The following is a 57,671-nucleotide window of genomic DNA, read 5'->3' on the forward strand; positions in this document are numbered from 1 at the left end:
AGTGTTTGATCCAGAAATAAGCGGCGATGTTCTGAGTGTGTTTTGCAGTTCGGCTGTGGCATATGCCAGGACAGCTTTTATAAGCGGGTACCCCCATGGATTTGACACCGAAGTTTTTAGTTACGATGCGCTTTCTAAAGCTCACCATGAAGCACAACTCCAAGACGAAAGAGAACATGTAACACCGTTTATATGGCGCCAACCTAGTCGATTTCCAATGGTTGAATTGGACTATCGTCCCGACCGGCGGCACTGGAGACTGACAGTCGATACGTGGGAGGATTATGAATTGATTTCCAAAATTTATGACTATTTGTATCCCCAAAATTCTCTCTTTGGCCTTCGTTCACTTGAGGATTTATTCAATGTTAATCCGAACATGCTAAAAATAAATCATAATGTCGACAATCCATTGCTACCTGGGACGCCAGGGGCAGCAATATGAGTAAGGGGCAAAAACAACTGGATGCGTGGAGCGGCACTTTTGGAGAGAAGTACGTCGAACGTAACAGCATAACACCCGAAGTGATCGAAAAACGCCGTTATGCATTCAGTCATATTTTTGAACACATTGAAGATGGTGATGCCCCTGGGTCAATTCTTGAAGCCGGCTGTAACATAGGTATTAATATTCATGCACTCTCTCACTTAACTGATGCAGCACTCCATGTGGTCGAACCTAACCAAACAGCCCTCAAAGTCCTTTTAGAATCTGGCGTTGTGCCTGCTTGCCGAGCCCACCTTGGCAGCTTGCAAGCACTTCCCCTGGAAGACTCGGAAATTGATTTGGTTTTCACCTCAGGAGTTCTGATCCATATCCCAGATGATGCATTAGAAACTGCCCTCTCAGAGATCCACCGGGTAAGCAGAAAGTTTATATTAGCATTGGAATACTTTTCCCCTGACCCGCATACTGTTCGATACCATGGCCACACCGACTTTTTATTCAAGCGGGATTACGGCGGCTTATTTTTAGATACTTTTTCTGACATCGAGCACGTCGCGAACGGTTTCTTCTGGAGGAGAACAACAGGACTCGACAATCTCAATTGGTGGCTTTTACGCAAAAGAGATTAGTGAGGATGGTCGAAACACGTTTAGCCCTATTTAGGTGCGATGCCGATCAAAATATTGGAATGGGACACCTCATGCGTTGCCAGGCGATAGCACTAGGGCTAAAAGCCCAAAACTGGCAAACAACTATTGCTTCATCAAAAGCTACTTTTGACCTAATCCCCTCTCTAAGTGAAAAATTTGATCACTGCGTAGTTGTTCCCGAATCAGACCTTTCAGCCTGTAAGCTAGATGATTTAATAGTTGGTGGATATGATCTTTGCGTCATCGATCATTACCAAATATCAGCCAAATACGAGACGCTGTGTCGACGCTGGGCAAAAAAAATAGTCGTCTTAGATGACCTAGCCAATAGAGAACATGATTGTGATATTCTCGTTGACACATCGTTCGGACGGAATAAATCAGATTATGCAGGCTTGATGCCTAGCCATACTAAGACTCTTTTTGGACCCTCTTATGCACCCTTGGACACAAATTTTTGGAAGCTAAGGCACACCATCGATAGAAGACTAAAGTCTAATCCAGTAAAACGAATTTTAATAAGCTTTGGCGGTGCCGATACTGGCGAACTCACGGAAACAGCAGTTAAAGCAGTAAACGCCACCAAGGCCAATATATCGCTGGATGTTGTTATACCCACTGGTTTCCGACAGTCTGCTGTAATAGAGGAGCTTTGTCGATCAACCGCCCAAGATTATTCGGTGCACAAAGGCACTGACCAAATGTCTGCACTTATGGCCCAGACGGATATTTCTATTGGTGCAGCGGGCGTCACTGCGTGGGAACGGTGTTCTTTAGGGGTACCGAGCATTGTAGTGGTTGCTTTCGACAATCAGAAGTTAATAGCAAAAGCGTTGGAAGATAACTCAGCTGCATTGGTGGTAAACGGGGGCTCAGGTGATAGGACAGACACTATAACAGAAAGTCTAAAAATGCTTATTGCAAATCACGAGTTAAGGTTAAAAATTACAAAATCCGCCGCGAGCCTTTGCGATGGACTGGGAACAAATAGAATTATAAGCGAAATATATAAAGCTCCAAAAACCAATGATGGTAAATGTGTTTCGATCCGAAGGGCCACGGAAGCCGACTTACTATCAACATTTAAATGGCAGTCTGACCCTCGGACGAGAAAATATTTTACCAACCCGACTATCCCTGACTTCAAAGAACATCGGGCTTGGTTCACACAATCGCTAAGAAATCCCAATCGAATTCTTACGATAGTCGAACTTGAGGGACAGCCATCAGGTGTGTTGCGTTTCGACAGAAAAAAGGTGCCGATTAACACACAAGAGTCTTGGTACGTTTCCATTTACATAGATCTAAACGTCGCCTCGATAGGATTGGGATCAGCAGCTCTTAAACTTGGGCGGCGCTTGTTACCAAACGCGATTTTAATTGCAGAAGTTCTCGATGAAAATATCGCATCACGCAAGGTATTTGAAAAAAATGGTTATATTTTCGACAAAGGAACCTACCTCAGCAATCCGGAACAGATTGAATGAACGATAAATATCTTGTCGCGGCTGTCAAACCGTGGAATATCAGCGCATATAACAAATACGTTCCAAGGCTTAACGGGCAATGGCATTTGGTGACCGAACCGGTGCGCCTCAAGAGCGAACTTCTAAATGATCTTAAGCCACGGTTTATTTTTTTCCCGCATTGGTCATGGCGAGTAAGTAATGATGTGCTTAAGCAAAATGAATGTGTTTGTTTTCACATGACGGATCTGCCCTATGGACGCGGAGGCAGCCCCCTTCAAAACCTTATCGTACGCGGTAAAAAATCAACGAAAATAAGTGCCTTACGTATGGTTCCGGAGCTGGACGCCGGACCAATCTACATGAAAAGAGATCTTCCTCTTATTGGGAGTGCGCAGGAAATTTATACCCGTGCGGCAGATATAATATTTGAAATGATAAAAGATATTGTGGAACTTACTCCGACACCTAAGGAGCAAATGGGGCCTATTACGCACTTTGATCGACGAAAGCCAAAAGATAGTGAATTACCTTATCAAGGTGATTTGGACATGCTTTATGACCACATTCGGATGCTTGATGCTGAAACTTACCCACCCGCATTCATTGAACACGGGGATTACCTAATAAAATTTTCAGAAGTTAGCCTAGAGAATGACACACTAAAATCACGTGTTATTATTTCACGAAAGCCGAAAAAATACCAATTTAAAAGATAGAAAAGTAAAATGACTAAACGTATCTTAGTAGTTGCTGCCCATCCCGATGATGAAGTTCTTGGATGCGGAGCCACTCTTGCTAAACACTCTATGGACGGAGATGAAGTCCACATCTTATTTTTAACAGATGGAGTATCTGCGCGAGAAAGCACCAATATAGAAAATGATCGAGATATCCGGCGCAAAGATTCTAAGACTGCAGCCTCTATACTTGGCATAAAGTCTATCGACGGATTAGCTCTTCCGGATAATGGGCTAGATAAAGTAGCCTTACTCGATATTATTCGACCAATCGAGAGCAAGATTATTAAGTGTAAACCGGATATTATATATACCCATCATTTCGGTGACCTTAATGTTGATCACTGTCAGGCTTACAATGCAGTGTTAACTGCTTGTCGCCCGGTCCCGGGCTTTTCGGTATCAGAAATTCTTGCCTTTGAAACACTATCGAGCACAGAATGGGCCGGGATTGAAAAAAATAAGGCTTTCATACCTAATAAGTTTATCAATGTCAGCGCGACGCTGGATACAAAATGTGAAGCAATGGAAGCCTACAAGCATGAATTACGTGAGTTTCCACACCCACGTTCACTAAAGGCTATCCGTGCACTGGCGAGTCTACGAGGTGCAAGTGTCGGGTTAAAGGCAGCCGAGGCATTCACAGTTATCCGGCAAATCTTGTAAAATTAACAGGCAAATAGCCCATGACAAAAAGGTTAGAAATACTAGGAAAAGTGATATCAGAAAATGAACGGCCCTTTATCATTGCCGAAATTTCTGGAAATCATAATGGGGACATTGAGAGGGCGTATGCAATTATCGACGCAGCGGCAGAAGCCGGTGCAGATGCCGTAAAACTACAAACCTATACCCCCGAAACCATGACACTAGATTGTGATCGACCCGACTTTCAAATTAAAGGCGGTCTGTGGAACGGATATTCTCTATTTGATCTCTACGAATGGGCCCATACCCCATGGGATTGGCACGAAAGACTTTTCGAGCGAGGTCGTGAGCGTGGTGTCCCTGTTTTTTCAACACCTTTTGATCCCTCTTCCATTGTTTTTTTAGAAAGTCTAAACACTCCCGTTTATAAAATCGCTAGTTTTGAATTGATTGACCTTCCGTTCGTTAGGACTGTTGCACAAACTGGTAAACCAATGATTTTATCGACAGGTATGGCGAATATTTCTGAGATAGAAGAAGCAATCTCGGTAGCTAAATCTGTTGGGAATGAAAATCTAATAGTTATGCACTGTGTAAGTGGCTACCCAGCCCCAGCTAGCGACTATAATTTAGCTACAATACCAGATCTCGCCGATCGTTTAGGTTTGCTAATTGGGCTGTCAGATCACACGCTTGGGATTACCGTTCCCATAGCCGCAGTAGCCAAAGGAGCAGTAATTATAGAGAAACACTTAACTCTACGACGTGAAGATGGCGGGCCAGACGCAGCCTTTTCGCTGGAGCCAGATGAGTTCAAATTAATGGTTGATGGTGTGCATGTCGCATGGCAGGCGCTCGGGAAACCCCATTACCACCGAAAAAAAAGTGAAACAGATAACGTTATATTTCGTCGATCGCTTTACGTGATAAAGGATATTCCTAAGGGATATCCACTCAACGAAAATAATGTGCGATCAATCCGACCGGGTCACGGAATTGCTCCAAAACATCTGCCCGATGTTCTAGGGCGCGTAGCTCGTCGCACTCTCATGCGCGGTGAAGCGCTCACGTGGGATATGCTAGGGGGCGAGTGATATGACTGCGCTCTGCGTTGCGGCTGGCATGGCGAAGGCTGATGCGATTGTTAGCAGGATGTTAACAAACCTCCCTTCTACTAATCGAAAATTTGGCCAAGCGAGCCCCGCACCTGACCTTGCCCTCGGGCATTCATGGCATAGTTTTCTTCAATACCTAGGGCCACCTGTGTCCTTTCAGGACGGGCTTACAATCCTTGTAAGTGGTGATATTTTTGATGACGATGGGCTTTACCCTAATCCCGCAAATCTCATTGCTGATCTATACCGGGTCGATTGCTTGCACAAAATTGCTTGGCTTAACGGAAGCTTTTGCATCGCCATACTTGATCCGATAAAAAATAGAGTGACACTTATTACGGATAGACTTGCCTCTCGCAGCCTTTTCGTTTGGCATGATGATAAGAGATTGTTAGCAAGTTCAAGGCTTATCCCTCTAGTAAGCGAGAGTATTGTTCCCAAACGCCTAAGCAAACAAGGAATTGCCGAGTTATTAGTTTATCAGCGCACCATTGCGTGCCACACACAGTATGAAAACATAGCCTCCATACCAGCATCTCAAGTCTGGGTTTGGGAGAAAGGTAGGTTGCAAAAAAATACTTCTCGCAAGCTTACGTGGACTAAACCGGAGTTTACAAAAGCCGAAGCTGCAGAAGGTTTGGCAGTCGCTCTTACACGAGCAACTGCACGACGATTATCAGATCCAACACGACACGGTTTACTAATGTCGGGTGGACTCGACTCGCGAACAGTACTAGGTGCTGCCCAAAAAACTGGTTTACCCATTGGCTGTTCAACTGTCGGCGCATGGGATAACACTGAAGTCGAACTTGCGCGAAAAAGTAGCAAAATCAGCAATGTGCCATTCACACTTCACCATTGTGGTGCTGATGCATTGGGCTCGGCTATCGCTCCAGCAACCTTTGCGAGTGATGGGCTGTTTTCAGCGCCGATCAATCTCTTTCCTTGCCTGTCGGCAATTGCAAAAAACTATGATGTCATGTTAAGTGGGCACGGGCTCGATTACACTCTGCGTGGCTATTATTTACCGTGTAAAACACTCAAAGTAGCCGGCTCCGTCACTCGGCTACCAATGCTGCGCAGAATTTCAAATAGCAACCCATCCACTATCGCCGACAGCTTGCGTGTCGGCATCTCGCCTGAACTAGCTAAAACCATATTAAGGCCGAGTTTTGCTGCAGAGTTCGATAAGCGTCGTATTACGGGCATGGAGGAAGCCCTTTCAAATGCAGACGTTGATGATGAATATAATAATTGGGACGCGTTCATTCTGCATTCTCTTGGAAGGCACTACGCATACTCCGATTTTGTTTCAATTGATGAAGTGCTCCATCATCGACCGATTGCCTTTGATCCGGTGGTCTTCGACATATACTTGTCGATGCCACCTTCTTGGCGTGCAGAGGGAAAGGTTGCCCATAATGCAATGATGCAACTTTGCCCAAAACTTATGACACTTCCGGATTCAAACACTGGTTTTTCCGCGCGATTCGGATTTTCAAGACAAATTGCCTTGGTACTTATACGGGCGTTTTTTCGTCGTATTGGATTGGCTGCCCGCACCCAATTGCCGGACCCGACCTTCACACATGGATCATGGATGGATATGGCCATGTTATTCCGATGTAACCCCGCCTGGCGCGAACGTGCAGAACGTTTAGTTGACGATCCTGCAATCAACGAATCAGGCCTTTTTAAACAAATTGGAATTCGCAAAATTGTTTCAGCACACATGAGTGGTAAAGCTAATCACAAAAAACTGCTGATGCAATTGTTGACTTTTTCCAGTTGGTTCAACAACCAGCCATTTGATGGAGTGGCAGAATGACTACTAACGAAGCTTTTTCTATAGCGGGATATGAAGCTCTAATCAAAGGTTTGCTTGAACATGGATATGAGGTTAGAGATTTTTCCGATGCTGACCCTTCACAATCCCACCTCGTGTTAAGACATGATATAGATATGAGTCTAGAGGCTGCAGTTGAGATTGCACAGGTAGAAAGCCGGCTTGGTATTTCTGCCCACTATTTTGTTCTACTGCGGACTGAAATGTACAATGTTTTTTCCAAGAATGGATTGCAGGCGGTAGAGAATATCTTGAGCCATGGACATAAAGTTGGTCTCCATTTCGATGCGTCCCTATACAAAAATGATGAATTCGAGGATGCAGCTGAGTGGGAGGTCGATTGTCTACAATGTGCAACCGGCTGCGAAGTTGAAATGATAAGCTTCCACCGTCCAAAAAAATCTTTACTTGGGCGAGAAAAATCACTGGCTGGTCTTCGCCATGCTTATCAGCCGCGTTTTTTTTACGAAATGGCATACTGTTCAGACTCTCGCGGCCACTGGGCATATGGCCACCCGCAAAGTCTAAAGACAGTGAGGGAAAGACACTCTTTGCAATTACTCACCCACCCGATATGGTGGACAAAGAATGACAATACTAATCCTGTTTCAAGGCTGGACCAATTTGCCGACGACCGGCATCTATATTTGCGAAAGGAGCTTGGCCGTAATTGTGAGCCCTATGGTCATGCCTATCCTCACTTATTCGATGCCGATTGAAAAAGGTATCTGCAAAAATTCTTTGAAGGTAATTAAATGAGCCTGCCAACGTATATCTTAGGTATCCATGATGGACATAATTGTGGTGCGAGTCTTTCTCGCAATGGTAGAATCGTGGCATCAGTTTCTGAGGAGCGCTTGAGCCGATCCAAAAATGAGGTCGGATATCCTGCTAAATCCATCGAAGAAGTTCTGCGCATTGAAGGTATTGAGAGTGAGGACCTTTCAGAAGTTGCCTATGCCTCACTTTTCATGCACCAAAAGTCGTATCTTACAGAATTGGAAAGTTGGTATTGTGTCGGGATCGAGGAACAACGTGCCGATTTTGCAAAGCCGCGCGAATATCAGAAGGTAATCTTTGAACAGCGCAAAACAGCGCGTATAGAAGCTGTATGCAACCACTTGAGTATTCCGTCTGCCAAAGTATTCTTCGTTGAACATCACCTTGCGCATCTGACTGCTGCATACTTTACTGCACCCAATGTTTCTTTGGGCCAACGAATTCTTGGATTAACTTGCGACGGTGCTGGCGATGGACTTGCAGGGTCCGTTTCAGTATGCTCCGGCAATACTATCGAACGTATCGGGATCATCGACCGCCATGCCTCTCTAGGCAAGATATATTCCCGTGTCACAATGCTTTTAGGGATGACGCCTTGGGAGCACGAGTACAAACTTATGGGCATGGCGCCATATGCGGATCCTGAAAGAGCCGATATCGCAGCTGGTACTTTTCGTAATCTTCTAAAGCTTTCGGATGATAAAACCACATTCGTTCAAAACAGTGAAATATCAATGAATTACTGCTACAATGTGTTGCGCGAATCCTTTGAACGCATTCGCTTCGATACTTTAGCAGGCGCAACCCAGCTCTTCACAGAGGAAATGCTAGTTGATTGGGTGCGTGGGTGTATCAAGAAAACTGGCATCAGCGATATTGTTGCAGGTGGTGGTGTTTTCATGAATGTTAAAGCCAATATGCTCATTGCACAATTACCTGAGGTGACTAGTTTTTACGTGATGCCAAGCGGTGCTGATGAGTCACTTTCCATTGGTGCATGCCTTCACCGATATTATTATCAAAACGAACAAACCGATCATAGTGAGAGTATTTTTGAAAATCTTTACCTCGGGGGTGAATTCACTAAAAAACAAGAAGAACGGGCAATTGCGGAAATATGCGGTGACAACATAGAGGTTGCGGAGCTGGAGCATGTTGATGGTGTAGTTGCTGACCTGCTGGCTGAAGGTGAAGTCGTGGCACGCGCGCGAGGAAAAATGGAATGGGGTGCCCGCGCTCTTGGTAATCGTTCAATCCTTGTAAGCGGACATGATTACCGCATCGTTGATCAGCTCAATCAGGCAATTAAACAGCGTGATTTCTGGATGCCCTTTGCGCCGTCCGTGCTTGAGGAGAGCGCCCATCGATACTTTAGCGACCCAAAAAATCTGAGGCCCTATTTCATGACACACACATTTGAAACAAATAACGAAGGTCGTGACCACCTATCCGCCGGGACTCACCCGCGTGACCACACAATTCGAGCTCAGGTAGTTACAGAGAAAGCTAATCCTGATTATCATGGTCTTCTTAGTTCCTTTGAAATGAAGACTGGACGCGGTGGTTTAGTGAATACATCATTCAATCTACATGGAGAGCCGATAGTCCACTCACCAGAAGATGCTATCCGGGTACTGACGAAATCAGGCTTAAAACATCTAGCCCTGGGGCATTTTCTCTTGAGCAAGAAAACCCAATCCTATAACAATTCGTAAATCATATCCGGATATGCGAATACACCTTTTTACAACCGACCCAAGCGGACTGCAGCTAGAAAATATGCTCCCCTCTGGTGTCGAACTATCTTGTGTCATCATTCCTCAAAACAGAAGAACATCAGAAAAAGTGGCTAATGTCGTAGAGTTATGCCAAAGGTCAAATATTGAAGTTTTTGAGCACAAGCGCGGAGAAGCATTGCCTAATACGCTACCGATAGCTGAACGTGCGATATCTTGGCTCTACTCACAAATCATTAGTAAAAAAGATTTAGAGCGTTACCCTCGGGGCATGTTGAACATGCATGGTGGAAAAATTCCTGATTACCGTGGTGCCAACGTGATGCAATGGCAAATTATTAATGGCGAAAAAGAACTTGGTATTACATGGCACGAAATAGTTGAAGAGGTAGATGCTGGGCCAATATGGGCCGAGACAGTAATTCCCATTAATGAAGATGCCACCGCATTTGAATTGCGAAACGATATGATTCATGCCGGGGTCACTCTTTTTAAGGAGGCATGGCTTAATTCAACATCGGAAAATTTCATCCCACGCAAACCTGATCTCCGTAAAGGGCGAGTATGGCCAAACCGCCAACCAAAGGATGGCTTTTTGACTTCCGAATTTACTGCTAAAGAAGTCAGAAACACGGTCAGAGCACTAAGCCCTCCTTGGCCACCCGCAACAATTGAAATAGGTGGAAAAATCGTAGCGATAAACGGCGTATTTAACATGCCGGCTCATGATCGTATTCCTTACAAAACTGCAGACGGTGAAACACTGTATCTTGATACATACGATATCGGGGCACAATGAAAGTTGTAGCTATCCATCAACCAAATTATCTTCCGTGGCTTGGTTACTTCGCAAAAATTTCTGAGGCCGACGAGTTCGTTTTTCTTGATGATGTGCAATACAGCAAAAATAGCTATATCAATAGAGTCAAAGTTCTGCACTCGGGCAAACCGCGTTGGCTTACCGTGCCAGTATCATTTAGATATGGCGATACCATCGATAATGTTATGCCCGCCCAGAATGATTGGGTGCGGCGGCATATTGACGGGCTCAAGAGTTTTTATCAAAAATCACCTTTTTTCGCCAAGATCTGGACCGATATTACGGATATTTATTGTGAACTACCGTGCGACTCCCTAGCCTCCATTAACATTGAGCTAATCGAACGTGTCAGTACATTATTAAAACTTCGCTGCACGTTCAAACGTTCATCGTCAATGGTCTTAGGAGACCTTGTGGGCGATAAACGCCTCGCCGAGATTGTTAGTATACTCGCACCCGGCGGTAAATATCTCTCAGGAGAGGGAGGTGATAATTATCAAGATAAAAAAACATTTTCCAGCGCAGGAATTTCGCTGACGTACAGGGCTTTCGTCAATCCTGTATATACTCAGAGTTCGGATCAATTTGTTTCTGGGCTATCGGTAATAGATGCAGCCTTTCATCTTGGCTGGGCGACTACTGCTAAAATGTTGTCACAAAATAGAACGTAATTGTGAAAAAACTTAGGGTGCTTTGTCTTGACATTGAGGGCGGATTCGGCGGGTCCTCGCGAAGCCTGTATGAAAGTATTGCGCATATAGACCGAACCAAACTAGAGGTATCCATCTGGTGCAAAGCTGCAGGACCAATCCAAGATAAATATGAGAACCTCGGCGCAGCAGTTACAGTTCAGCCAAAAATGCCAAAAGTCTCCTCTCTGCCAAGGTTAAGCAGAAACATAATAGCCTACCTGCGTTTCATATCTGATTGGGTCAAGTCTCGGTATTTTCGGAAAAAATTATTGGAGGCATCCCAAATTGCTGATGTAGTCCACTTCAATCATGAGTCTTTATTTTGGTTGGCTCGCTGGCTAAAACCACGCACCAACGCCAAACTTTCGATGCATATTCGCACCAACCTCTACGGCACAATCTTTTGCCGGTTCCAAATTAGGTGCATAGCAAAAACAATACACAAATTAATATTTATTACTGAAAATGAACGATCCACGCTTGAACGTATTACTGGCCTACCAATAACCGGTGACGTAATCCACAATATTGTTGATCTAAAAGAACACAAACCCCACATACTAGTTCCATCGGATGACCGGTTTAAAGTAGCCAGCTTATCAAATTTTGCCTGGGTTCGCGGGGTGGATCGCTGTGCAGAAATTGCCCGCGCATTAAAGGATCGAGGGCGGAACGATATTTTATTTGTTCTTGCGGGTAAGATGTACATGCCGCGTACGTTACCGGGCCCTTGCGGAAGAGCAGCTCGCAAAGGTAAGACCTTCGATGAATTTATCTCTGAATGCGGCCTCTCTGATATGTTTGTTTTTTTGGGGCACGTAATTAACCCAGAAAATGTACTTGCGTCCTGCAACGCGCTGATCAAACCAACCCGGGAGTCTAACCCTTGGGGTCGCGATATCCTAGAAGGCCTTGCAGCCGGAAAACCCGTCATATCAGTAGGCACGTATGACAAATTTGTCGAGGATGGTGTGACGGGTTTTTTAAATCATGATTTTGATGCCGGAGCGATTGCAGCGAATATAATATCGCTAGCAGATAATCCTGTATTGGAAAAAAAAATGGGTGCAGCTGGACGCAAGCGCGTAGCAGAACTGTGTAATGGAAAAGCGCGAGCGAAGGACTTGCTTATAGCTTGGCAAAGCACGGTAGCCGGATGAAATATAAAATAGTTTTTTTAGTGCCTTCGTTTGCAGGAGGCGGAGCCGAGCGAGTAATTATTATGCTTGCAAATAGCCTTGATAGAAGTCGTTACATCCCTTCGATCATTGCGCTAGATGCGAAAGGTCCTCTCCAGAATCTCATCGCCAACGATGTTGCAGTTGTTAATCTTGAACGCCCGAGATTACGTTATGCGATCATACGCTTAATCAAGGAGATTCGAAGGATAAATCCCTACGCCGTTGTCCCAACTATGGGCTATCTGAATCTTTGCGTCCTTTCAATATGGAAGTACGTCGGCTCTGATATTAAAGTAATAGTAAGAGAAGCAAATGCGGTAGATGCTACGTTGAAGGCAATTAGATTACCGTGCCTTGTCCGATATCTTTATCGCTACCTTTACCCTCGCGCAACACATGTAATTGCTCCAAGTCAGCTTATAGCAAAAGACCTGCGTGAAAGATGGAGGGTATCCGATGAGAAGTTAGTAGTGTTACCCAATCCGGTCGATACAAAATGGATCCGCAACCAAGCTAACAAAATCAAACGCTATCCAGGAAAGGGAAGGCGGTTTGTCGCATCGGGTCGACTTGTTGACCAAAAAGGATTCGACCGCCTAATCTCTTGGTTGCGAGATATGCCGCCTGATACTCATGTTACAATATTTGGTGAAGGGCATATGAGAAATTCCTTAATTGCCCAAGCTAATGAAATGAAGGTGATGAAACAGCTTCGGTTCGCGGGTTTCGTAAAAAATCCGTGGGGTTTCTATGCTGGTGCCGATGCTTTCTTACTCACATCGCGATGGGAGGGTATGTCGAATGCGTCGCTAGAAGCGCTTGCACTAGGGACCCCCATAATTGGAACACCACAAGCGGGTGGTCTTAAGGAAGTCGCAATCCAGGCCCCTCCTCAAGCAATAACACTTGCCGAACCGGGAATGAATTTCGTGGATGCATTAATGCGGGTGCCTGCATCAATACCGAGTAAATTACGTCCGAGTTTACTCCCTGGTTTCTATTCACTGGAACGTGCTAATAAGAAATTTGAAGAAGTTTTAATCTCTTAAGATTTGATGAGCATTGATACATTCATGCCCCAGCCAATTGGGGCATTATGCTCTCTGAAGGCTTTGGCCCATGATAAAACCGAATTTAATTACCATTTTTAGTATACACTTCGTCTAACTCAGGAGGCAGACATGGAAAAAATGACCACAATGTTAAGGAATTTAATAGCAAGCAATGATTTTTTATACATGCCCGCCGCATACTACCCATTATGCGCCCTTGTAGCACAAAAAATTGGGATAAAAACAGCTTACGTAGGTGGGTACGTCACCGGTGGCTCTAAGGCGGTCTCGGAACCTCTTTTATCTATGAGTGAACAGGTAACCGTTGCTGGTGAAATTGCCCAAGGCTGCTCAATTCCCATTATTGCTGACGCTGGTGCTGGTTTTGGTGAACCACTTCATTGCATGCGGACCGTGAGAGAATTCATCAATGGGGGCGTGGCTGGTGTGCATATAGAAGACCAACTCTATCCAAAGCGAGCGCATTATCATAAATACGTAGCTCATGCAATTCCAGCCGATGAGTTTGCATACAAAATTCGCTATGCTTGCCGTGAACGCGACGCTAAAGATCCCGATTTCGTAGTAATAGTACGTTCAGATACCTGTCGTTTTGAAGGTTTTGATGAAGCGGTTAAACGCGTCAACATGGGTGCAGAAGAGGGAGCTGACATGGGACTTATTTTTCCAACTAATCACGACGAGGCTGTGCAAGCACCAAAAGAATGCACCATTCCTATGGTTTACGTACAAAGCCGCGGCAATCGAGATGGTAGACCGTTATATGGTAATAATGAACTTCAGGATATGGGCTACAAGGCATGTATAGATGCACAGCTTTGGTTAATGGTGAGTTTTCATCATGCAAAAAAAGCTCTGGAAGAAATACACTCAACAGGAAATTATACCGGTATGACCGACGCCGAAAATATTTCAGTGCGTCAGGATATCGAAGATGCTATCGGCCTAGAGGACTACTATCTCATCGAAGAAGAAACTGTTGAAGAAAAGAAATGGGGTAAACGTTGATAGGTAACGGCTAGAGATACTTTGAAGTAGTAAAAGTAGAATCATTCCGGCCCGGAGCGCTGGGCTGACAAGCCTTAAGTTGTCATTTAGTTTGAGAAAAAATTGTATGTAAGACTAAATTGAACCTAGCCACTATTAAATAGTGTACCCGGCAAGCCCTAGAAAAATGCTTTTCACTATTAACGATAAGCAATGCAATTCGCGGCTTAAGAATATAAGAGGGAACATATCACAAACGCTTTTTTTAGCATATCGGACAAATAAGCTCTCCTAAATATTTCTACTATATTGTCTAAATCCCGAAAGACCTTGATTTGAATACCGTTAAAAATGGCGACGTTGCGACTGAAAACCCGGGCCAATTATTATTACTGACAATTGGTGTATGCCTTGCTTCAGGTATGCAGTCGATGGACACTTTTCTATCTGGCATTGCCTTACCCAAAATGATGGGAAGCTTCTCTACCTCTTATGATGAGATTTCTTGGGTCCTAACCGCGTACCTTATTGCTGTTGCTGTTTTTACTCCACTCACGGCTTGGCTAGGACGACGCTTTGGGCGCAAGCGAGTACTACTTATCGGCATAGTCGGTTTCGTAATCGCGTCAACATTTGCCGGACGTTCTGACAACTTATTAGAGATCGTGACCTGTAGGTTCATACAAGGAGTCTTTGGTGCCCCGCTAGTGCCGGTTGCTCAGCAAATCTTGTTAGATGCTTGGCCCAAAGAACGCCATAATATTGCACTCGGCTGGTTCAGTGTAGGCATGATGGTGGGCCTGATTGTTGGCCCAGTTCTGGGTGGCTTCCTAACCGAGTTTTATAGTTGGCGTTGGAACTACTACGTCAACATACCAGGCGGCGTTACCGCATTCGTGCTTATATTTTCTTTCGTGCGCGAAAATGATCCTGACAAAACTCGTAATTTTGACCTGACAGGTTTTCTCCTTTTGGGCACCTTCCTGATTTGCCTTCAGTGGATACTGGACCGCGGCCAAAAACAGTCGTGGTTTCAATCCAATGAGATAATAATAGCCACTGCTGTCGCAGGATGTGCACTGTATCTATTTATCATTCATATCTTTACTGCGCGTCGGCCATTTGTCGACCCATCACTATTTAAAGACCGTAACTTTGCGATTTGTTCATCATATTTGATTCTTAATGGCATAATGATGTTTGGTTTCATCGCATTATTTCCCGCCTTGTTACAAAACTATATGGGCTACCCAGTACTTGATTCTGGATTAATTCTGACCCCACGGGGTATTGCGACCATGTTTGCATCAGTTTTTGTTGGGCATATTCTTGCCCGGATTGGCCCAAAACCGCTGATAGTTGCTGCCAGCATTCTAATGGGCACCTCATTCTTTTTCCTTGCACGTATTACACCAGACATAGATTCAATTAGCCTAGTTGTTTTGATTGCACTTCAAGGGGTAAGCTTTGGTTTCTTCTCAACAACTTTAACTGCCTCAGCTTATTCTAATTTACCAAATGAGTTACGACCTGATGCCACTGCTTTTCAAGCATTATCGAGGCGTATCGGCGCAAGCATAGGAGTTTCAGTTCTTGTTGCTCAACTTCTTAGGTATCAACAAACTAACCGTTCGATGCTCGGCGAAAATATATCCCTATATAACGATCGGTTTCGCCACATGGCACTGCCCGAAGACTTAAATATGTTAGACCAATCTGGACTTCACGCATTTGGGAAAATGATTAACGAACAGGCAGAATTTATAGCATTCTTAGATTGCTTCAATTTTCTCGTTTGGGTTTGCTTCTTCACGGCTGTGGGTGCTTTTTTTATAAAAACTACAAAGAAAAAAACATGATACTCTTTTGCTAACAGCCTTAGTAAAATAGGCAATCCTAAGCATGAAATTTACCGGCAAACTATAGTTTTTAAAAACCCAGGTTAATCAATGGTTAGTATCCACAACACTGTCGGCCTACTGTGACCCTTATAGTATCCAATGAACAAGTTGCGCAGTTACTTAGTATAAAAGATGTGATTCATTCGCTCGAGGAAGGATATCGCGAGGCATCTGCGGGAAAAGCCATTCTCGGTTCACGCGCTGACTTGAACACAATTACATCACATCCCGATTCCGTCTACCAATTAAAATCTATGAGCTCGGTTGTCCCTAGTTTAGGTGTTGGGGCAGTGCGTATAAATTCGGATATACTCTCTTATCCGACCATCGAAGGAAAGGTTCGGCGTCAAAAAGTTCCACTCGCACCCGGCAATCGATGGACGGGGTTAGTTCTACTTTTCAGCACCGAAACGGGGGAACCGTTGATGATATTTCCTGACGGAGTGATGCAACGCCTCAGAGTGGCTGGAACGAGTGCCCTAGGCGCAAAATATATGGCCCGGTCGGACGCCGAAACCGTTGCCCTGATTGGATCAGGATGGCAAGCGGGCGCCCAAGTCATCGCTATTGCTGCTATTAGGAATATCAGAAACTTTAGGGTTTACAGCATGAATCCGCAAAATTGCAAAGTCTTCTGTGAAACAATGTCGCCAGAGATAGAAATTGACATGGAGCCTTTTGAGAATGTGAGTGATGCAGTGGCAAAAAGTGATATTGTACTTTGCGCAACAAACTCAAATGAAAATGTCTTACTTAATGATCATGTCGAACCAGGCATGCACATAAGTTCTATTCGAGATAACGAGATCGCTTTAGAAGCAATCAGAAATGCTAATGTAACTGCGATGCATGACACGAAAAGCATGGACTTTGAAAACTACGACAGCACTCACGGTTTGGTAACTAAGGACCAAGAAAAAGAAGCAGGCAACGACCCGCGTATGGATTACTTGCGCAGCGTCCCAACATTACCGGACCTCATTACGAAAAAAGCTTGCGGTCGTGTTTCTGATGACCAGGTAACGTGTTTCCTCAACTATCGCGGCCTTGCGCTTCAATTTGCTGTGTGCGGTGCGTTACTGTACAAGCAAGCGAAAGAAAGGAACATCGGGAATGCGTTACCAACTGAATGGTTTACTGAGAATGTTGTTCCTTAACCCATTAACCACCTGCGAAACCGGAAAACTTTTGTACTGTCTTTGAAAACGCCACAACATTGAAAAATTACGCACCCTTTTTCAAAACCTTAAGGAGTAATTTTATATTTAGAGTTATACGGAGGCTGAAAACGGTTCAACGCGGCATTCATCACAATCACTGGTATTACGCCAGTAACAACTATTGCTAGCGCAGGCAAAGCCGCCTTCTCCAACATTTCATCTTTTGCAAATTGGTATACGTAGGTTGCTAATGTCTCAAAATCAAAAGGACGCAACAACAATGTCATGGGCAGTTCCTTCATTACATCAACAAAAACCAAAAGACCACCAGCAACACAGGAAAGACGCATCATGGGGAGGATTACAAAACCCATTGTTTTTCCAAAGCCATGCCCAAGGACACGGCTGGCTTCGATCATGCTTTCAGAGATTCGGGCTAGACCCGATTTAACAGCACCGTACCCAACAGCCTGGAAACGAACCACGCACGCAAAAATCACCAACGCAACGCCACTTGTCAGACCACCACCATATTCCCAACCAAAGATATCCCTAGAAAATATCGCAACATAATTATCTAGGGCACCTCCAGCCATAACCACACCCACGGCTAGGATAGTGCCCGGGAACGCATATCCAAAAGATGAAATTGCAGTTAATCGCTGGACAACCAAATTCTTGTTAAATGATGCTACCAATCCCAGGAACACGGCTGTTGCCATAACCAAACTGGCAACTGCACATCCAATTAAAATGGAATTAGCGGCGGCATCAAACATAGCGGCAGTAAGTGCTGTGGAATGTCCCTCGATAATAAACCCGACGAGAACCGAAACTGGCGTAACAAACCCCACAACCACGGGAAATAAACAAAAAAATATACAAAAACCTGCACGCCAACCATTAAGCGGCTCCGGTGAGAAAGAGACCGAATAACGCGACGTGTCAACAAAACGCCTCTTAGCGCGAGCTAATATTTCTACTAGAAGTAACAGTATGATGAAAAGAAAGGCACAGGTTGCGATTTGTGCTGCTGCTGCCAAATTGTTCATCCCAAGCCACACATTGAAAATACCAAGAGTAAGGGTTTCAATTGCGAAATATTCTACTGTTCCAAAATCGGATATCGTTTCCATCATCACTAATGCGACACCGGCGACTATAGCCGGCCTTGCTAATGGAAGACCAACGGACCAAAACATATTACGACCTGAAATGCGGGCCGCTTCAAAATATGATGAGGGAGTAAGTAGGAAAGCTGTTCGAGCGATAACATAAACATACGGATACAACACAGCACTCATAACGAATATTGCGCCACCCATGGAACGTATTTCTGGGAACCAATATTCACGAGCTGACTGCCAGCTAAAGAAATGCCGTAACAAACCCTGGACTGGGCCGGCATATTCCAGAAAATCAGTGTAGGTATAAGCGATCAAATAAGAGGGAATGGCGGCAGGCAGCAACAATATCCATTGACACCATTGCCTTCCGAAAAATTCATACCTACAGACAACCCAAGCAGCCGTTACCCCAAAAAGAACGCTCAATGCACCCACCCCGGCCATTAAGGCAACAGTATTAACAACGTAACGCGGCAGAACTGTTGCAAATAAATGTTGCCAAAGACCACCACTGTCACCCGCTGCTGTCACTACGACTGCTACAACCGGAGTGAAAAATGAAACGGCAACCAGGATAGCTGCTATCGCCCAGAGGTTGAAACGTCCTCTTGTGCTCTCTGAAATCGAGTTACCGATGACAGCTACCATCCTACCCGATCAATCACTTTCTGAGCCTCTGGCGCACGCTTTGCGATCATCAGTACAGGCATCTCGTGTTCACGAAACGTACCCCATTTAATTAAATCGGAAGACAGGGGAACTGCAGCATTAACCGGATACTCAAAATTTATTGTCCCGTACAGCTGCTGCGCTTGTTTCGATGTAAGAAACTCTAAAAACCGAATTGCTTCCTTATAATTTTTTGAAAACTTCGCTATTCCACCACCAGAAATATTTACATGCGAACCTCTGTCATTTTGATTTGGAAATATTAGGTTCACCGACCCTGCCCACTTTCTATGTTCTAATTTTTCTGAATGTTTGAGTTTTCCAAAGTAATAATTATTAATGATCGCAATATCACAGACCCCTTCGTAGATACCCTTTATCTGGGCGCGGTCATTTCCCTGCGGCCTCCTCGCCAAATTAGAGACCACGCCCTTTGCCCACAACTCCGCTGCTGCAACGCCAGAGGTGTGTATGATGGACGCTACCAACCCCCGGTTATAAACATGACTACCGGGCCTCGAACAAATCCGGCCCCGCCATTTCGGATCAGCTAAATCTTCATATCGTGCAATACCTGCTGCATCCCGAGCTTTTTTGGATACCGCTACTATCCTTGCGCGCTTGGAAAAACCAAACCATCTGTTTTCAGGGTCGCGCAGGTGCGCTGGTATATTTGTCTTCAATGTTTCTGATATCACCGGCTGCAATAATTTTTTATCCGCATAAACATACAGCCTTGCAATATCAACAGTGAGGATCACATCCGCCGGACTTCTGGGCCCCTCTGCCTGAAGGCGCTGTGCCAAACCTTTGGACGCATACACCACATTTATTTTTGTCCCGGTCTTATTTTTATAGGCCTCTAAAAAAGGCTTTATTAAAAATGGCTGACGATGTGAATAAATATTCAGTTCGGCGGCTGAGGCGTACCCGGGAAATAAGCCCCCCCCAAATATCGACACGGTTAATAAGACCCCACCCACCATTCCTGAGCGACGAGACAGTACCTTCAAAAATTGAACCATCTTTTTTGAATCCTTTTTCAAAATTTTTGCGATTACGTTCGCCGACGTCGTAAATGGTAGAAAATATAATGAGGACAAGTCATGCTGCTTTCCATTCACAACTCCGAACTTAAGTTTTTGTTTTTTGCCTGCTAGCATTAGCGTTCCAAACATTCCATCCCAAATTGCTAAAACGACCCCAAAGTTTCGATCATGATGCTCCCTATCTGTGGAGTGGTGAATCTGATGCTGGGCCGGAGAAATCAATAGCCTTTCGACAAACCGTCCGTATGAAATCCATATATGGGAATGGCGCAGATTTGAACCTACGGCGTTAAATACAAACAAAAAAGCATTTGCGCCCAAAATAGTTAAAAGATCTGCACGGTCACCAAAGAAAAACAAGAAGACAGAAATAGTTACTGCTTGGACTAAGATTGTGCGCAAAGTAAAGAATAAAGCTTCAATAGGATGTGCCCGAAAGACGGTAAACGGAGTGAGCGTTTCGGCCGAATGATGGACTTGATGAAAGGCCCATAAAAAGGAATATTGGTGGAGAGCCCTATGCAGAACATATTTTGTAAAATCATCCAATAGGAATACCGATAGCGTAAAAATAATGCCTATCGTTAAATCGGATGCATCATCCAAGAGTAAGGTACGGCCATCAAATATTAAGTGTAGTGTCTCGAAAAGCACGGTGGCAAGGGCGAGCTTGGATATAAGTAACGGCGCAATCCCCAGAAACAACGCTTGATTTATAGCCATTAACTTAAAATCTGCCTTAGCGGAGTCAGACAACCAAATTTTAATTGAAAATAATTCTGCTAAGGCACTTTTTGGTCGCATTTTGTAAACAAATACTTGTACACCCAAGGCGATCAAGATCGCAGCCAATAAAAACCCTACGAAAATGCGTTTCTGTGGATTAAAGAGAGGACCGAATAATTCTCTCGCATAATCAAAGAAGAACAGATCCATTTATACCCCAGATAAAGAAATGGCGGCTCAACCTCTGTAGGCCGGGCCGCCATCTTGAATAAGGCTTAGTCATTTTCAACTGATTTGCCGCCACCGAGCTTGTTTGCTAGGTCTGCCAAATCGCCAGAAATTGAATTGTTTCGAGCCCGAACCCCAAACTCATCGACAAGTAGCTTCTGAACTTTAGCCATGTGCAGCATATACTCGCCCCAAGAGGAGCCTTGACCCCGCACATAGTTACCTTTGCTATCTATATCTGTGACTTGGCTAAGGTTTGGCATCAGTGGACCCGCACCAATCATCCTGTTAAGCCTAGTTGCGGTTTCACCGAGATTTTTCTTACCAGTTTGGAGCGCGAGAGCGAAGCCCTTAAGTTCACCCCAATACTTGATGTATTTGCGAAGTTGTTTCTTGGTGTCACCGTTAGCGTCAATGATTGTTTGAAGCTTACCCATGGTCTTGTAAACTGACCCTGCATATTTGTAAGTCGCTTCCGCTAAAACTTTCTCCCAATTATCACCAATCACTGCTGCATGTTGGCGCAGTTTTGTTCGCTGTGCATCTGATAATTTCTTACCACCAGCAGACGTAATTAGTTTACGGCCATCAATGAAAGCTTTCACGATAGTATGCAGGTATTTCGTTTCATTACCTTTCCCATAAACTGAGGCATCGAAACCTGCCGCGTAGTAAGCAGGCCCAAACGTGTGCTCGGATTTAAGGTCGACTTTTCCATCTTTATTGTAATCCGCGAATATCAGCGCATTCTTTTTTGGCTTTGATTTTTTTCCTTGTTTAGCAATTTCATAAACTTGACGGGGAGTAAGTTTTAAGGCGTGTGCGGGTGCTCCAAAATAGCCGAACCCCTCATCCCAAGAATGTTCTTTACCCGTGTAGTGCTTTCCCTTTTTGTAAGGCTTATCATTAGGCTTCTTTCCTGCACTTAACTTTTCATCGAGATAATTATCGACGGCCTGATTATACATCATGGCCCCCATGATGAATTTGGATATGAGCTGTCCGTAATCGTATCCGTTGGAATAATCCACACCCTTTGTAGCCGATGACGCCTTGTCTATCCAAAATGCTACCAGGTCAGGACCTGTCATATTGCCAGGCATGCCCGTGATAGAGCCTTTAAAGGTTTTCCCTGCAATATTTTTTTTCTTCGAAATTTCATCGATTGTTGTTTGTTTGACCACATAGGACCCTTTGGTCTTTGGAGCTATTATCTTGCGCCCTTTATCCTTACCTTTAAAGTAAGACATCATCTTGGATTTTAGCTCTGCATTCGGCTTGCCGTTGCCCTTTGAGGCCAGCTTTTTGAGCGAATCATGAAGCGCATGCCGAGCGATTTGGCCAGAATAAGCTACTGAATTTGTTTTCTTACCACTGTACCCCGTAACAGTGACCGGGTATGGTCCATAAACGTCACTGTCGGCTACGGCAGCTGTCGTGACTATCGCGAATAACAGTCCAACTAAACCGATTAGGTTTCTTGCTTTTAGCATTTTTAAATCCTCTTTCAAGATTTGTTTAATATAAAAGCCACGATGTCGCAAAAAACCGCGATCCGGAGATTTGAGAACGAAACATAGTTGCGAATGGTTATCAATTGCAAAGTTGTCGCACTGAAAACAAAAAATGTAAAGCGCAAAATGCGAATGGTTATCAGTTGCACTTTTACTGCACTTTCGAACTATAATGATTTTTGGTTGCTTTTTTTGGCAAGGTCACAGTTTTGAAACATTTTGAATAAAATCAGTACTGGAAACTAAATGGGGGAGATTTAGTTCTTTCCACAACCTCTACAACTGAGTGATAATAATTAATGAGTCTACACATTAAGACAGCGCAGGTAACCGGCAAATGATAGACAGCAGAATCGAAAGTCTTTGCGAGAAAAAGGGTATGCGTATGACCAACCAACGTCGCGTGATTGCACAGGTTCTCTCTGATTCAGTTGACCATCCTAGTGTACCCGATGTTCATGAGCGAGCCGTTAAGATAGACCCAAGTATATCAGTGGCGACCGTTTACAGAACGGTTCGCTTGCTTGAAGAGACCGGGATTTTAGAAAGACATGATTTTAAGGATGGGTATTCGCGGTATGAGACAAAAAATGAGCACCACGATCACCTAGTGAATATCGAGGATGGTACCATAATAGAATTTGCAAACCAAGAAATTGAAACTCTCAAAGAACGGATAGCAAGGGAACATGGTTTTCGGCTAGTAGATCACAGGCTCGAGCTATATGGAGTGCCTATTGACAGCGACACATGAAAAAAATTCTGCTACCCAAATCATAAACCATCGCAAACTTGAAAGCATCTAGGCTTCTTTTTCCTCATACATGTGTTCCTGCAAATAATTTGGTAAGCCTGCCTGTTCTATCCGAGTGTCCTGAGCTTCAATCCAATCAATGTGTTCCTCAGTGTCTTTAAGAATAGTTTCAAAAACATCGCGGGAACCATAGTCCCGTACACTTTCACATTCGGCTATTGCCACCTTCAAACAGGCTTGATTTGTTGTCTCTGACGCCATATCGCATTCGAGGATCTCTGGAACTGTCTCTCCAATTCGCAGTTTACCCAAGCTTTGGAGATTAGGAAGCCCGTCCAGCATCAGGATACGTTCTATCAACATATCTGCATGTTTCATTTCGCCGATTGATTCTTCGTAAACCTTCTGGCCGAGCTTTTTAAACCCCCAATCTTCCAACATTCGCGCGTGAAGAAAATATTGATTGATAGCAGTGAGCTCATTTTTCAATATTAGGTTAAGCTGCTCCAAAACGTTTGTATCGCCTTTCATGCCCTGCCCCATAAATATTGTTAACAATCGGACCACCAAAGGCCTTAGCACGAGAAAAAATCCACATGTGCAATTGACTCTCAAGTGCAAAAAATTTACTAACGTTCAACATATTGAACGCATGCACCCGGGACTAACTTATGTACATCTGTAACTGTAACGCTATAACAGCACGTGACATTGCAGTTGCCATCAAGGGTGGAGCATCGCACTGGAAAGATGTTCATGCCCATTTTAAACGCACTCCATGTTGCGGAATGTGCGAAAACGAAATAACCGAGACTATCAAAGTTACAAAGTTTAATATTTGTCAGGGTGGGGAGGATCTATCGTTGCTCCGACCCCCCCCCTCCTCGTCGAGAGGTAGCAAAGCGGCCTGACAATTCCTATTTGCTGATTTAAAATGCCTACACATATCCACCACATTTTAATCTGACGATCTAGCTCAGTTGTTTTAGTGGATGTATGGTAAGGCTGTTTATAACAGTTTCTAACCAGCCATAAGAACTTTGACAGGCTAGAGTAATTTTTATGTGGCTCAGTGCCCGTGCCACTTCAAGTTAGTGAGATTACTGACAATAAGGGCGGAGACCGGTCAAGTGAGGAGAGATAGCAACTGTCAACATCACCTGCCCGGCCCCCGCAGTCACCGCACCGACTTCATCATGGCAAGGAGGAAAAGTCGGTTTGGAGGGAGACTGGAGAAATCACTGGAAACATTATATAAATACTTTGAAAACCGCGCCCAATAAGGAAAAGCTCTCTACGTTATAATGTTCTGTCCTTCAGCTAATAATTTGAATGGTTCCGTTTTTGTCTTCTCCTTTTTTTAAAGGCATTACCAATACATGCTTCAAGCCGTTACCGGGTCCGGGGCAGCGAGCTGCCTTCGGGAATATCCGGGAATATCTGTTTCGGAACCGAACCTTAATAGGAGGCCCGCTTTCTGGAGTTTCATTGTAAACTGAGAGAGGTGCGGTTTGGTAGGGTTAACAGCCATTACAGGCATCCATCCCTTAAACAAATCATTATCCCCCGATTTCGAAAAACCCGCTTGGCTGATTGCTAACCAGTTCAAAAAAATCAGCTCGTCTTCACTTATGGAAGCACAATGCTCGCAACGAATATCGATGGGACCCGAGGAACTGATTGTCACGATAGTCATCATTGCGTCCAGATCCAGATAGCATTATCAACTCTCGCAAGTCGGTATGCATCCTGAAGTTGTTCAGAAATGCTACACCAACTTTGAATTCCATCAATCCAGAGGCGAACACTCCAAAGAACGAGCCTTTCCGGAAAGTACAGTTTCTCAAATAATTCCTCTGGTTTAGAAGGAAATAAAGCTGACATTAAAAATTTCCTTAAACGTGCAAATAATTCTCATTTGCATATTTAGCGCCAGCGAGCTAAAAATGCAAATGATAACTATTCGCAATGCAGCGAAAAATATTGAGGAAAGCATATGCGTATCCAAAATAATGATCAAATTCAGGGAGACCAAACACCTGATTTAGTCGATTTAACCGAAGCCGAAAGGTTTGTCGTTAGATCAATACGCAAATGGCTATTCGGTCATAGGTTTGAAAAACAGCATGTATGGGATTGTATGTGCAAAGATTTTAAAATTTCATTTGGCGAAGAAGATGGCTGTAAGATAGTTACTAGTGTATCTGCTATCATCTCGACTTTGTTGAAGAATGCGAACCGTAAAATAAGATTTCACCAACCGTGCTGCCCTTGTCTGGTTTTAGACGAATATTTTTTGGTCCGCTTTGTGGCAGCCTGCCAACACAAAGACTGGCCCCAAGCGCATGCGGCAGCGCGTTGTTTAATTTCTGAAGATGGTATAGGGGACTTTCTCGTAGCCGGATCGCGTCTTGGAAAGGCCATGCGCCGGCATGCCCTACAACTACCTAAAGACCGCATCGATGAATTTATATTTGATAATTCTAAGTCCCACTATGTGCACTGAAAAACAAATATCTTTGGATTAGATAAAAACAAAATCAAATCACTTGATCAAAATTATAATTTTAATCCCAATGTTCAGCCGAATTTAAGCTCCTGTGAGGCCGTAGAACTTTAACCCCGATCGGGCTGAGAATACCCAGAATTTGCTAAATGCGAAATGCGGACAGCCCATTCAGGTTTTTTAAAGCCGCAATCTCAAGACAGTAATCTTGCAATTGATTAGCCAAGCTATTGTCCCAACCACCATATTCACAATTTGCATGAAACTTGGACGTTAATTCTTCCTCGGTGAGGGGCTCGACCGGACCTCCACGCATATGCGGTTGCGAATATTCATGCACCGTACCGTCTTTCATAACAGCCTTGAGATGACCGGTATAGTTTGCTGGATACTCGTTATTCGGATCGACTACGTAAAAAACTTTCCGCGCAATTTCGGCAGCTATTGGATTTTTATACTTGTCCTTGGTGAATTGAGCCAGCCCTGCGGCACCCTCCGCAAAAGAAATTCCAATGCAGTATGGAACCGAAAACTTACCTGCGTAGGGTGTCGGAATATTTTGTTTTAACTCGAGGGGCTCCCATAAACGGTGAACAGTACCTTCTCCAACATTACATTCGATTTTTTCAATAGCGTTGTGATCAACACCCTCATCCCTCAACCGAAGGGCGCAATCAATAAATGGTTGTGTCATAGTTCCGCAAGCATACGATTTAAAAGTAATCTTATCTGCAACCCAGCTACTTCCAAGATCTTTTGTAACCTTGCCGAAGTCCTGCTCAATGTCAGGATGCGCAAATGCCGCGAAAGCTCCGTGTTCGCCCTCAAACACATATTTCGGCCCAAAAAATCCAGCTTGACCCAGAAGTGCGGCCCGAAGTCCAGCTTGTGCATTCCAACCAGGATGCATGCGTTTCGTCCAGCTGCCATCGCCGAGATATTCTATAATGCCAGCAGCCAGACTTCCGGCAGTGCCCAGCGCATCCACAGTCTGCTTTTTACTGAGACCGAGACTAACAGATGACCCTAGAGTTGCACCAAAACAACCAAGGACGGCGGTAGGATGAAAAGATGCGCGGTGCTGAGCGGTCGGCGCTACAACTGCCAACCGACAGGATAGCTCGATGCACGCGGCAATACCGAGCATGAGTTTTTCACCGGACAACTCATAACGCTCTGCTACGGCAAATAATGTTGGTAGACCCACAGCACCACCAGCGTGCATTGGGGAACCCTCGGCAGTATCATCGTAATCTTCACCATGGGCAGCCGTGCCATTTATAAAGGCTGCATCAGATGCAGAAAACCCATTTTTATGCCCAAGGGCAGTGCACGAACCAGAACTATCGGATGAAGAGACTATCGCTTTTACATAGTCCTCATTTCGAGCTGCAACCATCAACCCAGCACCATCCAGCACGACTTTGGTAACGATGGCCTTTACCGACTCGGGCAAATCTTCGTATTTTAAATTCGCCGACCAGTCAGCAATAAGCTCTGAGATCGATGACCCGGTTTGCTGCTGTGCCATATTTTGCCTCCATTATTGCGCAATAACCTTCCTGCAGAACTGAGCTTCTTCTTTCAGTCTGTTTTATTCACCAGAGCTGGCCACAAGGCCAAACAATCCGTGTTTGCGAATATTCCGCCTCATTAATTCAAGATCAATAACTTGATCGTAATCTACGTCGAGATTTACAATATTCCCTAGCGTGTTGATGTAAAATGCCTGTGTACCGCCATCCTTAGCTTGGAAAATCAGATCTTTAACATCGAAAGCTGCGGCTATGTTCAACATCAAGTCCTCTTTGCGATCCTCAACTCCCTCACTAACGCCTTCTCCCTGAATAAGTGTTTTCCATGCGCCAGCCTTAAAATAGGCCTCGATCTGTTTATTGATGTAGCTTAGGCTGTGTGTCCAATTATCATGCCCCTTTTGCCCTGCCTCTGCTACAACCTTTAAACCAGCATCGGAAGCCATCATAATGAGACGACACTTGTCGTCGATAGACATCGAAACTTGTGCTGATGATACCTCTACGGCGTCACTACCTAGGTCTTTGACCTTTCGATAAAATTTTTCAGACTGGCCCTGAAGAAATGCTGCTTCTGTTATATCTCCTGCAAAGAAGACCTCAACACCGCTCTCGTGGAGGTGATCTATTTTATTCCGCAAAAATTTCTCCGTTTGAAGACGGAAAGCGCCAATTCCTATTTTCATCATATCGACAAAGTCACCAGCCGATTGCATTAGATCAACTTGCGCATTCATACCAACACCCCGATCGGCAACGATGGTCATACCGCAATCCCGTGGCTTCGCTGGCCGTGGCGCAACACGTATAAAACTAAACGCCTTATCATCAAGTACTTCACTTGGATTTTCCATTTTTTCCCCCTACAGTAGGATTTAGCCTTGATAGGCCTACCTTCTAAACAAAACCATAGTTATCAACTCTGCCTATCAGCCGAGTTATCGAGACTGACACAACATGCTCCACTAAACTGTAAATAACGTTAAAGGGGTTCACTTGATTATCCGGACAACACTTTTCGGCATTTTTCTAATTCTAGGTACCATGATGTTAGCAGTGGCGAAAGAGGAAAGGCCTACCCCAATAAAAAGTGCCGCTATTATTACCGTCGACGGTGCTATAGGCCCCGCAACAGTAGAATATTTAAAACGCGCAATGAAAATTGTTGTTAAAAAAAGTCATGAGTTGGTCATTCTAAGGATTAATACTCCCGGTGGGCTTGTCGATAGCACGCGAAAAATCAACGCCATGATTTTAAATGCTCCTGTGCCAATTGTGGGTTATGTCTCGCCGTCCGGAGCACACGCAGCCAGCGCTGGTACCTATATTCTTTATGCTACCCACATTGCGGCAATGGCTCCGGGGACAAATCTCGGTGCGGCTACCCCCGTGCAAATAGGCGGATCTGGTACTCAAGGCAATAAACCAAAGGTTGAAAAGAACCCAAAAAAAGATCTTGAGCGGCAAAAAACCAGCAATGGCACTAGTGTTTCACCAAAAAAAAGTACCATGCAAGCCAAGGCGATCAACGATCTAATTGCCTACATCAAAAGCTTGGCTGAACTCCATGGCAGGAACTCAACATGGGCAGAAAAAGCCGTAACTGAAGCGGCCACACTTACCGCAACAGGGGCCCTGAAAAATAACGTCATCAACATTATTGCTAAGGACGCAAATGAGTTGTTGATGAAACTTCACGGACGTTCGGTCGAGCTAAGGAATTCGCCCGTCACACTTAACACTAAAAATATGGCCGTAGACCATATTGATCCAGATTGGCAGATACAATTGCTTTCTATCGCTACTAACCCAAACGTTGCGTTCGTCATGATGCTAATTGGTATCTACGGTATCATCTTTGAGTTCTGGCATCCGGGCTTAATAGGGCCGGGGGTAATTGGCGGAATCTGCCTGCTTATAGGTTTGTATGCCACAAACATGCTACCCCTTAACTACACTGGTGCCGGGTTGCTAATCTTGGGAATGGCATTCATGACTGCAGAGGCATTCCTTCCGTCATTTGGTATATTGGGCATCGGTGGCATAATTTCGTTTATTTTTGGCAGCATTTTACTTTTTGATACAGATTCGCCCGAATTTCAATTGTCATGGATTGTCATTTTATCATCGGCGTTGTTCTGCTGTGCCTTATTGTCGTTCATTCTTAGCTACGTTTGGCGCAGCTTTAAGCGCCCAGTCATTTCGGGGACTGGAAACTTGATCGGCACGATGGCCGAAGTTCTTGAATGGTCAGATGATGAAGGATCGGTCAGAGCTGAAGGTGAACGGTGGAAAGCATCTGGAATGCGTGGTTTAAAAAAGGGACAGAAAGTAAAGATTGTCCAATTAGTAGGGCTAAGTGTCGTAGTTACCGAATTAGATAGCAAAGAAAGTTAAAAAATGGATACATTTTACGTTGTGACGCCAGTCATTATTTCAGCCATCATTATTTTAGCCGCTTCAATCAGAGTTCTGAGGGAATACGAGCGTGGTGTCACTTTTACGCTTGGTCGTTTTACCTCGGTAAAAGGTCCTGGAATAATACTGCTGGTTCCAGTCGTACAAACAATGAACCGAGTTGACTTGCGCACCCTTGTAGTTGATGTGCCAACCCAAGACGTCATCTCAAAAGATAACGTCTCAGTCAAAGTCAATGCCGTTATTTATTTCCGTATTGTCGAACCATCAAAGGCTATTATTCAAGTCGAAAATTACCTCGCTGCTACTAGCCAGCTTGCTCAAACAACATTACGTTCTGTTCTCGGCAAACATGAACTCGACGAAATGCTATCGGAACGAGATAAACTAAATACGGACCTACAGGAAATCCTCGACACTCAGACCGATGCCTGGGGTATCAAGGTTGCTAACGTCGAGATAAAACATGTTGATATCGATGAGAGTATGGTTAGGGCAATCGCTCGTCAGGCAGAGGCTGAGCGAATACGCCGTGCAAAAGTAATTAATGCTCTTGGCGAACAAGAGGCTGCGGAGAAACTTGTAGAAGCCGCCCACGCACTTGCGAAAGAACCGCAAGCAATGCAATTACGTTACCTGAGCAGTCTTCAAGACATCGCCAGCGATAAAACCAACACAATAGTATTCCCATTTCCAACAGAATTCACAAAAATGCTAAAAATCTCTAATGACTAGATCCCAGCATTTCTTTATTTAATCAATAGGAGGCACTTCCTATTCGGTTGCGCCCTAAGTATTGCGTCTTTTTTTATCCTTGGAGGGAAGTCTAATGACTACCGGTGCAGCTCGCGTAATTGCTGGAACACTCAACGCCCAAGGCGTCGATGTAGCTTTTTGCGTCCCAGGGGAAAGCTATTTGCCGCTTACCGATGCTTTCCTAGAATACCCAAATATGAAGTTGATAGTCTGTCGTCATGAAAGTGGGGCAGGTTTCATGGCGATTGCGCACGGCAAAGTCACTGGTAAGGCCGGAGTGTGTATTATTAGTCGCGGACCTGGTGCAATGAATGCTGCAATTTCACTGCATGTTGCATACCACGATGCGGAGCCAGTGGTATTCCTAGTCGGGCAAGCAGAATTGGATGAACTCGGCCGCATGGCTCTGCAAGAAATGAACTACTCTAAGACATTTTCTGACACGGCAAAACTAGTTATTGAAGCTGTTGATCAAAAACGGCTCGGAGAATACATTGCCCGCGCTTTTCATGTTGCGGAAACTGGCACGCCGGGCCCAGTTGTTGTCGTATTGCCCGAGGATCTTCTTTATGGTGATAGTATCTCAGAAATAATTTCACCGGTGCCACGACCAAAAGCCGGACCGTCTCGTGCCGATGTAAACCGTGCTCTAGACATGATCCGAAGTGCAGAACGTCCACTGGCTATCGGGGGGGGTAATATTAAAGGCCCCGAAGCTATGGCAGCATTAACGAAGTTTGCCGAGACCTTTGATATACCGGTAGCAGCCCCTCAACGACGGTTTCACATATTCGATAGCAAGCACTCTCATTGTGCGGGAAGACTGCCAAATAGGGCCCCTGCTGAGCTCTTAGAGATTATGAAAACCACTGATCTGATGCTAATAATTGGTGATCGTGGTGGACCGTCCATGAGCCAGAACTTTACTTTTCCGCGCGCACCAGTTCCTGATCAACCTCTTATACATATATGGCCCGACGCGGAAGAGATTGGGCGACTTTGGCATCCAACACTCGGAATTGCCTGTGATTCAACAGAGTTTTTAAATAGCATGATAGAAGCTGGAGGAGGTGGTAAGGACCGCAAGAGCTGGGTAAAAAAATTGAATGATGCACACAAAAACGTCATGCGCTGGAGACCAGTCTCATCGAACGACGGTGTTGTATTCGGGTCTGTGATTCAAGCCATTGGCAATCACCTCACTGAGGATGCTATCGTAACTACGGACGCGGGTAACTTCTCAAGCTGGCCATCACGCTTTCTTCATTTCACACAGCGGAATGATTTCCTAGGTGCTACAGTTGGCGCGATGGGCCCCGGAGTTCCTTGCGCGGTTGGTGCTGCTTTGTCGACCCCTGGTCGTCAGGTTGTGGCATTCTGCGGCGATGGAGGCGTTATGATGACCGGCCAAGAACTTGCGACGGCCGTCCAATACGGAGTGCCGTTAAAACTTTTCATCGCAAACAACAACGCCTATGGGACTATTCGCATGCATCAAGCTAAAAACTTTCCGGGACGTATCACGGCAACAGAACTCCAAAATCCTGACTTCGTTGCGTGGGGAGAGAGCTTTGGTGCTAAGGGCTTTCTTATCGCGAATGAAGGAGAGGTTGATCAAGTTGTTGCCGCTGCCTTCGCCCATGACGGGCCTTCAGTAATTGAAGCCCGCATAAGCTTGAATCACATCTCACCTTCGGCAACCATCGAGGAGATAGAATCCCGAACCGCATAACATCCCATTTCTTCTGACAAATACAAAAAGTCCATGTCTCTCACGAAAACCAACCAAGGCATCTTCAGTAAAGCGAAAAATGCGCATGAGGACGGGCGTTTTGAAAAGGCGGAGTCTCTATACAGGCCTATTCTGAAGACCACGCCAACTCATCCAGAGACTTGTAATTATTTAGCTCTTCTATTGCACAATAAAGGGGAAGGTAAAAGTCCGTTGTCCCTTTTAAAAATGTCACTTGAAGCAAACCCTGGGAATTTAGATACTCAGGGTAATCGGGCAGTTATTCTGGAGTCGTTTGGCGAGAAAGATACCGCTATTCTCCAATATCGTTCAGCACTCACAGGTTCGCCCAGCAATAGCGATATTGCACTTGATCTTTGACGATTGCTCGGGGCAGAGGGTAACTTTGACGCAGCACTAGCCATTGCACTTACTACACGGGAACAAAATCCCGACGATAGTCAACTACAACTTGAGACTGCGCGCCTCCTCCAATAAAATGGAGATGGGGCCGAAGCTGTCACAATAACGCAAAACCTTATCCAGAATTTTCCAGATAAGGTAGACCTTAAACTTCAATTAGGCCAACTTCTGCAAGACCTTTACCGCATAGATGAGGCTGCTGATCAATATCGCTCCGCAATTCAGTGCGAAAAAACCAATGCGCTCGGACACTACAAGCTTGGCAGGTGCCTTGCTAAGAAGGGTGATTGGACCGACGCAGTTGCGATGTAGTGAAAAGCACTGGCGTTAAGGACCGAACAACCGGAAATTCTGCTATATCTATTACGCCCATTAAATGAGGTTGGAGAACGGGAGGAGGCAATAACATTTTCCCGAAAGGCTTACGTCGCACAGCCGGATTGTTGGGGGCGAGACATAACCTCAGGAATCCTTTTATAAGAGGTAGAACGCTATGAAGAATCGGCCGCCAAGTTTCATAACGCTATGGAGTATCATCCAACTAGTGTGGACGTCGCAGCGCTAGCACAATGTTTACTTGCACAGGGGCGAACCCTTGCTGCTCAAAAAATTTCAGATGAACATCTAAAGAAATGCCCGGGAGACACGCATGTCTTAGTTATTCACTCTCTAGTTTTAGAAGCCCTGGGCGACGAGAGAGAGAGGTGCGCCGACTTGTTGATTTTCAAAACCTAGTGCAAAAAACACGTGTCCATCCTCCAGAAAAATTCAAGACCAAAGATGACTTCAACACAGCGCTAGCCAACCATATCTTAGCGCACCCATCGCTGACGCTTATGAAACGCGAGATGGCTACCACTCGGGAGAACTGTTTGAGACACCTATGGGGCCATTCAGCTCTTACCGCACTGTTTCGGAAACGGCTGTGAAAATATATGACTAAAATGCCAAAGGATCCATCTCATCCATTCATATTGGGCGCACCCAAAGACTGGTGGCGGCGTGCTTGGGCAGTTATACTAGATGGCGCGGGCCGTCAGATTAGTCATGCACACAAACCTGCCTAGCTTAACGGTGTTTATTACTTGCAGTTACCGGCAGTAGTTAACAATGGGAAAGATAAAGAGGGGTGGATTGAGTTTGGCACACCTCCCCATGACTTTCCTATTCACCTAAACCCTAAAACTTTTTTCATACAACCGGAGGTTGAGAAATTTATTTTATTCCCGGGATATATGTTCCATCAGACCGTACCAACAGAAGTATCTGAGCGGCGTATCAGCGTTGCCTGCGAAGTAATACCTGAGCCTGGATAAAACTGTTCTCGGATTTTTAAACCAGCAGCCAGCTATTCCAGCACCATCGAAATAGCTACTACTCACGGAGAAATCTATGCCCAAAATCGAAGAAACTTTTTTTGACCTATGTCGCCGTGTTAATCCAATTCTATATTATTTCATTTTTTTTCAGTTCCTGCATTTCCGCTTGATCTAAGCCAAGCTCATCACAAAACACCTCTTGATTATGCTGACCCAAAGGCGGACCCGAATGTCGTATTTTGGCTGGTGTCTTCGATAAAAACGGAAAGGCATTAGCCATCCGAATAGGCCCCAATTCGTCATCTGGAACAGTGACAATATCGTTCCGAGCTTTATATTGAGGGTCCTCAAAAATTTGTGCAATATTGTATGCGGGCCCAATAGCAGCCTCAGCGTTTTCGAATTTTTCTAAAACTTCGTCAAGATTGCGCTCCCTAATCCAGCTAGCAACAATCTCATCAACTTCGTCGATATTCTCGACCCTTCCCTGTGGCGTCGCAAACCGGGGATCATCTGCTACTTTTTCTCCACCACAGAGTGTCAGCACCCGTTTTACGATTGCAGGCGAGTTTGTCGAAATTGCTACCCAATGGCTGTCTTTTGTCTGATAAGTGTTACGGGGTGCGTTATTCTTTGAGCGATTACCCATGCGCTGCTGCACAATACCCAACTGATCATATTGTAATGGCTGAGGACCCAGAACCTGAAACATTGGCTCATAAATCGATAGATCTATGAATTGCCCCTCGCCCCCATGAACATCACGATGGTAAAGCGCATACATCACTGCCGAAGCGCCGTAAGATGCGGCAATACCATCTGCGAGCCCAAAATTTGGTAATGTTGGCGGGCCACTAGGCTCACCTGTGATATTTGCAAAACCGCTGAACACCTCTGCTATGGTGCCAAAACCAGGCCTCTTTCTGTATGGTCCAGTTTGTCCAAAACCAGTGAGCCTAACCATCACAAGTTTGGGGTTTATCCGGCTCAAATCCTCATATCCCAGCCCCCATTTTTCCATCGTTCCCGTGCGGAAATTTTCGACTAACACGTCAGCATCAGCAATCAATTTTTTGAACAATTCCTGACCACGAGATTTCGAGAAATTCAGAGTAATACAGCGTTTATTGCGGTTAGCCATTTTAAACCAAAGTCCTACCCCTTTTTTCTGATAACCTGTTTCGCGGAGGACATCACCACGTGGGTGCTCAATTTTCAACACCTCGGCGCCAAAATCAGCCAGATGCATCGCAAGCGTAGGGCCCGCTATTACGGTAGCCGCATCAATCACTTTCAAACCACTAAGGGGCGGAATTTCCATTGTATTCATGCCAGGCACTCCGAAAGATTAAAAAACTATTCATAATAAACTAATTAGCAGATCTCGCAGTCCTAAAGTGCCGCGCCACGTTCCTTCGGTGTGTCATCATACCCTAAAAATACCCTAAAAAGGCCAGTGTTAAGATGGATCAAAATCCCAGGGTTGGGAGAGAGAATGAGAAACCTGATTTCACCACTTTAATCTGGGCCTTTTTTAATTGTTTTTTATCCTAATTGCACACTAACTCAGTAGGATACATACAAAAATGGCGGAGAGAGAGGGATTCGAACCCTCGGTGAGGTTACCCCCACACCGGTTTTCGAGACCGGCACATTCAACCACTCTGTCACCTCTCCGCAGATTATTTTTCCATTCCAGCTTCGCACCAATATCGGGTTAACGTGATCATTTTGAATATTTATAATATGTTCCCAGACCAATTACCTGCGCTGAGAGTGATATTCCCTAAACACTGCAGTTTGTACCGAAAACTGTCAAGATTTGAGCGGCGGTCCGACGCCTCTGGTTGCTGCTGATTAACAGTTATACCCAAACAGGGCAGGGCCAGATCTCGGTTCTTATCTGCTTAAACGCCTCCACAGAAGGGATGCACTTAATAAGAGAGCAAGCCTTTATTTCAGGTTTGTGTTTTTCTCAAAATGCAACGATCACAAAAGATCAGGAATAGTGGTGATCCAAAACAAAGTTATAAATGTATTTCAAATATGGAAAACGTTCGAACTTTTCACCACGCCGCAGTTTCAGTTGACAATGTCGCTGTTGGGATACAGTGGTATACCCGTACTTTGTCGGCACATGTTCTATACCAAGATGAAACGTGGGCTCTTTTATCGATTGGCGACACCCGCATTGCTTTAGTCATTCCGGAAGAGCATCCCCCGCACCTTGCCTTTGAATGGTCAGGAGCAGGAGACTTTGGTTCCCTTGTGGACCACAGGGACGGGACTTCCAGCCTTTATATAGAAGATCCTTTTGGCAATAAAATTGAACTGATGGAACCAAAAAACGGAAAATGATACGTCAGAGGCTACAAAATAGAACGCCAAGAATTTTTAGGTGGGTGCGCCAATGCCTTTCACCTTTCGACAAAACATGAAAGCTGCAATTAGTCCTTACGGCCGGCGCATCCAGCCATCTTCAAGCTCAGGAGTATCTAATGGCGATAACAAACGATAATGGAAATACTTCGGTTGATTTGAACGCCCTCGATCCCGATCCAGACAAACGGGTTTGGGAGTATGATGGGGATGGCAATCGTATATATAAAGAGAATCAAGGGTTCATTGCCAAGCGTCTCTACACGGCGATACGGTCATCAGGAAGGCATGGTTAGTTGAACCGACTATGAAAGTTGTTGCTCTAATGACAGCGATATTTATATCTGTTAGCATCTAGAAACTCGACGGTGTGTTTCGCTAACTGGCAAGAGTTATGGTTCGTTAGAAATGTTTAACGATAGCCCGATTCAGGCTTAATGTTCCTCCTATTCGGTTCAGGCATATATCATTAGGCAACGTGGCTTCTAAGTCGCGTGCGATTATGTCAAAAGTCTGGCTACCAACAGGAATTTCATCTTTGTCATAGTTAAGCCTAAATAAAATATCTCTCTCCAACTCTTGTTTTGGATCACTTTTCCCATCAACAGAGATTAGATAATCCAAGGTTATTGAAATACGGAGAGGATGTGCAGTATTTTCGTTAGCGTGCATTGTTCATCCTAAAAAGCTCAATTTTTTCTTTTATGAAAAAAGCGTTGCATCATTAAATTTGTAACTTAACCTAAGTGCTAGTTCGATTGCGTGTCATTTGCTGATACCTCCATTTTTCCCACGAACTCTAGGATACTTGCCGGTCTTTAGGAAAGATACTGCATCGTTAAGTGTTGATGCCATACCTGTAAAAGGGAAAGTAAGTGAACCAACGGTAAGCCCGTGTCCAACACCCTCATAAATAACTGCAAATGCCCTATTGCCTAGCTCGTTCATTCTATGGGCCAAAGCTACACTGTTTTCTGGCGAGACAGCAGTGTCGTGGCTCCCGTGGATGAGTAAAGCATCTGGAGCACCACGCCCCACCCTCACTACAGGACGTGTTAAGTTCTCTGCAACCCCCTCAAACACATCTTTCACCGAATGAACCTTTGAAGGGTAGAATGCATATGGACCCGACAAACCAACCCAACGCCCAAGGGTATCCTTACCTAAATTAAATTTCCTGAGATACTCTTCGTCAAGAACGAGTAATGCAGCTATGTGGGCACCGGCGGAGTGCCCCATCAAATGAATATTTTTATTTAGCCCTCCATATTTTCCTATGTTTTCTGTAACCCATGCAATAGCCTGCGCACCATCGTGGACAAATATTGGAAATTTAACTTCGGGATACAACCTGTAATCGGATATCACCACAACGAAACCTCGCTGTGCGAGAGCGTGCCCCACGAACGCATAGTTTTCTCTACTGCCCCGCTTCCAACTGCCTCCGTAAAAAAATAAAATGGTCGGCAACGACCCTTTCATCCGAACTGGACGGTAAATATCCAACCGCTGTTTTTCATGGGATCCATATGAAATTGCAGTGCTAACACTTACATCCTCACTATTTGCCAAAAAATTTATCATGCCAAAAGGTGAGCATGCGCTTATGCCAAACGCAGTCACGGCGGCCCCGACCAGAACCTTTATTACCATCTTCATATAAAACTATACGCAGAAAATTGTGTTGTGGATGCGAGAAATTCCTCCAAAATCGTTGACTTGAACAGTTTGCGGCGTATAGTCGCGCGTTACTACAGAGGTGAGGTGCCTCTTTAAATATAGGTCACACTCATGAATGAAGATAAAAAAATGTTTGCAGTAATCAAAACCGGTGGAAAACAATACAAAGTTGCCGAAGAGGACGTAGTTCAGGTTGAAAAGCTGGATGCGAAGACTGGCAGTAAGATAGCTTTTGATAACGTTCTGATGGTTGGTGATTCTACATCCAGCACTTTTGGTACACCCTTAGTGGAGGGTGCAAGTGTTTCTGGAACAGTCATGGAGCAAGGTCGTGAAGATAAGATACTAGTTTTCAAGCGCAAGCGACGCCAAGGATATCGCCGTCTGAAGGGTCATCGGCAGCACGTGACTTTGGTCAAAATAACAAATATCATGACTAAAGATAAAAAAGACTTACCCCCGAAAAAAAAGGCTCTCTCAAAAGACAAGCCTGAGGGAAAAGTTACAGATAAGAAAAAGAAAACCACAACAAAAAAGACCAGTTCAAACAAAAAATCAGCCGCAAAAAGACCTGAAAGCGGCGATATAATCAAGGAATAATTGCAAATGGCGCATAAAAAAGCGGGTGGAAGCTCAAGAAATGGTCGCGATTCTGAGGGACGTAGGCTGGGTGTAAAAAAGTATGGTGGAGAAACCGTCATTCCAGGAAACATCATCATACGGCAACGCGGCACTAAAGTGCATCCAGGACATAATGTTGGGTTAGGGAAAGACCATACTTTGTTTGCAACGGCAGAGGGCACGGTCAAGTTCCATAAAACGCGAGTACGAACAACCGTACACGTAGAGCCCACCGGGTAAAAACGTCCAGCACCTTATAATGGCTGGACGGGGGATGGCTTGCCATTCCCCTTTTTTAATGTGTGCTTAATTTCACACACATCTGATCAACAGGAAACAAACGATGAAGTTTCTTGACGAGGCAAAAATTTTTGTGGCTAGCGGCAAAGGTGGTGCAGGCTGCGTGTCTTTCCGTCGCGAACGCAATATTCCCCGTGGCGGTCCTGATGGCGGCGATGGAGGAAGAGGTGGAGATGTCATTGTGCGCGCCAAACCGGATCTCAACACACTGATAGACTACCGCTACCAACAGCATTTTCGCGCCCAGTCTGGTAAACACGGCATGGGGAGACAACGATTTGGAGCTGATGGGAGTCCTATTTATATCGATGTACCATTGGGCACCCAAATCCTTGAAGCAGAAAGCAGGGCTCTTATCGCTGATATTGTCGAACACGGACAAGAAGTAACTATTTTATCCGGAGGTACAGGCGGACATGGTAACTTACACTATAAGTCCTCTACAAACCGAGCTCCTCGTCGTGCAGAACCCGGGGCCGAAAATAACGAAATGTGGATTTGGCTACGCCTCAAATTGTTTGCGGACGCAGGTCTAGTTGGCCTTCCTAATGCAGGAAAATCAACATTTCTCGCATCCGTCACTCGGGCGAAACCACGAATAGCAGATTACCCTTTTACCACTCTTCATCCTCAGCTTGGTGTAGTCCATACAGACGAAAGAGAGTTTGTGGTGGCTGACATTCCTGGACTTATCAAAGGTGCCAGTAAAGGCCTTGGTCTTGGTGATAAGTTCCTTGGTCATGTTGAACGATGCGGCGTTTTATTGCATCTAGTAGATGGAACTACTGACGATGTGGCTAATGCGTACGAAACTGTGCGGGTTGAGCTAAAGACCTATGGTAATGGGCTCCATGAAAAACACGAATTAGTTGCGCTTACAAAGATTGATGCACTCAACGCACAAGTAATAGCGGAAAAGCAACGGCTTTTGAGCATGGCCGCCGGCAAAGAAGCTCTCGTATTCTCCAGTGTCTCAGGCAAAGGAGTAAAGTCTGCTTTGCGTTCATTGCTCCGTCACATCCCTCTATCCGACAATAAAATGGCAGAAGAAATAGAAGTAGAGAAGACGACCGGGTGGACACCATGAAATATCAGTTGATTAATGCCAAACGCATCGTAATCAAAATCGGCTCGTCATTATTGGTCGACAATGAAAGAGGCGAGATCCGAGAAGATTGGCTTGATGGCCTTGCCTGTGATCTGTCTCACTTGCGAGCCCGTGGGCAAGAAGTCATGATTGTTTCGTCGGGTGCTATAGCACTCGGGAGAGGAAAATCGGGCTTATTAAGTACACGCAACCTTCGTCTTGAAGAAAGCCAGGCCGCTGCTGCGGTCGGCCAAATACTGCTTGCGCATGCTTACCAGCATATACTTGAGCGCCATAATTTAAACATCGCACAAATTCTACTGACACTGGAAGACACTGAACATCGAAGAAAACACTTAAATGCTCGAAATACACTCAACCAGCTTCTTAAATTAGGAGTTGTGCCGGTAATAAATGAAAATGATACAGTAGCGACAAGCGAAATTCGTTTTGGCGATAATGACCGCCTTGCTGCACGAGTTGCCGCTATGACTAGCTCAGATTGTCTTATATTACTTTCCGATATTGATGGGCTTTATGACTCTGATCCAAGACAAAACCCACGCGCATTACATATTGCCGAAGTCAATGAAATTACCGAAGATATAAAAGCCATGGCTGGAAATGCTCCAACTGGTTATTCGTCTGGCGGCATGATTACGAAACTCGACGCAGCCAGCATCGCTATGGATGGTGGTTGTGATATGGTGATAACCGATGGAAAATGTATTGAACCCTTATCAATGTTAATGCGCGGCGGACGGGCGACTTGGTTCAATGCCAATTCCTCACCACGAAAAGCACGCAAAAAGTGGATTGCGGGTATGGTGAAGACGAACGGTGAAATCACTGTTGACAACGGGGCCGCCGAAGCTCTGAGCAAAGGAAAAAGCCTTCTGCCCGCAGGTATAACCCGTATCACCGGAAATTTTGCCCGAGGGGATGCAGTTTTATTACGTAACAGTACTGGCCATGAGATAGCGCGCGGTTTAAGCGCATATTCAGCTTCCGAGGCAAAAAAAATAAAAGGCCACAAGAGCGGTTCGATAGAAACCATCCTTGGCTACCGGGGATGTGATGAAGTGGTGCATCGTGATAATCTAGCGGTAAAGCGATCAACCTCAAAGAGGAGTGAATGAACAATAAATGAGCGAGAAGACCGAGAATTTTAAAGATATAGCCGCGTGTGTGCGCACTATCGCTGCGTCAGCGCGAACAGCAACACGCGAGCTGGCATTGGCTTCTTCTATTGCCCGAAATAATGCACTTGTCCATGCTGCTGATGCCATTCGTGCAAATAATCTTGCGATAAAAACTGCAAATGTCACCGACATGACCTTCGCCAAAAAAAAGGGCGTTAATGGTGCCATGCTCGATAGGCTCATGCTTGATGATACTAGGATTGAAGCCATAGCAAACGGCTTGGAAAGTGTAGCTGAGCTGCCTGACCCTCTGGGAAGGGTCTTGGGCAACTGGCACAGGCCAAATGGGTTAGAAATATCACGCGTTAGCGTTCCACTAGGCGTCATAGGCATCATTTACGAGAGCCGCCCTAACGTGACTGCAGATGCAGGTGGTCTTTGCCTTAAATCGGGAAATGCAGCAATTTTGAGAGGCGGATCTGAAAGTCTATATTCCTCAAAAAAAATAGCATCGTGTTTGCGAAAAGGTCTTACGGCTGCTGGTTTACCAGCAAATGCTGTACAACTAATCCCAACCCGGGATCGTGCAGCCGTTGGAGAAATGCTTAAGGCAGTTGGTTGCATCGATGTAATCATTCCACGTGGAGGCCAATCACTTACGGAACGTGTCATCACGGAGTCAAAGGTGCCAACGCTTGCCCATCTTATTGGTAATTGCCATGTGTATATACATACTGATGCGGAGATAGAAATGGCACTCCAAGTAACTGTCAATGCTAAGTTGCGTCGACCAGGAATTTGTGGTGCAGCAGAATCACTTTTAATTGATCGTGCCGTAGTTAAAAAGATATTACCTAAATTAACAGATAATCTATTGAGTGGTGGGTGCACACTACGCGGCGATCGCGAATGCCGTAAAATTGAGCCTCGCATAGAATATGCGAGTGAGCAGGATTGGAGTACGGAGTACTTGGACAAAATCATTTCGGTAAAAATAGTTGAGGGAGTGGACGAAGCGATCAATCACATAAATCAGTATGGCTCAAGCCATACTGAGGCCATACTCACGAATAATAATGATGTGGCAACTCATTTTCTTAACGGTGTTGATAGCGGGATTGTAATGCATAATGCATCCACGCAATTTGCAGATGGCGGTGAATTTGGAATGGGGGCTGAGATTGGAATTGCAACGGGGAAGTTGCACGCCCGAGGACCTGTAGGGGCAGATCAGCTCACCAGCTACAAATATCATGTTCGAGGTAATGGTCAAACTAGAGCATAAGTTCTATTTACTAGCTGCATCTTCGCCTTTTGTATGTGAGATGTCTGTTCCCGCAAATAAATACAATGACAGGTTAGTAGAATGCACCACAATACTTTCTTCTCACCAGCGGCTCAAATCGTTTGGAATTAATGCTGTACTTCATGACAGCGGGCCCGAGACAGTAGGAATTGTGAGCTAAGGTATCGTTATTGTTGGAAAGAGGGGCTTTCTGTCTTGAAAAACTATCGTTTTCCTTTTCCCGGTCGTAGAGTTGGTTTGTTAGGAGGCTCCTTTAATCCAGCTCATCGTGGTCATCGTTTAATCAGTACCGAGGCGATTAAAAGACTACGGTTAGATGCGGTGTGGTGGTTAGTCACTCCTCAAAACCCGTTAAAAAGATGCAATAATTTGGCTGAGCTCGAAGAACGATTGAACTATGCCAGCAACTTCGCCAACCACCCTCGCATATGGGTCACTGATCTGGAACGCAAGCTTGGTTGTCAATATTCAATTGACACCATCAGAAGGTTGAAACGAAAATTCCCTAAACGCAGATTTGTGTGGCTTCTTGGAGCTGATAATCTAACACAAATGCCACTCTGGCAGAACTGGTCCAAAATTTTCGACTCAATCCCCATTGCGGTTTTCAATCGTCCATCATATTGTCATCAAGCATTGGCCGGGTTAGCAGCAGAGCGATTTCGGAGATCTCAGCTTAGGGAGAAATATGCACGGTGTTTGATAGATACGGCGCCACCTGCGTGGATGTTTATGCACACCCCAGCGGACCCAACCTCATCAACAGAGATCAGGAGCATTCAAAACCAAAAGTCCAAATCCCATAAATTAAATAAACAGGATACTCTAGTTAGGCATCAATTCGACACAGACTTGACCAAACATAGCGACCCAAAAAGCGAATAGGAGGATAGATACCATAAACAAAGTAATTAAGCGACCTCGCGACTGTAACCACCTACTTGAAATCATTCATAGTTCTCTTGAAAATAACAAGGCAACCGATCTAGTTACGATTAATGTTGAGGGAAAAACAAGCCTAGCTGACTATATGATTATCGCGTCTGGTACCTCCAGCCGTCACGTTAACGCGCTGACTGAACATTTACGCGAAGACCTTAGGGGCGCTGGCCTCAAACGAATACAGGTCGAGGGCGACCAGCACTGTGATTGGGTATTGGTGGATGCCGGGGACATTATAGTGCATCTTTTTCGACCTGAGGTCAGAGACTTTTACAGGCTCGAACGTCTATGGGATCACACTTTTGATGATCAAAGCACGTCTAGCAAAAACGCTCCAAGCCCCAGCGATAGCATCCTAACGCACTAAGTCGACTATGCGTATTCTAATAGCTGCAATAGGTCGCTTTCGAAATGGCCCTGAATATGATCTATACCAAAACTACGTAAAACGCTTACGCTGGCCAATCGAACTTAGAGAATGTGAATCCAAACAAAGATTATCGATGCCGGCGCGTAAAAAAGTCGAGGAACGCCTTTTAGTAGGAATAATTCCTAAAGCGGCTGTTGTGGTGGTGCTGGATGAGGGAGGCACAAATCTTTCAAGTGTTTCCTTAGCAAAAACAATGGGAGCATGGCAAACCGATGGCCGTTCCACTGTCGCTTTTTTAATCGGTGGGCCAGATGGGGTCACTGATGCACTCCGTCAACGAGCAGATCTTTTACTGTCTCTTGGCGCTGCTACTTGGCCTCATCTTCTGGTACGCCCATTACTTGCTGAACAGTTGTATCGAGCGGAGACTATTCTTAAAGGACATCCATACCATAAAAGGGGATGACTAAAATTCGTTGCTCGAAATTTGAAAGCAGGTAGTCTTAACCTAAATAATATCCATTACATTCAAGAGTAAAACAGCATGAATAATAAATCTCAATCTAGACCGGTGGTGCTATGCATTTTAGACGGATGGGGTGAGCGCAATGAGACTCAAAACAATGCGGTAGCATTAGCAAAAACACCGGTGTGGGATAGGCTCAACAAAACTGTGAAAGGTAGTCAGCTTCAAGCCTCAGAGCAATATGTCGGGTTACCTCCCGGTCAGATGGGAAACTCGGAAGTAGGGCACATGAATCTCGGGGCAGGCCGTGTGGTCACACAGGACCTGCCGCGGATTGATCAGGCGATAGATGATGGCTCTTTACATGATCATAAAATTTTATCTGATTTAGCTGAGAAAACAAAGATAGCGGGGGGGCGTATTCACCTAGCCGGCCTTTTGGGCCCCGGTGGAGTGCATTCACACCAAAAACATATAATAGCGTTGGCAAAAGTTCTCCTGTCAAAAGGTGCGCAAATCACGCTTCACCCTTTCCTTGACGGTAGAGATACTCCACCAAAAAGTGCAAAGGATTATCTCACAGATTTGCTTGAACAGTTGCCAGAGGTAACAATTGGCACTTTATGTGGCCGTTACTTCGCGATGGATAGAGATAAACGCTGGGACCGCGTGAATAAGGCCTACACTCTGCTAGCAGATGGCGCTGGCGAACGTGCTGTCGACCCCTTAGCTGCAATTGAAAAATCCTACCTTAAAGGTATTACTGATGAGTTCTTGCAACCTGTTGCAATTGGCAATTATAACGGAATCAACGATGGTGATAGTTTTTTGATGGCAAATTTTCGCGCAGACAGAGCGCGCGAGATTTTGTCGGCCCTGCTCGATGATAAATTCGATGGATTTAGAAGAAGCCGTATCGTCTCATTAACCCAAGCTGTCGGTATGGTTGACTACTCACAGACATTGCAAGCATATCAGAAAACACTTTTTCCTCCTCAGACCCTCAAGAAAGTAATGGGAGAAATTGTGGCAACCGCAAAATTGAAGCAGCTTCGCATAGCGGAAACAGAAAAATATGCGCATGTTACATTTTTTTTTAATGGAGGTCAGGAAGCACCCTTCGACGGAGAGGATCGTATCCTTGTGCCCTCCCCAAAAGTAGCAACCTATGATTTAAAACCGGAAATGTCAGCAACTGAAGTCACTGATAAATTAGTAGCAGCAATACAGGATGGTAAATATGACTTCATACTAGTCAATTACGCCAATACTGATATGGTGGGACATACTGGTATTTTAAAGGCAGCAATAAGCGCAGTTGAAGCCGTAGATGTTTGTGTGGAAAGGGTGGAGGAGGCCGTTAAAAAAGCTGGTGGAGTATTGGTGGTTACCGCAGATCACGGTAACGTCGAAACCATGCTAGACAGTGAAACTGGTGAACCACATACAGCGCATACGTGCAATCCCGTTCGCTGCCTACTTGTTGGAGATAATTTAAACGAAGTACGGCTCGAAAATGGGAAACTCGCCGACATAGCACCGACTATGTTGGAGTTAATGGGTCTTGAAATTCCCTCAGAAATGTCCGGAAAATCCCTTTTGCGATCGACTGGCGCCCATGAAACCTCAGGCTAAAAGCCAAATTACTCTGCTAGTGATAGCTGCTATAGTTTGTTTTGCAGCAACTATGGAGGCTTCATGCGCATGGGCCCAAGAATCGCGTGTCCTGAAAGAAATCGAAGGAGAGATCGCATCCGACCAAGTTCGTCAACGCAAACTTGAACAGCGGTCCAAGATAATCGATGCTGAAATGGCAAGCCTCAGGAATCAAATGATTTCTACTGCCGATGCTGTTCAAGCCCAAGAAGCACATATGACACGCATCGAAGAAAAATTACAGTTTTTGCAAAAAGATGTAACCGCAAGGCGTGAAAAACTCAAACTCAGCCACAAACAAATGCAAGGCACGCTCGCTGCGATTGAACGACTTTCTCGTAATCCACCCGAAGCATTATTTCTTGCTCCGGGGAAACCGATCAACGTTGTGCGCAGCGCTACACTTTTGCGCGCTGCTGTGCCTCGGATACATTCGCGAGCACGAAATCTGCAGAAAGAGGTAAAGGAATTAGATACGTTACAAACCGCGATGTTAGCACAGTTTGAAAAGATGGCCACAGCAACACAAGCACTAGAAAATGAGCGCCAAAAGATGCGTATTTTAGTTTCCCGCAAAGCCTCCCTTCGCCGCCTTACCGATGTGGAGAAGGCACGGATCGCGCGACGCGTTGCACAACTAACAGCGCAGGCGCAGTCTCTGCGGGACCTCTTTAACACTTTGCAAAAAAACGGGGCGACGGATAGAAGACTCCCTCCAAAGCCAAAAGCTCGCAAAAATAAATACCCCAATGCCATTCGTATTTTCCCGGCAAGTGGTGGCGTTCGATTGCCTGCGCGCGGTGTTATCGTAAAATCTTATGGGCAGCCCTCAGGGCGCGGGAACACCGCAAAAGGACTCACGATAGCTGCTCGCGCTGGAGCACAGGTCATAGCTCCTTTTGACGGCAGAGTCGCATTTTCTGGACCATTTCGTGGTTATGGAAAAATAATAATAATAGAACATCGGGGTGGCTATCACACTCTTTTGGCTGGTCTTGGAAGGCTCGATAGCTCGCTAGGACAGTGGTTATTGGCTGGAGAGCCAATCGGCGCAATGGCTGGCACATCAGGGAAGAAAGCAATGCTGTACCTCGAACTGCGGCGACGTGGGAGACCAGTAAACCCGTTACCTTGGGTAACATATAAAACCGTTCGCCGCCGCGGCTAAGGCTAGGCTATTATGTATGAAAGAAAATAGCTTCAGCTTGACTTACATTTATGTTCTCTCCGACTGCTTGAAAGGAATGACAGTGATAAAGGAAATAAAAACAAAGGTTGCAAAGGGATGCCTCACTTTCGGACGGTTTTTTATAATTTTCAGCGCCTTAATGTCCTTTTCTACACCTGCATTGACCACAAGCTTAAAGAACAAAACTGACACATACCAATTGTTAGAGTTATTTGGGAACGTTTTTGAACGAGTACGTAATGACTACGTTGAAGAAATATCTGACGAAGATCTAATTGAGGCTGCAATTGAGGGAATGCTTGGGCACTTGGACCCACACTCTAATTTTCTTAATAGAAAAAAATTTAAAGAAATGAAGGTTCAGACACGTGGTGAATTTGGCGGACTAGGAATCGAAGTGACCTTAGACCAAGATACGGATATGATAAAAATTGTCTCGCCAATCGACGATACACCAGCATTTAGGGCCGGCCTCAAAGCCGGCGACCTCATTTCACATATCGACGGCACGCCTGTCCGCGGCCTTTCTTTGTCGCAAGCAGTCGAGAAAATGCGCGGCCGCGTCAACACCGACATCAAAATAACAATAAGACGCAACACAAAGAAACCTTTTGATGTGAAAATTACTCGTGCTCGCATTCGAATCCAATCAGTTCGGTCCCGCGCAGAAGGTAAGGTAGGGTATATACGTGTTACTAATTTCACCGAACAAACTACACGCGGAATAAAGAACGCCGTAAAGAAGCTTAAAAGCACTATTGGTGCAAACATTAAAGGGTATGTTCTAGACCTGCGTAATAATCCGGGGGGGCTTTTGGAGCAAGCTGTAAGTGTCAGTGACGTTTTTCTGAATCAAGGTGAAATCGTATCGACGCGCGGTCGTGATATAAAGTCAGCTCAACGTTTCCAAGCTAAGGATGGAGACGATACCGGAGGCTCGCCGCTGGTAGTACTCATAAACGGCGGATCCGCGTCAGCATCTGAAATTGTGGCAGGCGCCTTACAAGATCATCGGCGAGCAATTATTCTAGGGACTAAGTCCTTCGGAAAGGGTTCTGTTCAGACCATTATCCCATTAGGCCAGAATGGAGCAATCAAAATGACCACCCAACGCTACTACACTCCTAGCGGCCAATCAATTCAAGCCAAGGGAATAAGTCCAGACATTATCGTTCAACAGGCAAAACCTGCGATTATCAAACGTCCGAATATTCGGAGTGAAGCATCTCTTCGAAACTCTCTTAGAAATGAATCCGAAGGCGAGAAGAAAAACAAGAGTGAGAAAGACAGACAGAAATCAAAAGATAAAAAATCGCTTGAAGGATCAGGAAATAAGCAGATAGAGGGACCGGGTGCTTCAGGGGAAAAACACACCCCAACAAGAGGTACGCCAAAAATTCAGGATTATCAGCTGTCACGTGCTCTAGATCTTTTGCGCAGTTTATCATTATTGAAGCAAACCCGAGTGGGGATAAATAATTGAGTTTGATTAATACACTTAAAACTCTGCCGCTGCGTCTCAACCTATTTAAACGTAAATCTGAAGTTGAAAACGGTCCAGACGAAGGAGGGTCTGCCGATAGGAAGAGATTTCGTATACCCAAGCTTGAACTCGGCATATTTAAATTCAGATCAAGTCAAGATGCCGAACAAGAAATGGCAGAAATATTTGGCCTGCCACAGCCTAAAAAACCACTTTACAGGTCCCCCCTATTTTTGCTTATCAGCGGCGTAGCCGTTGTAATTAGTTCTGTTCACATATGGTTTTTCTCAGAAAACGAAAACCTAGGGAAAGAGGTACATATAAAACAGCCCCGTGCCGTGATAAAACTCTCGAATAGGTCAGACGTATCTGACCAACCCATTCCCGTGAATGGTAAAAATGAGTCGGAGACTCCTAAACTCAAGCTCCAGAGTCCTAGCATTAAATTGAATGACCCGCCAAAGCTGGCGCAAACACTTGAGCCAATCGCCCGCATTCCCGCCAAAAAGCCAGCACTAGAACTTCGATCCCACCCCGACCCAGGTCTAATTGAGAGTAATGCCCTTGGGCCACTGCCCATTATTGGCGAAGGTGGTAGAAAGCCGTGGCAGGTTTACAGCCGTCCATTTGACCAAACCGATACGCGACCTCGCGTTGCAATTGTGTTCGTAGGATTGGGAGTTTCAGCAATAGCTACCAAAACAGTGCTAAAAGAAATACCTAGGCCCATTTCACTTACCTTTGCACCCTACTCAAGAGGTCTCAAGGATTGGATAAGCGCCAGCAGAGCAGCTGGTCACGAAGTTTTAGTGGATTTGCCATTGGAACCATTCGAATACCCCAAGAATGACCCCGGTCCTTATACACTTTTAACAACTCTCCCAGAGGATCAAAACAACTACCGTTTACGTTGGGTTTTGAGCCGTCTTACCGGCTATGTGGGCGTTAGTACTTTCATGGGCAGCAAATTCACGACTAAACCAGCCAAGTTACGGCCTGTCATTAAAGAGCTAAAGACGCGCGGATTAATGCTACTAGACGTTCGCGAAAATCCTCTAAGTTCAGCAGCTAGTATCGCGGAGAGACTGGAGACGCCATCCGTTGCCCGGGATTATGTTATTGATGACACTCTTACCCAACAAGGTATACGAGCTCGTTTAATGCAGACAGAACAATTGGCAACTAGTCGAGGCTATGCAGTTGCTATCGCCCGACCATACCCCTTGAGCATAATTGAGATAAAGCGATGGACTGACCAAGTCGAGGATCGTGGTTTAGCATTAGCGCCTATAACAGCCATCCTTCGAATGCAAAAATGATGAAAAATAAAAGAAATGACCCTCGTCCATACCGACCTTGCGTTGGTATGGTGTTGATTAACAGTCACAAACGTGTTTTCGTTGCCAAACGAATTGATACACAGAGCTCTCATTGGCAGATGCCCCAAGGTGGCATCGAAGATGGGGAGACACCAGTTGAGGCAGCTTTTCGGGAACTAAATGAAGAAATTGGCACCAATAGTCTTGAATTAATAGCAGAATGTCCTGATTGGTTTTCGTACGATCTACCACACAATATTTCAAAAACAGTGTGGCAGGGCCGTTATCGTGGGCAAAAGCAGAAATGGTGCGCCTTTCGTTTTCTGGGCATTGACAGCGATATAAATATTCAAACGAGAAGTCCTGAATTCTCGGATTGGCGCTGGGCTGAGGCTCAGCAGCTGCCAAAACTCGTTATCCCTTTTAAAAAAGACGTTTATGAGCGTGTGATAAGCATATTCCAGCCTCTATTGGTTGACTGAAAATTATACCTTACACCTAGACAAATTTCTAATATTTATATTAAATAGTATTTCACGATAGATGTAGTTTGGTTTTTGTTGTGATAAACGGATTTTATGTATAACTACGGTTGTAGGTATTTCACATGGTTCTGACCATGCTAATTTCTGAAGGCGTTTGATAACCGACGAAGCTATTTTCCAAGCTAAGAAATAAGGGGTTTCGATAGCGATGGTTCCGCAAGTAGAAACAGCGCGGCCTACAACGGCCCAAGCGGTAGGGCTTAATAAGGCACCGCTTGCTAGAATCAGAGATGGTAGTGAGATACGAGTCCAAAAACCTTTATTAGGGGCGGAGCTATCAATTAATACTCGGAATGGCTTGGGTTCTACACTCTCTGGGGGTTCATTTTCAAAACTTGACAAAGACAGTTTAGCGGTTGCGCAGGAAGCTCAAGATCCAGACGGAGAACAAATAGGAGAATATGCTACCGCCCTAAAAAATAAAGTGGATTTTAATGCGGAAGGCAAGGACGGCCTTACAGATGCCGAACGCCGGAAGGTAGAAGCATTGAAAGCACGCGACAGACAAGTACGTGAACATGAGCGTGCTCATCAGATTGCGGGAGGACACTACGCAAGTTCACCAACTTATCGCACCGTTCGTGGGCCAGATGGAAAATCGTACGCAGTCGGCGGGGAAGTCAGGATAGATACGTCTGTTGTTCCCAATAATCCAGAAGCAACAATACGCAAAATGCAGACAGTAAAACGAGCCGCGTTAGCTCCTCAAGAGCCATCAAGCGCTGACCGGGCAGTAGCAGCAGAAGCCGACGCCAAGATTGTTCGTGCTCGTCAAGAGATACAAGAGCGTAAAATTGAAGAAGCAAAGGAACGAAAAGATGAAGGCAATAATTTTGTAGACAAGGATCGAAATATTAGTGATGCACAAAAAGTTAATGGTGATCTTATTTTTAACCCCGAGGGCCGCTTCAAGGGTGATCCTATCGGCGTGGGAGTTGTAGATCACGCTGCACTCATAGGATTGTCAAGATTACCCAAGGGACATGGAGTTCTTGATCCTGGGCAACTATTCAGCCTTATCGCTTAATTATAATTAAAAAAATCTATGCCTGTGGGACAGATCCTTTACCCCACAACTCAGTAAGAAAATAGTCATGAATAGGCTGGATTATCAATTGCAGACAACTTGGCGACTAAACTGTCTCGTTTTCGAGTTGCACTATTACGCACCAATTGATTTTCTGTGGCACGCATTTCCTCCTCAACGACGCCGAGCATTTTTAGGGCCTCATCGCGGTCGATATCATCAACGTTCTCGACATCTTCAGCTAAAATAGTACAAACTTGGTCATTCACCTCAACGAAGCCGCCTCCTACGAAGATACGACTTTTGACTTTGTTTTTTTCAAAAACAACTATTTCACCAGGACGTAAAGTCGAAATGACGGGGGAATGTCCCCGCATTACTCCAAAATCTCCCTCACCTCCTGGCAGCACCGCCATCTCGACATTTTCTGACAAAATTAACTTCTCCGGAGAGACCAACTCAAGTTTTAATGCCTCTACCATTTACGCGGCCTCCGCCTCCATTTTCTTCGATTTCTCGATAGCCTCATCTATGCCGCCAACTAAATAAAAGGCTTGCTCGGGAAGTTCGTCATACTCACCATCAACGATAGCGCGAAACCCACTTATGGTATCATCTAGATCAACCAGCTTTCCGGGCGACCCAGTGAAGACCTCAGCAACATGAAAAGGCTGAGAGAGGAATCGTTGAATTTTACGCGCTCGAGCTACCGTAAGCTTGTCATCCTCGGACAATTCATCCATGCCCAAAATTGCAATGATTTCTTGCAGTGATTTGTAGGTCTGCAGCACCTCCTGCACATCTCGCGCTGTCTGATAATGGGTATCACCAACTATCCTCGGATCAAGGATGCGACTGGTCGAATCAAGTGGATCCACCGCAGGATAAATTCCAAGTTCCGCAATTGATCTGCTAAGGACCGTTGTGGCATCGAGATGCGAAAATGCAGTTGCCGGAGCAGGGTCAGTTAAATCATCGGCTGGCACATATATCGCTTGCACTGACGTAATCGAACCCTTTTTGGTGGTGGTTATGCGTTCTTGTAAGCCGCCCATATCAGTGCCCAGTGTCGGCTGATAACCGACAGCAGAAGGAATGCGCCCCAACAATGCAGATACTTCTGATCCAGCTTGCGTGAACCGGAAGATATTATCTACGAAGAAAAGAACATCCTGCCCTTCTTCATCCCGGAAATACTCAGCCACTGTAAGCCCTGAAAGGCCAATCCGAGCGCGAGCGCCAGGAGGTTCATTCATCTGGCCATAAACAAGCGCTGCTTTTGATTCTCCGTCAGGATTTATCACACCGGACTCTATCATCTCATGATAGAGATCATTCCCTTCACGCGTGCGTTCTCCGACTCCGGCGAACACAGAATAACCCCCGTGTGCCTTAGCGATATTGTTTATGAGCTCCATTATGAGTACCGTCTTGCCAACACCCGCACCGCCAAATAACCCTATCTTACCTCCTCTGGCATAGGGGGTGAGCAAATCAACAACTTTAATACCCGTTACCAATTGTTCGGTCTCAGTTGACTGGTCTACAAAATCAGGTGCGCTGCGGTGTATTGGGAGTGTCTTCTTATTCCCAATCGGACCCCGCTCATCGATAGGGTCTCCAATCACATTTAAAATGCGGCCAAGCGTTTCTGGGCCGACCGGCATGGAGATTGGGGCACCAGTGTCAGTAACCTCTTGGCCACGCACCATACCTTCTGTCGTATCCATAGCTATGCAGCGTACAGTGTTCTCACCAAGGTGCTGTGCAACCTCTAGAACTAGGGTTTTGCCTTGGTTTTCCGACTTCAATGCATTCAAAATTGGTGGTAGTTCACCGTCGAAATGCACGTCGACCACAGCGCCCATCACTTGGGAAACGCTCCCGATTGTATTATTCGCCATTTTCGACTCCTATCAATTTATAATCGCTCTAAAGCGCCTCAGCACCAGAGATGATCTCTATCAACTCTTTGGTAATTTGGGCCTGACGACTTCGGTTATAGTTCAGGGTTAGCTTGTTAATCATGTCTCCTGCATTGCGAGTGGCATTATCCATCGCAGTCATCCGCGCGCCCTGTTCAGATGCAAAACTCTCCAACATGGCTCTAAAAATCTGCATAGATATATTACGCGGCAGAAGCTCATCAAGTATTTGTTCTTCTGACGGCTCAAATTCGTGTGCACTGGACGCCGTAACAATCGACTCAGCCCCGTCCTCAGCGAGTGAAAACGGTATCAATTGCTGCGGTGTTACTATCTGGGTCAAGGCAGATACAAATTTATTGTAAAAAACAGTGCAACTATCGAACTCGTTGTTGCTAAATCTTTGTATAAGGCTGTCAGCGATTTTAGACGCAGCCTCAAAAGAGGGAGAGGGTTTTGATATATCCTCTGCTACCTCCACTATCAAATCCGCGAATTCTCTCCTAACAAGACCAACGCCTTTGCGACCTATAATGAAAAGCTGAACGGTTTTACCCTCGGCTTGTAAACGTTTAATTGCCTTGCGTAACCCACGCATTAGACTGATGTTGAACCCTCCACAAAGGCCCCGATCTGCTGAAATTAACACCAGGAGATGAGTTTTATCTGAACCCGTTCCAACAAGAAGCGGAGAACCTCCAGCTCCTGAATTATCACTAAGCGAACGAAGCATATCCTCCATCCGCTCAGCATATGGTCGCGCCGCCAACGCATGTTCTTGGGCACGCCTTAATTTCGCAGCCGCTACCATCTTCATCGCGGCGGTTATGCGCTGTGTCGACTTGACGCTTGTAATCCTGTTGCGAAGGTCTTTTAAACTGGGCATTTGCTATATAAGCTTTCTCAAACCTTAGGGGCCCAGATTGATGATTTGGCAAACTCTTTTATGATTTCAATCAGTTTTTTCTCTGTGCTGTCGGAGATTTCACCCTCATTACGTATAGCATTTAATACATCAGAATGTTTATCTCGCACTAAAGTCAAAAGCGACTGCTCAAAGGAGTTAATATCAGTAATAGGAACATCGTCTAAAAACCCGCGAACCCCTGAAAAAATAGACACAACCTGTTCCTCAACCGGTAACGGCGAATACTGAGGCTGTTTCAATAGCTCCGTCAAACGAGCGCCTCGAGCTAAAAGTCTCTGAGTAGCGGCGTCAAGGTCTGATGCAAACTGCGAAAACGCTTCCATCTCCCGGTATTGGGCAAGTTCGAGCTTAATGGTTCCAGCTACTTGTTTCATTGCTTTTATTTGAGCTGCAGAACCTACACGGCTAACTGACAAGCCAACATTAATTGCCGGCCGAATACCCTTATAGAATAGCTCTGTTTCAAGAAAGATCTGGCCATCCGTAATTGATATTACATTAGTGGGAATATAGGCCGACACGTCATTGGCCTGAGTCTCAATTACTGGAAGGGCTGTAAGTGACCCACTACCCAACTCTTCATTCATTTTTGCTGCACGTTCAAGCAATCGAGAATGCAGATAAAAAACGTCGCCAGGATAAGCTTCACGCCCAGGCGGACGCCGCAGTAAAAGAGACATCTGACGATAGGCAGTAGCTTGTTTTGAAAGATCATCGTAAATGATCAATGAATGCATACCATTATTCCGGAAGTACTCGCCCATAGCACAACCAGCATACGGCGCTAGGAATTGCATTGGGGCTGGTTCTGAAGCAGATGCCGCAACAACAATTGTATATTCCATCGCTCCATAGTCTTCTAGAGTTTTAACTACCTGCGCGACAGTGGAACGCTTTTGCCCAACAGCAACGTAAATGCAATATAATTTTTTTGACTCATCATCACCGTCATTAGCCGGCTTTTGATTAATAATTGCATCTATGGCAACCGCCGTTTTTCCGGTTTGACGATCACCAATTATTAATTCACGCTGACCCCGTCCAACTGGAACTAATGCATCAAGAGCTTTCAAACCAGTCTGCACCGGTTCGTGAACTGATTGGCGTGGGATAATGCCGGGCGCCTTAACCTCGACTAAACTCCGTTCATCGCTGTCTATTGGGCCTTTCCCATCAATTGGTTCTCCAAGACCATTTACAACTCGACCTAATAAACCCTTTCCAACCGGCACGTCGACGATATCACCAGTCCGCTTGACAGTATCTCCCTCTTTAATATCGCGGTCATCACCAAAGATCACCACACCAACATTATCATGCTCCAAGTTTAGCGCCATGCCCTTTATTCCACCGGGGAACTCAACCATTTCCCCGGCCTGAACATTATCAAGCCCATAGACACGCGCCACACCATCCCCGACAGAAATTACTTGACCTACCTCGGCGACATCAGCGTCAGCGCCAAAATTCGCGATTTGCTCCTTGAGTATTGCAGATATTTCTGCTGCCTTAATTTCCATCAGGCTGCCCCTTTCAACGCGAGTTTCAACTTTGACAATTTTGTTTTAATGGAAGAATCAATCATTCGGCTGCCCACTTTAACTATTAGCCCACCAATTAACGATGGATCGATTTGAACATCTACCGAAACTTTTGCTCCGACTGCGGCTTTTAGCTCAGAAGCAATAGAATCAGTCTGTTTTTTCGTAAGTTTTATAGCGCTTGTCACTTCTGCTGACACCTCACCACGCCGGGAAGATAGTTTATCTAGATAAGCACGTATCATAGCTTGCAAGGCAAACAAACGGCGATTGGATGCCACCAACCCAACAAAATTACAAGTTAATGCGCTAACCTTAGCATTTTCCAAAAACGCCCCCATGGCAGCACCCGCCTCGCGCCGACTAATTACTGGGCTTCGAACCAAACGCTGCAAATCTTGCACATCTGTAATTGCGTTATTGATGGCTCGTAGATCACGCGCAACCTCATCTAATTGACCAGATTCATCCGCCAACTCAAATAACGCCGATGCATAGCGTGGCGCAACACCCGTTTCACCTGTTTTCACCGCCAAGTGAATTTTCCCTTCGGTTTCAGTTAATCCCGCATGTAGCAAATTTGCTACAATCGTAGACATCACTTTATTAACTTAACAATATCCTGCCTTTGAGCGGTTAATTAACACACGCCTAGGGCGGAGACAAGCTGCGACTCTGCGTCCTCAAGTCGCGCCTTACGAGCGTTCTCTGATTCTAGCATTCAAAGAAAGCTTTGCGGATCAATATCGACGTAGAGCCGCACCGCATGCGGAATTTTTACCTCAGAAAGCCACGATGACAGCACATTTTGAACATTTATTGACCGAGTAGTTTTAACAAGTAGTCTCCACCTGTGTTTACCCCTCAGCAAGGCTAGTGGAGCCGGTGCGGGACCTAGAACTCGTATCGCGGTATCATGGGGTGCGGATCGAGCTAGATTAAAGGCCGTAGCCTTTACTTGGTCGCCTTGATGGCCCGATAAAATCAGGGCCACTAGTTTGCCAAAGGGCGGCCACACACCCTCCTTACGAAGTGCAGTTTCCCCTGCGATGAAGCTGTCTCTATCTCCGTCAGCAAGGGCACGCATTACGGGATGTTGAGGTTGGTATGTTTGCAACAGCACACGTCCAGCGCACTCGGCCCTACCAGCTCTTCCCGATACTTGATGAAGCATTTGGTAGGTCCTCTCTGCTGCGCGCAAGTCTCCACCGGTTAATCCAAGGTCTGCATCAACAACACCCACCAGTGTAAGCATAGGAAAATGGTGCCCTTTTGCAACAAGCTGTGTGCCGATCAATATATCAATTTCACGCCTATGTACTGATTCGACAATTTTTGCTGCCGACCTAGGACCGCGGATGGTATCGCTTGTCATTAGTCCTACTCGGGCATCAGGCAGCAGGTTAAGTACTTCTTCAAGCAACCTTTCCACCCCGGGCCCGCAAGCAGCCATAACACCTTTAGTTCCGCAATCAGGACAGGAGTCTGGCATTTGCATTTCAAAACCACAGTGGTGGCAGATTAACCGTCGGGCAAATCGATGTTCCACTAGCCATGCAGTGCAATTTGGGCAGTTGAGACGAAAGCCGCATGCACGGCATATGGTTAGAGGAGCATAGCCTCTTCGATTGAGGAAAAGAAGCGACTGTTCATTTGTTTTGAGATTAGCCTTTAATGCGTCTTGAAGCGGAGGCGAGAGCCAACTCTGGCGAGGCAGCGGGCAAAGACGCAAATCTATCATTTGCACTTTAGGCATGGATGCTCCC

General features: G+C 45.3%; 56 protein-coding genes, 1 tRNA gene and 2 pseudogenes (2 of these 59 cut by a window edge). 41 read left to right on the plus strand and 18 right to left on the minus strand.

Annotated elements, in window-relative coordinates; translation table 11 throughout:
* The 16 genes from VX941_02205 to VX941_02280 all read left to right on the plus strand — a co-directional run.
* Window positions 1–445, plus strand: partial view of a glycosyltransferase family protein gene (locus VX941_02205; GenBank protein ID MEE2932219.1) — the 3' portion only. It extends 308 nt beyond the left edge of the window; 445 of the gene's 753 nt are visible here — the last part of the coding sequence; the start codon falls outside the window, past its left edge; its stop codon occupies window positions 443–445.
* Complete coding sequence (locus tag VX941_02210) at window positions 442–1,077, plus strand: pseudaminic acid biosynthesis-associated methylase (GenBank protein MEE2932220.1); 636 nt, start codon at window positions 442–444, stop codon at window positions 1,075–1,077. Before VX941_02205 ends, VX941_02210 begins: the two co-directional genes overlap by 4 nt.
* A 5-nt stretch (window positions 1,078–1,082) precedes the next feature.
* Window positions 1,083–2,585, plus strand: coding sequence for a UDP-2,4-diacetamido-2,4,6-trideoxy-beta-L-altropyranose hydrolase (pseG, locus tag VX941_02215; protein MEE2932221.1), 1,503 nt, complete (start codon window positions 1,083–1,085; stop codon window positions 2,583–2,585).
* Entirely contained in the window at window positions 2,582–3,283 is a 702-nt protein-coding gene (locus VX941_02220; GenBank protein ID MEE2932222.1) for a methionyl-tRNA formyltransferase, read from the plus strand. Before pseG ends, VX941_02220 begins: the two co-directional genes overlap by 4 nt.
* A 9-nt stretch (window positions 3,284–3,292) precedes the next feature.
* The gene (locus VX941_02225; protein ID MEE2932223.1) at window positions 3,293–3,970 is read left to right on the plus strand and encodes a PIG-L deacetylase family protein; all 678 of its coding nucleotides are present in this window, start codon (window positions 3,293–3,295) and stop codon (window positions 3,968–3,970) included.
* 20 nt (window positions 3,971–3,990) lie between these two features.
* Complete coding sequence (gene pseI, locus VX941_02230; protein MEE2932224.1) at window positions 3,991–5,046, plus strand: pseudaminic acid synthase; 1,056 nt, start codon at window positions 3,991–3,993, stop codon at window positions 5,044–5,046.
* Between the two features lies 1 nt (window position 5,047).
* A complete protein-coding gene (locus tag VX941_02235; GenBank protein MEE2932225.1) occupies window positions 5,048–6,895 on the plus strand; it encodes an asparagine synthase-related protein in 1,848 nt (615 codons plus the stop codon).
* Window positions 6,892–7,632, plus strand: coding sequence for a hypothetical protein (locus tag VX941_02240; GenBank protein ID MEE2932226.1), 741 nt, complete (start codon window positions 6,892–6,894; stop codon window positions 7,630–7,632). Before VX941_02235 ends, VX941_02240 begins: the two co-directional genes overlap by 4 nt.
* A gap of 36 nt (window positions 7,633–7,668) precedes the next feature.
* Window positions 7,669–9,408, plus strand: a complete 1,740-nt coding sequence (locus VX941_02245) for a carbamoyltransferase C-terminal domain-containing protein (protein MEE2932227.1) — start codon at window positions 7,669–7,671, stop codon at window positions 9,406–9,408.
* Between the two features lie 13 nt (window positions 9,409–9,421).
* Complete coding sequence (locus VX941_02250; protein ID MEE2932228.1) at window positions 9,422–10,228, plus strand: formyltransferase family protein; 807 nt, start codon at window positions 9,422–9,424, stop codon at window positions 10,226–10,228.
* Complete coding sequence (locus tag VX941_02255) at window positions 10,225–10,920, plus strand: WbqC family protein (protein MEE2932229.1); 696 nt, start codon at window positions 10,225–10,227, stop codon at window positions 10,918–10,920. The genes VX941_02250 and VX941_02255 overlap by 4 nt, the downstream gene beginning before the upstream one ends.
* 2 nt (window positions 10,921–10,922) lie before the next feature.
* A complete protein-coding gene (locus tag VX941_02260; protein ID MEE2932230.1) occupies window positions 10,923–12,101 on the plus strand; it encodes a glycosyltransferase family 4 protein in 1,179 nt (392 codons plus the stop codon).
* The gene (locus VX941_02265) at window positions 12,098–13,171 is read left to right on the plus strand and encodes a glycosyltransferase (GenBank protein MEE2932231.1); all 1,074 of its coding nucleotides are present in this window, start codon (window positions 12,098–12,100) and stop codon (window positions 13,169–13,171) included. Before VX941_02260 ends, VX941_02265 begins: the two co-directional genes overlap by 4 nt.
* Before the next feature lie 132 nt (window positions 13,172–13,303).
* Complete coding sequence (locus tag VX941_02270; GenBank protein ID MEE2932232.1) at window positions 13,304–14,203, plus strand: isocitrate lyase/phosphoenolpyruvate mutase family protein; 900 nt, start codon at window positions 13,304–13,306, stop codon at window positions 14,201–14,203.
* A gap of 314 nt (window positions 14,204–14,517) precedes the next feature.
* Window positions 14,518–16,041 (plus strand): DHA2 family efflux MFS transporter permease subunit, encoded by a 1,524-nt coding sequence (locus tag VX941_02275; GenBank protein ID MEE2932233.1) that lies wholly within the window; start codon window positions 14,518–14,520, stop codon window positions 16,039–16,041.
* A 122-nt stretch (window positions 16,042–16,163) separates the two neighbouring features.
* Window positions 16,164–17,240: an ornithine cyclodeaminase family protein gene (locus VX941_02280; GenBank protein ID MEE2932234.1), complete on the plus strand. Its 1,077-nt coding sequence runs from the start codon at window positions 16,164–16,166 to the stop codon at window positions 17,238–17,240.
* 89 nt (window positions 17,241–17,329) lie between these two features.
* Here the strand turns inward: VX941_02280 and VX941_02285 are convergent, their stop codons facing one another.
* The 3 genes from VX941_02285 to VX941_02295 all read right to left on the minus strand — a co-directional run bounded on the left by VX941_02285 (window position 17,330) and on the right by VX941_02295 (window position 22,535).
* Complete coding sequence (locus VX941_02285; GenBank protein ID MEE2932235.1) at window positions 17,330–19,018, minus strand: iron ABC transporter permease; 1,689 nt, start codon at window positions 19,016–19,018, stop codon at window positions 17,330–17,332.
* A complete protein-coding gene (locus tag VX941_02290; GenBank protein MEE2932236.1) occupies window positions 19,012–21,024 on the minus strand; it encodes an extracellular solute-binding protein in 2,013 nt (670 codons plus the stop codon). Before VX941_02290 ends, VX941_02285 begins: the two co-directional genes overlap by 7 nt.
* 65 nt (window positions 21,025–21,089) lie before the next feature.
* Window positions 21,090–22,535 carry a DUF4856 domain-containing protein gene (locus VX941_02295; protein ID MEE2932237.1) on the minus strand — a complete coding sequence of 482 codons (1,446 nt, stop codon included), beginning with the start codon at window positions 22,533–22,535 and terminating at the stop codon, window positions 21,090–21,092.
* Window positions 22,536–22,893: 358 nt separating this feature from the next.
* Between VX941_02295 and VX941_02300 the strand changes: the two genes are divergently transcribed.
* Window positions 22,894–23,310 carry a Fur family transcriptional regulator gene (locus VX941_02300; GenBank protein ID MEE2932238.1) on the plus strand — a complete coding sequence of 139 codons (417 nt, stop codon included), beginning with the start codon at window positions 22,894–22,896 and terminating at the stop codon, window positions 23,308–23,310.
* A 48-nt stretch (window positions 23,311–23,358) separates the two neighbouring features.
* On the opposite strand, the gene bfr is transcribed toward VX941_02300, so the two are convergent.
* The 3 genes from bfr to VX941_02315 all read right to left on the minus strand — a co-directional run bounded on the left by bfr (window position 23,359) and on the right by VX941_02315 (window position 25,194).
* Complete coding sequence (bfr, locus tag VX941_02305) at window positions 23,359–23,841, minus strand: bacterioferritin (protein MEE2932239.1); 483 nt, start codon at window positions 23,839–23,841, stop codon at window positions 23,359–23,361.
* Between the two features lie 853 nt (window positions 23,842–24,694).
* A complete protein-coding gene (locus VX941_02310) occupies window positions 24,695–25,009 on the minus strand; it encodes a hypothetical protein (GenBank protein ID MEE2932240.1) in 315 nt (104 codons plus the stop codon).
* Window positions 25,006–25,194, minus strand: coding sequence for a hypothetical protein (locus tag VX941_02315; GenBank protein ID MEE2932241.1), 189 nt, complete (start codon window positions 25,192–25,194; stop codon window positions 25,006–25,008). Before VX941_02315 ends, VX941_02310 begins: the two co-directional genes overlap by 4 nt.
* A 112-nt stretch (window positions 25,195–25,306) precedes the next feature.
* Here VX941_02315 and VX941_02320 point away from each other — a divergent pair, with 112 nt between their 5' ends.
* Complete coding sequence (locus VX941_02320) at window positions 25,307–25,816, plus strand: hypothetical protein (GenBank protein MEE2932242.1); 510 nt, start codon at window positions 25,307–25,309, stop codon at window positions 25,814–25,816.
* Between the two features lie 145 nt (window positions 25,817–25,961).
* Here the strand turns inward: VX941_02320 and VX941_02325 are convergent, their stop codons facing one another.
* Together VX941_02325 and VX941_02330 are read right to left on the minus strand one after the other, a co-directional pair.
* Window positions 25,962–27,347, minus strand: coding sequence for an MmgE/PrpD family protein (locus tag VX941_02325; GenBank protein MEE2932243.1), 1,386 nt, complete (start codon window positions 27,345–27,347; stop codon window positions 25,962–25,964).
* A gap of 63 nt (window positions 27,348–27,410) precedes the next feature.
* On the minus strand, window positions 27,411–28,205 hold the full coding sequence (locus tag VX941_02330; protein ID MEE2932244.1) for a phosphosulfolactate synthase: 795 nt from the start codon (window positions 28,203–28,205) through the stop codon (window positions 27,411–27,413).
* A gap of 142 nt (window positions 28,206–28,347) precedes the next feature.
* Here VX941_02330 and VX941_02335 point away from each other — a divergent pair, with 142 nt between their 5' ends.
* From VX941_02335 to VX941_02365, 7 genes and pseudogenes are all read left to right on the plus strand, one after another.
* Entirely contained in the window at window positions 28,348–29,748 is a 1,401-nt protein-coding gene (locus tag VX941_02335) for a nodulation protein NfeD (GenBank protein MEE2932245.1), read from the plus strand.
* 3 nt (window positions 29,749–29,751) lie between these two features.
* On the plus strand, window positions 29,752–30,504 hold the full coding sequence (locus VX941_02340; GenBank protein ID MEE2932246.1) for a slipin family protein: 753 nt from the start codon (window positions 29,752–29,754) through the stop codon (window positions 30,502–30,504).
* A 94-nt stretch (window positions 30,505–30,598) separates the two neighbouring features.
* On the plus strand, window positions 30,599–32,257 hold the full coding sequence (locus tag VX941_02345; protein ID MEE2932247.1) for a thiamine pyrophosphate-dependent enzyme: 1,659 nt from the start codon (window positions 30,599–30,601) through the stop codon (window positions 32,255–32,257).
* Between the two features lie 33 nt (window positions 32,258–32,290).
* Window positions 32,291–32,638, plus strand: a complete 348-nt coding sequence (locus VX941_02350; GenBank protein ID MEE2932248.1) for a hypothetical protein — start codon at window positions 32,291–32,293, stop codon at window positions 32,636–32,638.
* A 746-nt stretch (window positions 32,639–33,384) separates the two neighbouring features.
* Window positions 33,385–33,609 (plus strand): hypothetical protein, encoded by a 225-nt coding sequence (locus VX941_02355; protein MEE2932249.1) that lies wholly within the window; start codon window positions 33,385–33,387, stop codon window positions 33,607–33,609.
* A 6-nt stretch (window positions 33,610–33,615) separates the two neighbouring features.
* A complete protein-coding gene (locus VX941_02360; protein MEE2932250.1) occupies window positions 33,616–33,747 on the plus strand; it encodes a hypothetical protein in 132 nt (43 codons plus the stop codon).
* A gap of 15 nt (window positions 33,748–33,762) precedes the next feature.
* Window positions 33,763–33,996, plus strand: a pseudogene (locus tag VX941_02365) (putative 2OG-Fe(II) oxygenase).
* Window positions 33,997–34,126: 130 nt separating this feature from the next.
* Here VX941_02365 and VX941_02370 read toward each other — a convergent pair.
* Window positions 34,127–35,329, minus strand: a complete 1,203-nt coding sequence (locus tag VX941_02370) for a CoA transferase (protein MEE2932251.1) — start codon at window positions 35,327–35,329, stop codon at window positions 34,127–34,129.
* A gap of 257 nt (window positions 35,330–35,586) precedes the next feature.
* Window positions 35,587–35,676 (minus strand) — tRNA-Ser (locus VX941_02375).
* A 303-nt stretch (window positions 35,677–35,979) separates the two neighbouring features.
* Here VX941_02375 and VX941_02380 point away from each other — a divergent pair.
* Together VX941_02380 and VX941_02385 are read left to right on the plus strand one after the other, a co-directional pair.
* The gene (locus tag VX941_02380; protein MEE2932252.1) at window positions 35,980–36,357 is read left to right on the plus strand and encodes a VOC family protein; all 378 of its coding nucleotides are present in this window, start codon (window positions 35,980–35,982) and stop codon (window positions 36,355–36,357) included.
* A gap of 140 nt (window positions 36,358–36,497) precedes the next feature.
* Entirely contained in the window at window positions 36,498–36,674 is a 177-nt protein-coding gene (locus VX941_02385; GenBank protein ID MEE2932253.1) for a hypothetical protein, read from the plus strand.
* A 106-nt stretch (window positions 36,675–36,780) separates the two neighbouring features.
* Here VX941_02385 and VX941_02390 read toward each other — a convergent pair whose 3' ends face one another.
* Both VX941_02390 and VX941_02395 read right to left on the minus strand, forming a co-directional pair.
* Window positions 36,781–37,050, minus strand: coding sequence for a hypothetical protein (locus VX941_02390; GenBank protein MEE2932254.1), 270 nt, complete (start codon window positions 37,048–37,050; stop codon window positions 36,781–36,783).
* Window positions 37,051–37,143: 93 nt separating this feature from the next.
* The gene (locus VX941_02395) at window positions 37,144–38,037 is read right to left on the minus strand and encodes an alpha/beta hydrolase (protein ID MEE2932255.1); all 894 of its coding nucleotides are present in this window, start codon (window positions 38,035–38,037) and stop codon (window positions 37,144–37,146) included.
* Between the two features lie 132 nt (window positions 38,038–38,169).
* Here VX941_02395 and rplU point away from each other — a divergent pair, with 132 nt between their 5' ends.
* The 14 genes and pseudogenes from rplU (at window position 38,170) to VX941_02465 (ending at window position 51,511) form a co-directional block, all read left to right on the plus strand.
* Window positions 38,170–38,658 (plus strand): 50S ribosomal protein L21, encoded by a 489-nt coding sequence (gene rplU / locus VX941_02400; protein ID MEE2932256.1) that lies wholly within the window; start codon window positions 38,170–38,172, stop codon window positions 38,656–38,658.
* 6 nt (window positions 38,659–38,664) lie between these two features.
* Complete coding sequence (gene rpmA / locus VX941_02405; GenBank protein ID MEE2932257.1) at window positions 38,665–38,919, plus strand: 50S ribosomal protein L27; 255 nt, start codon at window positions 38,665–38,667, stop codon at window positions 38,917–38,919.
* A 103-nt stretch (window positions 38,920–39,022) separates the two neighbouring features.
* Window positions 39,023–40,015: pseudogene (obgE, locus tag VX941_02410) on the plus strand (GTPase ObgE).
* Between the two features lie 47 nt (window positions 40,016–40,062).
* The gene (gene proB, locus VX941_02415) at window positions 40,063–41,205 is read left to right on the plus strand and encodes a glutamate 5-kinase (protein ID MEE2932258.1); all 1,143 of its coding nucleotides are present in this window, start codon (window positions 40,063–40,065) and stop codon (window positions 41,203–41,205) included.
* Window positions 41,206–41,212: 7 nt separating this feature from the next.
* A complete protein-coding gene (locus VX941_02420) occupies window positions 41,213–42,493 on the plus strand; it encodes a glutamate-5-semialdehyde dehydrogenase (protein MEE2932259.1) in 1,281 nt (426 codons plus the stop codon).
* 216 nt (window positions 42,494–42,709) lie between these two features.
* Window positions 42,710–43,399, plus strand: coding sequence for a nicotinate-nucleotide adenylyltransferase (locus tag VX941_02425; protein MEE2932260.1), 690 nt, complete (start codon window positions 42,710–42,712; stop codon window positions 43,397–43,399).
* Window positions 43,400–43,463: 64 nt separating this feature from the next.
* Complete coding sequence (gene rsfS / locus VX941_02430) at window positions 43,464–43,823, plus strand: ribosome silencing factor (GenBank protein MEE2932261.1); 360 nt, start codon at window positions 43,464–43,466, stop codon at window positions 43,821–43,823.
* Window positions 43,824–43,830: 7 nt separating this feature from the next.
* Entirely contained in the window at window positions 43,831–44,292 is a 462-nt protein-coding gene (locus VX941_02435) for a 23S rRNA (pseudouridine(1915)-N(3))-methyltransferase RlmH (GenBank protein ID MEE2932262.1), read from the plus strand.
* A gap of 78 nt (window positions 44,293–44,370) precedes the next feature.
* Complete coding sequence (gene gpmI, locus VX941_02440) at window positions 44,371–45,927, plus strand: 2,3-bisphosphoglycerate-independent phosphoglycerate mutase (protein ID MEE2932263.1); 1,557 nt, start codon at window positions 44,371–44,373, stop codon at window positions 45,925–45,927.
* A complete protein-coding gene (locus VX941_02445) occupies window positions 45,911–47,116 on the plus strand; it encodes a peptidoglycan DD-metalloendopeptidase family protein (protein ID MEE2932264.1) in 1,206 nt (401 codons plus the stop codon). The genes gpmI and VX941_02445 overlap by 17 nt, the downstream gene beginning before the upstream one ends.
* Before the next feature lie 160 nt (window positions 47,117–47,276).
* Window positions 47,277–48,620 (plus strand): S41 family peptidase, encoded by a 1,344-nt coding sequence (locus VX941_02450; protein MEE2932265.1) that lies wholly within the window; start codon window positions 47,277–47,279, stop codon window positions 48,618–48,620.
* Complete coding sequence (locus VX941_02455; protein ID MEE2932266.1) at window positions 48,617–49,939, plus strand: divergent polysaccharide deacetylase family protein; 1,323 nt, start codon at window positions 48,617–48,619, stop codon at window positions 49,937–49,939. The genes VX941_02450 and VX941_02455 overlap by 4 nt, the downstream gene beginning before the upstream one ends.
* Window positions 49,936–50,421 carry an RNA pyrophosphohydrolase gene (locus VX941_02460; GenBank protein MEE2932267.1) on the plus strand — a complete coding sequence of 162 codons (486 nt, stop codon included), beginning with the start codon at window positions 49,936–49,938 and terminating at the stop codon, window positions 50,419–50,421. The genes VX941_02455 and VX941_02460 overlap by 4 nt, the downstream gene beginning before the upstream one ends.
* A 211-nt stretch (window positions 50,422–50,632) precedes the next feature.
* Entirely contained in the window at window positions 50,633–51,511 is an 879-nt protein-coding gene (locus VX941_02465) for a putative metalloprotease CJM1_0395 family protein (GenBank protein MEE2932268.1), read from the plus strand.
* 65 nt (window positions 51,512–51,576) lie between these two features.
* Here the strand turns inward: VX941_02465 and atpC are convergent, their stop codons facing one another.
* The 6 genes from atpC to VX941_02495 all read right to left on the minus strand — a co-directional run.
* Window positions 51,577–51,993, minus strand: coding sequence for an ATP synthase F1 subunit epsilon (gene atpC / locus VX941_02470; GenBank protein ID MEE2932269.1), 417 nt, complete (start codon window positions 51,991–51,993; stop codon window positions 51,577–51,579).
* Window positions 51,994–53,415, minus strand: coding sequence for a F0F1 ATP synthase subunit beta (gene atpD, locus VX941_02475; GenBank protein MEE2932270.1), 1,422 nt, complete (start codon window positions 53,413–53,415; stop codon window positions 51,994–51,996).
* Between the two features lie 28 nt (window positions 53,416–53,443).
* A complete protein-coding gene (locus VX941_02480) occupies window positions 53,444–54,322 on the minus strand; it encodes a F0F1 ATP synthase subunit gamma (protein MEE2932271.1) in 879 nt (292 codons plus the stop codon).
* Between the two features lie 17 nt (window positions 54,323–54,339).
* Window positions 54,340–55,884 carry a F0F1 ATP synthase subunit alpha gene (gene atpA / locus VX941_02485; GenBank protein ID MEE2932272.1) on the minus strand — a complete coding sequence of 515 codons (1,545 nt, stop codon included), beginning with the start codon at window positions 55,882–55,884 and terminating at the stop codon, window positions 54,340–54,342.
* Window positions 55,884–56,504, minus strand: a complete 621-nt coding sequence (locus VX941_02490; GenBank protein MEE2932273.1) for a F0F1 ATP synthase subunit delta — start codon at window positions 56,502–56,504, stop codon at window positions 55,884–55,886. The genes atpA and VX941_02490 overlap by 1 nt, the downstream gene beginning before the upstream one ends.
* 122 nt (window positions 56,505–56,626) lie before the next feature.
* Window positions 56,627–57,671 carry the end of a primosomal protein N' gene (locus VX941_02495; GenBank protein ID MEE2932274.1) on the minus strand. 1,166 nt of this gene lie beyond the right edge of the window, so 1,045 of the gene's 2,211 nt are visible here — the last part of the coding sequence; its start codon lies off the right edge, out of view; the stop codon is at window positions 56,627–56,629.

The organism is Pseudomonadota bacterium (genome assembly GCA_036339585.1).
In the GTDB taxonomy this organism is placed as follows: Bacteria; Pseudomonadota; Alphaproteobacteria; order UBA8366; family UBA8366; genus UBA8366.

Bases quoted from the DNA above. Each gene is read 5' to 3' on its own strand.
- VX941_02480 (MEE2932271.1), bottom strand. From the start codon at position 54,322: ATGCCCAGTTTAAAAGACCTTCGCAACAGGATTACAAGCGTCAAGTCG.
- VX941_02285 (MEE2932235.1), bottom strand. From the start codon at position 19,018: ATGGTAGCTGTCATCGGTAACTCGATTTCAGAGAGCACAAGAGGACGT.
- VX941_02320 (MEE2932242.1), top strand. From the start codon at position 25,307: ATGCGTATCCAAAATAATGATCAAATTCAGGGAGACCAAACACCTGAT.
- VX941_02345 (MEE2932247.1), top strand. From the start codon at position 30,599: ATGACTACCGGTGCAGCTCGCGTAATTGCTGGAACACTCAACGCCCAA.
- VX941_02490 (MEE2932273.1), bottom strand. From the start codon at position 56,504: ATGTCTACGATTGTAGCAAATTTGCTACATGCGGGATTAACTGAAACC.
- VX941_02350 (MEE2932248.1), top strand. From the start codon at position 32,291: ATGTCTCTCACGAAAACCAACCAAGGCATCTTCAGTAAAGCGAAAAAT.
- VX941_02450 (MEE2932265.1), top strand. From the start codon at position 47,277: ATGTCCTTTTCTACACCTGCATTGACCACAAGCTTAAAGAACAAAACT.
- VX941_02265 (MEE2932231.1), top strand. From the start codon at position 12,098: ATGAAATATAAAATAGTTTTTTTAGTGCCTTCGTTTGCAGGAGGCGGA.
- VX941_02245 (MEE2932227.1), top strand. From the start codon at position 7,669: ATGAGCCTGCCAACGTATATCTTAGGTATCCATGATGGACATAATTGT.
- bfr (MEE2932239.1), bottom strand. From the start codon at position 23,841: ATGAAAGGCGATACAAACGTTTTGGAGCAGCTTAACCTAATATTGAAA.
- gpmI (MEE2932263.1), top strand. From the start codon at position 44,371: ATGAATAATAAATCTCAATCTAGACCGGTGGTGCTATGCATTTTAGAC.
- VX941_02295 (MEE2932237.1), bottom strand. From the start codon at position 22,535: ATGCTAAAAGCAAGAAACCTAATCGGTTTAGTTGGACTGTTATTCGCG.
- VX941_02240 (MEE2932226.1), top strand. From the start codon at position 6,892: ATGACTACTAACGAAGCTTTTTCTATAGCGGGATATGAAGCTCTAATC.
- VX941_02460 (MEE2932267.1), top strand. From the start codon at position 49,936: ATGATGAAAAATAAAAGAAATGACCCTCGTCCATACCGACCTTGCGTT.
- VX941_02315 (MEE2932241.1), bottom strand. From the start codon at position 25,194: ATGTCAGCTTTATTTCCTTCTAAACCAGAGGAATTATTTGAGAAACTG.
- VX941_02255 (MEE2932229.1), top strand. From the start codon at position 10,225: ATGAAAGTTGTAGCTATCCATCAACCAAATTATCTTCCGTGGCTTGGT.
- VX941_02360 (MEE2932250.1), top strand. From the start codon at position 33,616: ATGACTAAAATGCCAAAGGATCCATCTCATCCATTCATATTGGGCGCA.
- VX941_02225 (MEE2932223.1), top strand. From the start codon at position 3,293: ATGACTAAACGTATCTTAGTAGTTGCTGCCCATCCCGATGATGAAGTT.
- VX941_02310 (MEE2932240.1), bottom strand. From the start codon at position 25,009: ATGATGACTATCGTGACAATCAGTTCCTCGGGTCCCATCGATATTCGT.
- VX941_02300 (MEE2932238.1), top strand. From the start codon at position 22,894: ATGATAGACAGCAGAATCGAAAGTCTTTGCGAGAAAAAGGGTATGCGT.
- proB (MEE2932258.1), top strand. From the start codon at position 40,063: ATGAAATATCAGTTGATTAATGCCAAACGCATCGTAATCAAAATCGGC.
- VX941_02210 (MEE2932220.1), top strand. From the start codon at position 442: ATGAGTAAGGGGCAAAAACAACTGGATGCGTGGAGCGGCACTTTTGGA.
- atpC (MEE2932269.1), bottom strand. From the start codon at position 51,993: ATGGTAGAGGCATTAAAACTTGAGTTGGTCTCTCCGGAGAAGTTAATT.
- VX941_02385 (MEE2932253.1), top strand. From the start codon at position 36,498: ATGGCGATAACAAACGATAATGGAAATACTTCGGTTGATTTGAACGCC.
- VX941_02250 (MEE2932228.1), top strand. From the start codon at position 9,422: ATGCGAATACACCTTTTTACAACCGACCCAAGCGGACTGCAGCTAGAA.
- rpmA (MEE2932257.1), top strand. From the start codon at position 38,665: ATGGCGCATAAAAAAGCGGGTGGAAGCTCAAGAAATGGTCGCGATTCT.
- rplU (MEE2932256.1), top strand. From the start codon at position 38,170: ATGAATGAAGATAAAAAAATGTTTGCAGTAATCAAAACCGGTGGAAAA.
- VX941_02330 (MEE2932244.1), bottom strand. From the start codon at position 28,205: ATGGAAAATCCAAGTGAAGTACTTGATGATAAGGCGTTTAGTTTTATA.
- VX941_02395 (MEE2932255.1), bottom strand. From the start codon at position 38,037: ATGAAGATGGTAATAAAGGTTCTGGTCGGGGCCGCCGTGACTGCGTTT.
- atpD (MEE2932270.1), bottom strand. From the start codon at position 53,415: ATGGCGAATAATACAATCGGGAGCGTTTCCCAAGTGATGGGCGCTGTG.
- VX941_02290 (MEE2932236.1), bottom strand. From the start codon at position 21,024: ATGGATCTGTTCTTCTTTGATTATGCGAGAGAATTATTCGGTCCTCTC.
- VX941_02270 (MEE2932232.1), top strand. From the start codon at position 13,304: ATGGAAAAAATGACCACAATGTTAAGGAATTTAATAGCAAGCAATGAT.
- atpA (MEE2932272.1), bottom strand. From the start codon at position 55,884: ATGGAAATTAAGGCAGCAGAAATATCTGCAATACTCAAGGAGCAAATC.
- VX941_02340 (MEE2932246.1), top strand. From the start codon at position 29,752: ATGGATACATTTTACGTTGTGACGCCAGTCATTATTTCAGCCATCATT.
- pseG (MEE2932221.1), top strand. From the start codon at position 1,083: ATGGTCGAAACACGTTTAGCCCTATTTAGGTGCGATGCCGATCAAAAT.
- VX941_02435 (MEE2932262.1), top strand. From the start codon at position 43,831: ATGCGTATTCTAATAGCTGCAATAGGTCGCTTTCGAAATGGCCCTGAA.
- VX941_02390 (MEE2932254.1), bottom strand. From the start codon at position 37,050: ATGCACGCTAACGAAAATACTGCACATCCTCTCCGTATTTCAATAACC.
- VX941_02380 (MEE2932252.1), top strand. From the start codon at position 35,980: ATGCAACGATCACAAAAGATCAGGAATAGTGGTGATCCAAAACAAAGT.
- pseI (MEE2932224.1), top strand. From the start codon at position 3,991: ATGACAAAAAGGTTAGAAATACTAGGAAAAGTGATATCAGAAAATGAA.
- VX941_02465 (MEE2932268.1), top strand. From the start codon at position 50,633: ATGGTTCCGCAAGTAGAAACAGCGCGGCCTACAACGGCCCAAGCGGTA.
- VX941_02235 (MEE2932225.1), top strand. From the start codon at position 5,048: ATGACTGCGCTCTGCGTTGCGGCTGGCATGGCGAAGGCTGATGCGATT.
- VX941_02420 (MEE2932259.1), top strand. From the start codon at position 41,213: ATGAGCGAGAAGACCGAGAATTTTAAAGATATAGCCGCGTGTGTGCGC.
- VX941_02445 (MEE2932264.1), top strand. From the start codon at position 45,911: ATGAAACCTCAGGCTAAAAGCCAAATTACTCTGCTAGTGATAGCTGCT.
- VX941_02220 (MEE2932222.1), top strand. From the start codon at position 2,582: ATGAACGATAAATATCTTGTCGCGGCTGTCAAACCGTGGAATATCAGC.
- VX941_02325 (MEE2932243.1), bottom strand. From the start codon at position 27,347: ATGGCACAGCAGCAAACCGGGTCATCGATCTCAGAGCTTATTGCTGAC.
- VX941_02370 (MEE2932251.1), bottom strand. From the start codon at position 35,329: ATGAATACAATGGAAATTCCGCCCCTTAGTGGTTTGAAAGTGATTGAT.